This is a genomic window from Sedimenticola sp. (genome assembly GCF_050289425.1).
In the GTDB taxonomy this organism is placed as follows: domain Bacteria; phylum Pseudomonadota; class Gammaproteobacteria; order Chromatiales; family Chromatiaceae; genus Sedimenticola.
Genome location: NZ_JBNKFS010000004.1, coordinates 56,867 through 114,537 on the forward strand (window position 1 = coordinate 56,867; position 57,671 = coordinate 114,537).

General features: G+C 52.0%; 52 protein-coding genes and 1 riboswitch (2 of these 53 running past the window's edge). Of the genes, 21 read left to right on the forward strand and 31 right to left on the reverse strand.

Going from position 1 to position 57,671, the window contains the following annotated elements; genetic code table 11:
• Together ACQY5R_RS03645 and ACQY5R_RS03650 are read left to right on the forward strand one after the other, a co-directional pair.
• A protein-coding gene (locus ACQY5R_RS03645; RefSeq protein WP_428604634.1) for an agmatine deiminase family protein crosses the window boundary here: on the forward strand, positions 1 to 505 show its 3' end. The gene continues 578 nt to the left of window position 1, outside the view; only the last 505 of its 1,083 coding nucleotides appear in the window; the start codon falls outside the window, past its left edge; the stop codon is at positions 503 to 505.
• Positions 506 to 603: 98 nt separating this feature from the next.
• Complete coding sequence (locus tag ACQY5R_RS03650) at positions 604 to 1,497, forward strand: carbon-nitrogen hydrolase (protein WP_428604636.1); 894 nt, start codon at positions 604 to 606, stop codon at positions 1,495 to 1,497.
• Positions 1,498 to 1,604: 107 nt separating this feature from the next.
• On the opposite strand, the gene ACQY5R_RS03655 is transcribed toward ACQY5R_RS03650, so the two are convergent.
• From ACQY5R_RS03655 to ACQY5R_RS03665, 3 genes are all read right to left on the reverse strand, one after another.
• Positions 1,605 to 1,889: a segregation and condensation protein A gene (locus tag ACQY5R_RS03655; RefSeq protein WP_428604639.1), complete on the reverse strand. Its 285-nt coding sequence runs from the start codon at positions 1,887 to 1,889 to the stop codon at positions 1,605 to 1,607.
• Positions 1,886 to 2,764 carry a phosphoribulokinase gene (locus tag ACQY5R_RS03660; RefSeq protein WP_428604641.1) on the reverse strand — a complete coding sequence of 293 codons (879 nt, stop codon included), beginning with the start codon at positions 2,762 to 2,764 and terminating at the stop codon, positions 1,886 to 1,888. The genes ACQY5R_RS03655 and ACQY5R_RS03660 overlap by 4 nt, the downstream gene beginning before the upstream one ends.
• 126 nt (positions 2,765 to 2,890) lie before the next feature.
• On the reverse strand, positions 2,891 to 4,345 hold the full coding sequence (locus ACQY5R_RS03665) for an aminoacyl-histidine dipeptidase (RefSeq protein WP_428604644.1): 1,455 nt from the start codon (positions 4,343 to 4,345) through the stop codon (positions 2,891 to 2,893).
• A gap of 174 nt (positions 4,346 to 4,519) precedes the next feature.
• On the opposite strand from ACQY5R_RS03665, the gene ACQY5R_RS03670 reads away from it, so the two are divergent.
• The 3 genes from ACQY5R_RS03670 to ACQY5R_RS03680 all read left to right on the forward strand — a co-directional run bounded on the left by ACQY5R_RS03670 (position 4,520) and on the right by ACQY5R_RS03680 (position 7,298).
• Positions 4,520 to 5,371 (forward strand): Rossmann-like domain-containing protein, encoded by an 852-nt coding sequence (locus ACQY5R_RS03670; RefSeq protein ID WP_428604646.1) that lies wholly within the window; start codon positions 4,520 to 4,522, stop codon positions 5,369 to 5,371.
• 145 nt (positions 5,372 to 5,516) lie between these two features.
• On the forward strand, positions 5,517 to 6,344 hold the full coding sequence (locus tag ACQY5R_RS03675; RefSeq protein WP_428604649.1) for a universal stress protein: 828 nt from the start codon (positions 5,517 to 5,519) through the stop codon (positions 6,342 to 6,344).
• Positions 6,345 to 6,488: 144 nt separating this feature from the next.
• A complete protein-coding gene (locus ACQY5R_RS03680) occupies positions 6,489 to 7,298 on the forward strand; it encodes a transglycosylase SLT domain-containing protein (RefSeq protein ID WP_428604651.1) in 810 nt (269 codons plus the stop codon).
• Positions 7,299 to 7,307: 9 nt separating this feature from the next.
• Here ACQY5R_RS03680 and ACQY5R_RS03685 read toward each other — a convergent pair whose 3' ends face one another.
• On the reverse strand, positions 7,308 to 7,775 hold the full coding sequence (locus tag ACQY5R_RS03685) for an Lrp/AsnC family transcriptional regulator (RefSeq protein WP_428604654.1): 468 nt from the start codon (positions 7,773 to 7,775) through the stop codon (positions 7,308 to 7,310).
• 161 nt (positions 7,776 to 7,936) lie between these two features.
• On the opposite strand from ACQY5R_RS03685, the gene ACQY5R_RS03690 reads away from it, so the two are divergent.
• Both ACQY5R_RS03690 and ACQY5R_RS03695 read left to right on the forward strand, forming a co-directional pair.
• Entirely contained in the window at positions 7,937 to 8,299 is a 363-nt protein-coding gene (locus tag ACQY5R_RS03690; protein ID WP_428604657.1) for a 4a-hydroxytetrahydrobiopterin dehydratase, read from the forward strand.
• A 145-nt stretch (positions 8,300 to 8,444) separates the two neighbouring features.
• Positions 8,445 to 9,368 (forward strand): TauD/TfdA family dioxygenase, encoded by a 924-nt coding sequence (locus ACQY5R_RS03695; RefSeq protein WP_428604659.1) that lies wholly within the window; start codon positions 8,445 to 8,447, stop codon positions 9,366 to 9,368.
• On the opposite strand, the gene ACQY5R_RS03700 is transcribed toward ACQY5R_RS03695, so the two are convergent.
• The 3 genes from ACQY5R_RS03700 to ACQY5R_RS03710 all read right to left on the reverse strand — a co-directional run bounded on the left by ACQY5R_RS03700 (position 9,356) and on the right by ACQY5R_RS03710 (position 12,415).
• Positions 9,356 to 10,327: a DUF3179 domain-containing protein gene (locus ACQY5R_RS03700; RefSeq protein ID WP_428604662.1), complete on the reverse strand. Its 972-nt coding sequence runs from the start codon at positions 10,325 to 10,327 to the stop codon at positions 9,356 to 9,358. The genes ACQY5R_RS03695 and ACQY5R_RS03700 overlap by 13 nt on opposite strands.
• Before the next feature lie 113 nt (positions 10,328 to 10,440).
• On the reverse strand, positions 10,441 to 10,884 hold the full coding sequence (locus ACQY5R_RS03705; protein ID WP_428604664.1) for a DMT family transporter: 444 nt from the start codon (positions 10,882 to 10,884) through the stop codon (positions 10,441 to 10,443).
• A gap of 58 nt (positions 10,885 to 10,942) precedes the next feature.
• The gene (locus tag ACQY5R_RS03710; protein WP_428604666.1) at positions 10,943 to 12,415 is read right to left on the reverse strand and encodes a PLP-dependent aminotransferase family protein; all 1,473 of its coding nucleotides are present in this window, start codon (positions 12,413 to 12,415) and stop codon (positions 10,943 to 10,945) included.
• Positions 12,416 to 12,521: 106 nt separating this feature from the next.
• Here ACQY5R_RS03710 and ACQY5R_RS03715 point away from each other — a divergent pair, with 106 nt between their 5' ends.
• Positions 12,522 to 13,163 carry a pyridoxamine 5'-phosphate oxidase family protein gene (locus tag ACQY5R_RS03715; RefSeq protein WP_428604668.1) on the forward strand — a complete coding sequence of 214 codons (642 nt, stop codon included), beginning with the start codon at positions 12,522 to 12,524 and terminating at the stop codon, positions 13,161 to 13,163.
• A 40-nt stretch (positions 13,164 to 13,203) separates the two neighbouring features.
• Here the strand turns inward: ACQY5R_RS03715 and ACQY5R_RS03720 are convergent, their stop codons facing one another.
• Both ACQY5R_RS03720 and ACQY5R_RS03725 read right to left on the reverse strand, forming a co-directional pair.
• The gene (locus tag ACQY5R_RS03720) at positions 13,204 to 13,473 is read right to left on the reverse strand and encodes a hypothetical protein (RefSeq protein WP_428604671.1); all 270 of its coding nucleotides are present in this window, start codon (positions 13,471 to 13,473) and stop codon (positions 13,204 to 13,206) included.
• Between the two features lie 132 nt (positions 13,474 to 13,605).
• Positions 13,606 to 14,592 (reverse strand): HDOD domain-containing protein, encoded by a 987-nt coding sequence (locus ACQY5R_RS03725; RefSeq protein WP_428604674.1) that lies wholly within the window; start codon positions 14,590 to 14,592, stop codon positions 13,606 to 13,608.
• 407 nt (positions 14,593 to 14,999) lie between these two features.
• Here ACQY5R_RS03725 and ACQY5R_RS03730 point away from each other — a divergent pair, with 407 nt between their 5' ends.
• Both ACQY5R_RS03730 and ACQY5R_RS03735 read left to right on the forward strand, forming a co-directional pair.
• On the forward strand, positions 15,000 to 17,114 hold the full coding sequence (locus ACQY5R_RS03730; protein WP_428604677.1) for an alpha-ketoacid dehydrogenase subunit alpha/beta: 2,115 nt from the start codon (positions 15,000 to 15,002) through the stop codon (positions 17,112 to 17,114).
• A gap of 3 nt (positions 17,115 to 17,117) precedes the next feature.
• The gene (locus ACQY5R_RS03735; RefSeq protein ID WP_428604680.1) at positions 17,118 to 18,356 is read left to right on the forward strand and encodes a dihydrolipoamide acetyltransferase family protein; all 1,239 of its coding nucleotides are present in this window, start codon (positions 17,118 to 17,120) and stop codon (positions 18,354 to 18,356) included.
• Between the two features lie 141 nt (positions 18,357 to 18,497).
• Here the strand turns inward: ACQY5R_RS03735 and ACQY5R_RS03740 are convergent, their stop codons facing one another.
• Positions 18,498 to 18,881, reverse strand: coding sequence for a hypothetical protein (locus tag ACQY5R_RS03740; protein ID WP_428604683.1), 384 nt, complete (start codon positions 18,879 to 18,881; stop codon positions 18,498 to 18,500).
• Positions 18,882 to 19,101: 220 nt separating this feature from the next.
• On the opposite strand from ACQY5R_RS03740, the gene ACQY5R_RS03745 reads away from it, so the two are divergent.
• Positions 19,102 to 19,779, forward strand: coding sequence for a Crp/Fnr family transcriptional regulator (locus ACQY5R_RS03745; RefSeq protein WP_428604685.1), 678 nt, complete (start codon positions 19,102 to 19,104; stop codon positions 19,777 to 19,779).
• A gap of 63 nt (positions 19,780 to 19,842) precedes the next feature.
• On the opposite strand, the gene ACQY5R_RS03750 is transcribed toward ACQY5R_RS03745, so the two are convergent.
• Positions 19,843 to 21,882, reverse strand: a complete 2,040-nt coding sequence (locus tag ACQY5R_RS03750; protein WP_428604688.1) for an FAD-dependent oxidoreductase — start codon at positions 21,880 to 21,882, stop codon at positions 19,843 to 19,845.
• Between the two features lie 118 nt (positions 21,883 to 22,000).
• On the opposite strand from ACQY5R_RS03750, the gene ACQY5R_RS03755 reads away from it, so the two are divergent.
• Entirely contained in the window at positions 22,001 to 22,987 is a 987-nt protein-coding gene (locus tag ACQY5R_RS03755; RefSeq protein ID WP_428604690.1) for a GlxA family transcriptional regulator, read from the forward strand.
• A 4-nt stretch (positions 22,988 to 22,991) separates the two neighbouring features.
• On the opposite strand, the gene ACQY5R_RS03760 is transcribed toward ACQY5R_RS03755, so the two are convergent.
• Together ACQY5R_RS03760 and ACQY5R_RS03765 are read right to left on the reverse strand one after the other, a co-directional pair.
• The gene (locus ACQY5R_RS03760) at positions 22,992 to 25,241 is read right to left on the reverse strand and encodes a DUF1631 family protein (RefSeq protein WP_428604693.1); all 2,250 of its coding nucleotides are present in this window, start codon (positions 25,239 to 25,241) and stop codon (positions 22,992 to 22,994) included.
• A gap of 50 nt (positions 25,242 to 25,291) precedes the next feature.
• Positions 25,292 to 27,745, reverse strand: coding sequence for an AAA family ATPase (locus ACQY5R_RS03765; protein ID WP_428604696.1), 2,454 nt, complete (start codon positions 27,743 to 27,745; stop codon positions 25,292 to 25,294).
• A 637-nt stretch (positions 27,746 to 28,382) separates the two neighbouring features.
• Between ACQY5R_RS03765 and ACQY5R_RS03770 the strand changes: the two genes are divergently transcribed.
• On the forward strand, positions 28,383 to 29,228 hold the full coding sequence (locus tag ACQY5R_RS03770; RefSeq protein ID WP_428604699.1) for an ExeA family protein: 846 nt from the start codon (positions 28,383 to 28,385) through the stop codon (positions 29,226 to 29,228).
• Between the two features lie 59 nt (positions 29,229 to 29,287).
• Here the strand turns inward: ACQY5R_RS03770 and ACQY5R_RS03775 are convergent, their stop codons facing one another.
• Positions 29,288 to 30,601 (reverse strand): nucleotide sugar dehydrogenase, encoded by a 1,314-nt coding sequence (locus ACQY5R_RS03775; protein ID WP_428604702.1) that lies wholly within the window; start codon positions 30,599 to 30,601, stop codon positions 29,288 to 29,290.
• A 116-nt stretch (positions 30,602 to 30,717) separates the two neighbouring features.
• Positions 30,718 to 31,722 (reverse strand): SDR family oxidoreductase, encoded by a 1,005-nt coding sequence (locus tag ACQY5R_RS03780; protein WP_428604704.1) that lies wholly within the window; start codon positions 31,720 to 31,722, stop codon positions 30,718 to 30,720.
• A gap of 334 nt (positions 31,723 to 32,056) precedes the next feature.
• Between ACQY5R_RS03780 and prsK the strand changes: the two genes are divergently transcribed.
• Both prsK and prsR read left to right on the forward strand, forming a co-directional pair.
• Positions 32,057 to 34,120: an XrtA/PEP-CTERM system histidine kinase PrsK gene (gene prsK, locus ACQY5R_RS03785; RefSeq protein ID WP_428604706.1), complete on the forward strand. Its 2,064-nt coding sequence runs from the start codon at positions 32,057 to 32,059 to the stop codon at positions 34,118 to 34,120.
• Between the two features lie 51 nt (positions 34,121 to 34,171).
• Positions 34,172 to 35,527 (forward strand): PEP-CTERM-box response regulator transcription factor, encoded by a 1,356-nt coding sequence (gene prsR, locus ACQY5R_RS03790; RefSeq protein ID WP_428604708.1) that lies wholly within the window; start codon positions 34,172 to 34,174, stop codon positions 35,525 to 35,527.
• Positions 35,528 to 35,545: 18 nt separating this feature from the next.
• On the opposite strand, the gene ACQY5R_RS03795 is transcribed toward prsR, so the two are convergent.
• The 8 genes from ACQY5R_RS03795 to cobU form a co-directional block, all read right to left on the reverse strand.
• Positions 35,546 to 37,096, reverse strand: coding sequence for a TIGR03013 family XrtA/PEP-CTERM system glycosyltransferase (locus ACQY5R_RS03795; RefSeq protein WP_428604710.1), 1,551 nt, complete (start codon positions 37,094 to 37,096; stop codon positions 35,546 to 35,548).
• 396 nt (positions 37,097 to 37,492) lie between these two features.
• A complete protein-coding gene (locus ACQY5R_RS03800) occupies positions 37,493 to 37,924 on the reverse strand; it encodes a hypothetical protein (protein ID WP_428604713.1) in 432 nt (143 codons plus the stop codon).
• A gap of 332 nt (positions 37,925 to 38,256) precedes the next feature.
• A complete protein-coding gene (gene cobD, locus ACQY5R_RS03805; protein ID WP_428604716.1) occupies positions 38,257 to 39,240 on the reverse strand; it encodes a threonine-phosphate decarboxylase CobD in 984 nt (327 codons plus the stop codon).
• Positions 39,233 to 40,135, reverse strand: a complete 903-nt coding sequence (gene cbiB, locus ACQY5R_RS03810; protein ID WP_428604718.1) for an adenosylcobinamide-phosphate synthase CbiB — start codon at positions 40,133 to 40,135, stop codon at positions 39,233 to 39,235. The genes cobD and cbiB overlap by 8 nt, the downstream gene beginning before the upstream one ends.
• Positions 40,132 to 40,872, reverse strand: a complete 741-nt coding sequence (locus ACQY5R_RS03815) for an adenosylcobinamide-GDP ribazoletransferase (protein ID WP_428604720.1) — start codon at positions 40,870 to 40,872, stop codon at positions 40,132 to 40,134. Before ACQY5R_RS03815 ends, cbiB begins: the two co-directional genes overlap by 4 nt.
• A gap of 22 nt (positions 40,873 to 40,894) precedes the next feature.
• The gene (locus ACQY5R_RS03820; RefSeq protein ID WP_428604723.1) at positions 40,895 to 41,500 is read right to left on the reverse strand and encodes a histidine phosphatase family protein; all 606 of its coding nucleotides are present in this window, start codon (positions 41,498 to 41,500) and stop codon (positions 40,895 to 40,897) included.
• A 2-nt stretch (positions 41,501 to 41,502) separates the two neighbouring features.
• A complete protein-coding gene (gene cobT / locus ACQY5R_RS03825) occupies positions 41,503 to 42,552 on the reverse strand; it encodes a nicotinate-nucleotide--dimethylbenzimidazole phosphoribosyltransferase (RefSeq protein ID WP_428604725.1) in 1,050 nt (349 codons plus the stop codon).
• Positions 42,549 to 43,076 (reverse strand): bifunctional adenosylcobinamide kinase/adenosylcobinamide-phosphate guanylyltransferase, encoded by a 528-nt coding sequence (gene cobU, locus ACQY5R_RS03830; RefSeq protein WP_428604727.1) that lies wholly within the window; start codon positions 43,074 to 43,076, stop codon positions 42,549 to 42,551. The genes cobT and cobU overlap by 4 nt, the downstream gene beginning before the upstream one ends.
• Positions 43,077 to 43,164: 88 nt before the next feature.
• A riboswitch (cobalamin riboswitch) is annotated at positions 43,165 to 43,373 on the forward strand.
• Between the two features lie 46 nt (positions 43,374 to 43,419).
• On the opposite strand from cobU, the gene bluB reads away from it, so the two are divergent.
• The 5 genes from bluB (at position 43,420) to lexA (ending at position 49,818) form a co-directional block, all read left to right on the forward strand.
• On the forward strand, positions 43,420 to 44,154 hold the full coding sequence (bluB, locus tag ACQY5R_RS03835) for a 5,6-dimethylbenzimidazole synthase (RefSeq protein ID WP_428604730.1): 735 nt from the start codon (positions 43,420 to 43,422) through the stop codon (positions 44,152 to 44,154).
• A 313-nt stretch (positions 44,155 to 44,467) separates the two neighbouring features.
• A complete protein-coding gene (locus tag ACQY5R_RS03840) occupies positions 44,468 to 46,474 on the forward strand; it encodes a sodium-translocating pyrophosphatase (RefSeq protein WP_428604732.1) in 2,007 nt (668 codons plus the stop codon).
• A gap of 265 nt (positions 46,475 to 46,739) precedes the next feature.
• Positions 46,740 to 47,195 carry an RNA recognition motif domain-containing protein gene (locus tag ACQY5R_RS03845; protein WP_428604734.1) on the forward strand — a complete coding sequence of 152 codons (456 nt, stop codon included), beginning with the start codon at positions 46,740 to 46,742 and terminating at the stop codon, positions 47,193 to 47,195.
• 132 nt (positions 47,196 to 47,327) lie between these two features.
• Entirely contained in the window at positions 47,328 to 49,124 is a 1,797-nt protein-coding gene (locus ACQY5R_RS03850; protein WP_428604736.1) for an ATP-binding SpoIIE family protein phosphatase, read from the forward strand.
• A gap of 88 nt (positions 49,125 to 49,212) precedes the next feature.
• Positions 49,213 to 49,818 carry a transcriptional repressor LexA gene (gene lexA / locus ACQY5R_RS03855; protein WP_428604982.1) on the forward strand — a complete coding sequence of 202 codons (606 nt, stop codon included), beginning with the start codon at positions 49,213 to 49,215 and terminating at the stop codon, positions 49,816 to 49,818.
• Between the two features lie 30 nt (positions 49,819 to 49,848).
• On the opposite strand, the gene ACQY5R_RS03860 is transcribed toward lexA, so the two are convergent.
• The 5 genes from ACQY5R_RS03860 to ACQY5R_RS03880 all read right to left on the reverse strand — a co-directional run bounded on the left by ACQY5R_RS03860 (position 49,849) and on the right by ACQY5R_RS03880 (position 53,966).
• Positions 49,849 to 50,190 carry an SET domain-containing protein gene (locus ACQY5R_RS03860; protein WP_428604739.1) on the reverse strand — a complete coding sequence of 114 codons (342 nt, stop codon included), beginning with the start codon at positions 50,188 to 50,190 and terminating at the stop codon, positions 49,849 to 49,851.
• A 74-nt stretch (positions 50,191 to 50,264) separates the two neighbouring features.
• On the reverse strand, positions 50,265 to 51,086 hold the full coding sequence (locus ACQY5R_RS03865) for a polysaccharide deacetylase family protein (RefSeq protein ID WP_428604741.1): 822 nt from the start codon (positions 51,084 to 51,086) through the stop codon (positions 50,265 to 50,267).
• 113 nt (positions 51,087 to 51,199) lie between these two features.
• Positions 51,200 to 53,524, reverse strand: a complete 2,325-nt coding sequence (locus ACQY5R_RS03870; RefSeq protein WP_428604744.1) for a Tex family protein — start codon at positions 53,522 to 53,524, stop codon at positions 51,200 to 51,202.
• On the reverse strand, positions 53,508 to 53,654 hold the full coding sequence (locus ACQY5R_RS03875; protein ID WP_428604746.1) for a hypothetical protein: 147 nt from the start codon (positions 53,652 to 53,654) through the stop codon (positions 53,508 to 53,510). Before ACQY5R_RS03875 ends, ACQY5R_RS03870 begins: the two co-directional genes overlap by 17 nt.
• A gap of 114 nt (positions 53,655 to 53,768) precedes the next feature.
• Positions 53,769 to 53,966, reverse strand: a complete 198-nt coding sequence (locus ACQY5R_RS03880; RefSeq protein ID WP_428604749.1) for a hypothetical protein — start codon at positions 53,964 to 53,966, stop codon at positions 53,769 to 53,771.
• Positions 53,967 to 54,259: 293 nt separating this feature from the next.
• Between ACQY5R_RS03880 and ACQY5R_RS03885 the strand changes: the two genes are divergently transcribed.
• Positions 54,260 to 54,430 carry a hypothetical protein gene (locus tag ACQY5R_RS03885; RefSeq protein WP_428604752.1) on the forward strand — a complete coding sequence of 57 codons (171 nt, stop codon included), beginning with the start codon at positions 54,260 to 54,262 and terminating at the stop codon, positions 54,428 to 54,430.
• An 880-nt stretch (positions 54,431 to 55,310) separates the two neighbouring features.
• Here the strand turns inward: ACQY5R_RS03885 and ihfB are convergent.
• The 3 genes from ihfB to cmk all read right to left on the reverse strand — a co-directional run.
• On the reverse strand, positions 55,311 to 55,619 hold the full coding sequence (ihfB, locus tag ACQY5R_RS03890; protein WP_029133775.1) for an integration host factor subunit beta: 309 nt from the start codon (positions 55,617 to 55,619) through the stop codon (positions 55,311 to 55,313).
• Between the two features lie 82 nt (positions 55,620 to 55,701).
• Positions 55,702 to 57,378 (reverse strand): 30S ribosomal protein S1, encoded by a 1,677-nt coding sequence (gene rpsA, locus ACQY5R_RS03895; RefSeq protein ID WP_428604756.1) that lies wholly within the window; start codon positions 57,376 to 57,378, stop codon positions 55,702 to 55,704.
• A gap of 103 nt (positions 57,379 to 57,481) precedes the next feature.
• Positions 57,482 to 57,671, reverse strand: partial view of a (d)CMP kinase gene (cmk, locus tag ACQY5R_RS03900; RefSeq protein WP_428604759.1) — the end only. 476 nt of this gene lie beyond the right edge of the window; only the last 190 of its 666 coding nucleotides appear in the window; its start codon lies off the right edge, out of view; its stop codon occupies positions 57,482 to 57,484.

A 57,671-nucleotide genomic window follows, 5' to 3' on the forward strand; every position in this document is an offset into this window, starting at 1 on the left:
ACTCACCCGTCAGTTAGGGTTCAAACGCTTCTTATGGTTGGAACACGGCCACCTCTCCGGTGACGATACAGACGGGCACATCGATACCCTGGTCAGATTTGCCGACCCCGCCACCCTCCTCTACGCGACGGCAACGGTTGAGGACGGCGACTACCCGGAACTGGAGGCGATGGCGGCGGAACTGAGGGCATTCAGGCGGCAAGACGGGTCGCCCTACCGTTTGATCCCGCTGCCGGCAATTCCGCCAATCGTTTCCGACGACGGTGAACGATTGCCGGCCGGTTATGCCAATTTCCTGATCATCAATGGGGCGGTGTTGTTGCCTGTCTATGGTATAGAACAGGACAGTGCAGCGATCCGCTGCCTGCAGGCCAGTTTTCCGGGACGTGAAATCATCCCGATTAACTGCCTGCCGTTGATACGTCAAAACGGCAGTCTGCACTGCATCACCATGCAGTTTCCCGCCCAGGTGCAATTTTCCCGTGCGGAGTCAGTGCAGCCATAAACAACAGATTGTGACTCACCCGCCAATCCTGTTGTATGCTCCTCCTTAACCGATACGCCTTGCAAGGCAGAGAATCCATCCATTACGCCATCATGTCCATGAATCACCGAAAAATTCTCAAGATAGCCCTGATCCAGCACCGCTGCAGCAACAACCGTGAAGAGAACCTGAAATCTATCTCAGAGCGGATACGCCGGGCCGCCGAGTCGGGGGGTGAACTGGTGTTACTGCAAGAGCTGCATAACACCCCCTATTTCTGTCAAACCGAAGAAACGCGGCTGTTTGATCTGGCGGAGAGCATACCCGGCCCCACTACCGACCATTTAGCGGGCCTGGCGGCCGAATTGGAGGTGGTGATCGTCAGCTCCCTGTTTGAGAAACGGGCGGCCGGTATCTACCACAATACGGCCGTGGTGTTTGACAGCGATGGCCGTCTGGCCGGACGTTACCGGAAAATGCATATCCCGGATGACCCGGGATTTTATGAGAAATTCTATTTCACGCCGGGTGATCTGGGTTTTACCCCTATCGATACCCGTGTCGGAAAGCTGGGTGTGCTGGTTTGCTGGGACCAGTGGTACCCGGAGGCGGCCAGGCTGATGGCGCTGGCAGGGGCCGAACTGTTGCTCTACCCCACCGCTATCGGCTGGGATCCGGGTGACGATGCCGATGAGCAGCTTCGCCAGCGTGATGCTTGGGTAACGGTCCAGCGAGGTCACGCCGTCGCCAATGGATTGCCGGTAGCCGCCTGTAACCGGGTGGGCCATGAGGCCGACCCCTCAGGCCAGAGCCAGGGAATTCGTTTTTGGGGGAACTCCTTTGTCTGTGGACCACAAGGGGAACTGCTGGGCGAGGCTGGTGAGGACGAAGCGATTATGTTGGTGGATATCGACCTGGGGCGAAGTGAGTCGGTGAGACGTATCTGGCCTTTCCTCAGGGATCGTCGAATCGATAATTTTGCCGACCTGCAGCGACGCTATATAGATGAGTAGAACCAATAAGCCGACACTTGTTGAGGACGCCGGATAACCGCGCGCAAAGGCTTGGACAGGCCGCATCAGGCAGACGGTAATTTCGCCTGTCCGTGTGGAAGATTATCCTATTCGGAACTTTTTCCCTTGCCGGGATCAAATTGCACCACGGTCGAGGTGGGCGTCTCGTCGGTGTAGTAGGGACGCTTGGCCGCAATGCCCGCCGCTTCACCCAACTCCTTTTCCCGGGCCGTAATCAGCCCCAGGCAAACCCTCACATCCTGAATCGTCTCATCGGTTAAAGGGTGACGCATCCCCGGCGGAGGTGTGGTATCCCGTATAACCGCGGTCAGTACCTTGCGCATCGCTTCCAGTATTGCCAGGTCTTTTGTGGTGTCGGAATTGATAATCAAATCTCCTGTAACTGGCGGCGTCGTTCCATCATCTCATGCACCAGGGGGTTCAACAACAGCTCCATGGCGAACTCCATTTTACCGCCGGGCACTACCAGTGAATTGCGCCGTGACATGAAAGCCCCGTCGATCCTTTTCAGCAGGAAGGCGAAGTCATGATCTCGCGGTTCGCGGAAGCTGATCACCACCATACTTTCGTCATTCTCCGGCATATCCTGGGCTTCGAACGGATTCGAGGTATCGACCAACGGAATACGCTGAAAATTGATATCGGTATTGGAAAACTGTGGGGTGATGTAGTGCACATAGTCATGCAGCCGGTGCTGAATGACGGCACGCACCGCATCCAGGGTGTAGCCGCGGTTTCTGATATCCGTGTGGATCTTCTGTATCCATTCCAGATTAACGATCGGCGCGACACCCAGCGTCAGATCGACATGCTGTTTGATATCGATACCATCGTTGGCGAACGCGCCGTGCAGCCCCTGGTACACCAGTAGATCCAGGTCCGGCGGCAACGACTCCCATTCGGTAAAAGTGCCGGCCGCTTGCCGGTATTCGAGGGCTTGATCTTCGGTGTGCAGATAGTGCCTGAACTTCCCGGTACCGTCTGACGCAAACTCCCGAAATAGGGATTCAAGCAGATCGAGTCGGTTTCCCTCGGGGCTGAAATGGCTCAGATAACGGCCATCGGCACAAGCCTCCTCGATCTTCAGGGCCATCTCATCCCTTTCATAGCGGTGGAAGGCGCTGCCATCCACTACAAGATGGCGAATTTTTTCGCGCCAAGCGATATGCCTGAACACATCACTTACCCGGTTCGAACCTGAGCCGGATGAACCCGTGATGACGATAATGGGGTATTTAATTGACATGGCGAAACCCTAATACACTGCTCTGATTGATGCAATGCGCCATAGATTCAATTTTTCTTATGCTTCATGCGCCCGCTACTTATGGATATCGTCCTGTTTTATAAATGCTTTTCAGCAATGTCCTGATTACTGCAAACGCGCCAGCGTTGCGACGAGCAGATCCCAGAACCGTTGCACCGAGGGAATGTGCATACGCTCAGCCGGTGAGTGCGGATAGCGAATGGTCGGTCCAAACGAGATCATGTCAAGGTGAGGATACTTGCCGCCGATAATGCCGCACTCCAGTCCGGCATGGATTGCCCCAATCTCTGCTTCGGTATCAAAAATATCCTGGTAGGCGTCGCGCATCGTCCTCAACAAGGGTGATTCCGGGTTGGGCCGCCAACCGGGATATTCGCCATCGATCACCGTATCTGCCCCCATCAACCTGAATAGTGAACGGTGGACCGCACAGAGTTCATCACGGGAAGAGTCAACCGAGCTGCGGATCAGGCACTTGATCTCGATATGACCGTCAACGGCATTCACAATAGAGAGGTTTGTGGAACTCTCTACCAGCCCGGGCATGCTGTCGCTCATCCGCATAACGCCGTTGGGACACGCCATCAAGACATCCAGTAAGCCTTGTTGAATCGCGGGAGGCAACCCCTGCCCGGACGCTGTCTCCGGCTGCAGATAGATGGTCAAATCCGGTTCAACACGCTGCAGCTCGGATTTAATTGCGTTGGACAGGTTTTCGATCACTGTTTTCACCGCGTTGGCATGGGATGCCGGGACAGACAACGCCGCCATCGCCTCACGCGGTATGGCATTGCGCATATTGCCACCGGACAAGGCACTAAGTCGTATCCCGCCTGCCGATTCGGCCGCCATCAGTAAGCGGCACAATAACTTGTTGGCATTCCCACGGCCGCGATGGATATCCACGCCGGAATGCCCCCCCTTAAGCCCGCTGACCGATAACCGGTAACCGAGCCAGCCGGGATCGAGCGGCTCCGGCGTATAACGAAGTTGTGCCGAGGCATTGGCACCACCGGCGCAGCCTATACAGAGAATACCTTCATCTTCCGAATCCATGTTTAGCAACAGACTTCCCTGGAGCAGATCTGAAGCCAGCCCGAAGGCGCCAGTCATGCCATCTTCTTCATTGCTGGTAAACAGCGCCTCGATCGGCCCGTGTTTTAGCTGTCGGGACTCCAGTACTGCCAGTGCGGCAGCCACACCGATCCCGTTGTCCGCCCCCAACGTGGTACCCGCGGCCGTAATCCACTCCTGTTCCAACTGGAGCGGAATCGGGTCTTTGGTGAAATCGTGTGGCGTGCCTGAATCGGCTTGAGGAACCATGTCCAGATGCCCCTGAAGTATGATGCCGGGTGCTGACTCCATACCCGCCGAGGCCGGTTTTCTGATAAGAATGTTATCCGCCTGATCCCGCCAGACCGATAGTCCCAGGCTTTCACCTATCTGGATAACATACGCCTGTACCGCCGCTTCGTGGTGGGAAGGCCTGGGTATCTGGGTCAATTGATAGAAATGTTTCCAGAGGGTCTGTGGCGAGAGTTTTGCAATAGCGTCTTTCATGGGAGTTTTCAAACAGAGGGACCAGCCAACATTGACCGAAATATGGTATCCCCCAATATCTTGCCGGGCAATGACAATCCCAATCGTCGTCCCCCACTTTTCCACTTTTTCGGTTTCCCGGACTATACTGGCGCCCACCCCGTCGGCAACAGGATAGAGATAGGTCCCCGTACAATGACATACCTTTCCCAATATCAGGCCTTGGTGACTCAAATCGACGATGCTCTTCAAGTGCCCAGCATCGAACAGATTCTGCTCCCCCGCGAAGAGGAGTCGTCGGATATCAAAGATAACTTCGGTTTTGTCATACTCAGTGACGGCAGCACCGGACCTTTTTATATTTGTCTCGGCAAAACCCGTGACTGGATTCAGCAAAGCGACCACCACCCCCTAGGCGAATCCCCAATTGCTATTGCACGCTTGCTTGACGGTGTCGATCTTCCCCGCAGCGCCCTGGCGCTGGGCGCCTTCAATGCTGTTAGCCAATACCTGATGAAACAGGCCGGTTTCGATCCGTCGACTCTCGGCAAGCGCAGCGACAGTAACGTCACGGAAAATCGTATCGGTCTGGTGGGCTTCTTCAGGCCACTGGTCGAGCGCTACCTGGCACAGGGCAAGCGCGTGACCATTATCGAACAACAACCGGAACGGGTACCCGAAGAACTGGAGGTGTCCGTCTTCACCACGCCGGAAGCCTTGGCAGATTGCGACACGGTTTTCTGCACCGCCTCGACCTTGATCAATAACACTATCGATTCGATTATTCAGGCCACCGGCGATGCGCAAAAGATCCACCTGATTGGCCCCAGTTCAAGCGGCCTCCCCGATCTTTTGTTTGCGTTGGGTATTCGTTCGACCGGCGGGTTGATGATAGACCGGCCCGAGCAGCTTAAACGTGCCATCGACGCGGGCGAATCCTGGGGTAGCTGCGGACACAAATACCAACTGTTCCCCAGCGATTACCCAGGCATCACAGCGTTGCTACTGGCTGCTACTTCACCGCACGTCGATGGAAGGCGGTTGTAATCAGGAAAGCTTCGCACTTATGCTAGGACCTATTGATATGGTGCATATACCCAGCGCGGGCTCAAAGCGCTTGTCGGGAATAACGCATACGCCGTAACCGGCGGTTTTATGATCCGTCAAACTTAGCTAACAGGTAACTGTTTCCATGACTACCAAGCAATCAGTTGGCTATCACAGCATCGTAGCGCTCTTCTCTCCTTTGGAGGCAGAGCAACCGGCGGCCAGGCGTGCCGCCAACGTCGCCGCTAAACTTCAAAGTCAGGTCACGCTGGCGCATATCGCACCGGCAAGTGAATCCGAATACGAGTCTGCAGCGGCTGACGATAAGGTATTGGATCAATTGCTTGAGCAGCACCCTGAGATCGTACTGGCGAAAAGCGCGAAAGGTAGCTTACTGGAAATTATCCGCCTGGCGGCGGAAGTCAGCGGTGATCTGATTGTCCTGGATCGCCTCGGTCTCTCTCAACTGCAGCCGTTACTCCAGGAAAGCAGCGATGGCAAATGTGACCATGGGGAGTGCGACGCCCTGGTAGTGCGGGCCCGCGGGGGTGATGAGGATCCGAAAATGGCCGATTATCGGCATATTGTTGTCGCAGCCGACCTCAATGATCAAGGACTCATGACTATCTACAAGGCCGTCCGTATGGCCAAACGCTATAGCGCCAGACTGACCCTGCTGAATGTACTGGACCAGTTTGATGCCGACCAGGAGCAGGCGGTTGCCGCCAAGGCGCTTAGGTCGCGTGGACTGGACGCCTTTACAGCCGTCATAGAAGGGCTGGAGGTGGAGAAAGAGGTACTGGTGACCGCGGAGACCGTGCACCAGGCGGTATCCGCCTATGCCAAGCATCAGCAAGCGGATTTGCTGGTTATCGGATCCCACAAGTACCAGGGACTCTGTGTCTTGCTGGGCAATACGGCCAGACAGGTGATTAAAGAGACCGACTGCGATGTACTGGTGGTCCACGAATAGGAACCACGTGCTGTCAGGCAATTTTACACTACTCAGTTTTCTTTCCCACATAAAATATCTAACTGTTTGATATTGGCTATTATTTATATCCGTGGAACGGAATTTGCGTAAACCACAGATGTATTGACGACAGACGAAACAGCCATGTCTTGCAGACTCTCTGTATTACTCCTATTGCTCTTATCGACCCCGTTCTATTGTGCGGCTGAAAAGTCGCCATTGGCGGGAGATCTGCTGCAATGGGCCGTTCGCTATGAGCATGGCCGAGGGGTTAAGCAAGACTATCAAAAGGCCTTCCAGCTCTACTGTATGGCGGCCGATCAAGGTGAGAGCGAGGCCTATTACGCTTTGGGATGGATGGTTTTCAACCATCGCGGTGTCGATCAGGACCGAGCGGTGGCAGCCGGTTGGTTTAAAAAAGCCGCGGCAGCGGGCGATCCGGCTGCCCGCAGGATGCAAACGGTGTTGGCAGGCATTGAGCCGCGTCCGGACCCCAACTGCGGGACGCTGAGGCGGGACAATCCAAATCGCCAGCAGATAGAGCGTTGGGTCGAGCGCTGGGCACCGGCTTACGGACTGGATGCCGATCTGGTACTGGCGGTGATCCTGGCTGAGTCCAATTTCAATCCACGCGCTCATTCACAACAGGACGCACGGGGGTTGATGCAATTGATTCCCGCCACCGCAAAGCGTTTTGGGGTGCGGGATATTTGGGATCCTTCGCAAAACATGCACGGCGGCATGGCTTATCTACAATGGCTGGTAAAGCGCTTTGAAGGTGATGTGCCACTGGTGTTGGCCGCCTACAATGCCGGTGAGCGGGCAGTGGAGAGCTATCACGGTGTGCCTCCCTATCGGGAAACCCGCCATTACGTCAAACGCATCACCCAAAATTACCTCAAGCCGGTTCACCCCGTATTGGGTGATCCGTTGATCAGCTTGATCAGCTATTGAAACACCCGCTCAGAGGTAGTCGAGAGGTAGCGCGGTAGTCGATTTTTTTTGATTCAACACAAAACTGGTATTGACTGACCGAACCCCTTTCAACTTCAGCAGGTGCCCACTCAGTAACAATTCATAATCATCCATGCTGTGACTGACGATTTTCAGCAGATAGTCATAACTGCCGCTCATTGAACAGCACTCCAGAACCTGCGGGCTTTGCTGCACAAATTGATCGAACGCTTGCAGGGTTTCAGGGTTGTGATTTTCCAATGAGATCAGGGCATAGGCGAAGACGTGCAGATTTACCGTTGCCGGTGCCACCAAGGTGACGCGGGATGTAATGACGCCCTCCTCTTCCAGCCGCTTTACCCGCCGCCAACAGGGTGAGGGGGAAAGGCCAACCTTTTCAGCCAGTTCATGATTGGTCAAACAGGCGTCCTGCTGTAGCAGTGCAAGTATTTTTTTATCGAGTTTATCGAGCTCCATAGCCGTTTCTAACCTATTTCACGCCCACCGTGCAAGCGTTCATCGTTTCAATTGAAACCACCGTGTAACAGCCGTGGGCAGAGCCGCTCAGGTTGGACCATACTGAATAGTGCGGTGAAACGACCGGTCACGATTTGCAACGACCACAGTGAGGTCCCGTTATGAAACAGACATCCATGCTACAGGAAAAACATTGCCGAGCCTGTGACGCCCAGACAGCCGCCATCTCGGAGGCGGAAAGCCGAGAGTGGATGGCGCAACTCTCCCCCGAATGGGCGTTGTCAGGTGAGCACCCGTTCCTGGTTCGGGAGTTCCGATTCAAGAATTTTTACCAGACCATCGCCTTCGTCAATGCCCTCGCCTGGATAGCCCACGGCGAAGATCATCATCCCGATCTGGAAGTGGGGTATAACCGTTGCAAGGTGCAATACCACACCCATGCGATCAACGGACTGACAGAAAATGATTTTATTTGTGCGGCAAAAATTGATGCCTTGTTGCCGATGTTAGCTCGAGAAGGATAGGAGATAGTTAGCGTTACTCATTGAATATAAAATAATTTATTTACTCTTTTCTAGGTTGATTCGGTGCAGGATTCAGGCAGAGTGGCAAGGTCTGTTAGTAATTGCTAATATTTCTCAGACATTCTCTGTAAGCGGTAGTACCTCAATGCCCCACTCAGCCGTATCCGAAAAACTGTCCACCACGCCTTTTGATCTGGACGACGATGCCCTTTATCTCTCCTGGCGGGAGAAAAAGCTGGCGGACTACCCCACCAGCCTGGATGCGCTGCTGGTACCGGTCAAGGATCCACGCCACTTATCCGATGTCGAATTTAATGCCATCAGACAACGGGTCTGCAAAGCCAATATGGCGATCTATATCAGCGAGACTGGCAGTGACCCCGATCCTGAAATACCGCTCTCCCTGGGTCGGCGTTTTGGTGCCCGGCACCTTAACCGCAACTGGCTGTCCGATGATACCGGTTTGACATCGCTGAAGGTCGCTGCAGACGGGGTCAGGCAGCAGTATATCCCCTACTCCAACCGGCCAATCAAATGGCATACGGATGGCTATTACAATCGACCGGATGAGCAGATCCACTCACTGATCCTGCACTGTGTCCAGAGTGCCGGCAGTGGCGGGGAAAATGCCCTTCTGGATCATGAGATAGCCTATATCCTGTTGCGGGACAGAGATCCGAGGTTTATTACGGCGCTGATGGGGGCGGATGTCATGACGATACCACCGCGTATGAATAGTGGAGCAGTGGCCCGCCGGGAAGAGGTGGGGCCGGTCTTTTCGATCATGCCCTGTGGCAACCTGCACATGCGCTATACCATTCGTACCCGGCATGTTATCTGGTCTGAAGATCCACTTACCCGGCAAGCACTGGACGCCTTAAGCGAGATACTGAACAGCGACTCGCCCTACATATTCCGTGGCAAGCTGGAGCCGGGAATGGGACTGATCAGCAACAATATCCTGCACGACCGTACGGCTTTCCAGGATGACGAACAGGGCGTGCGTCATCTCTACCGGGCCCGCTATTACGACCGGTTACAGGATACCGGCATCGATCAGTACCGCTGACTGTCGGCATCTGTTGCATCGCGGCTGAATACAGCCGTGTCAGGATGGAACGCATACCAGGCGAACCAATAGGCGCGTATCACCGGCACCTCCTTTCCCTGCTGATCATAAAAGCGAGCGCTCTGGCTCGCTCGTTGGTAGCGAATGGTAAAGCTCCGGCCGGCAAACTGGTCTTTAATCTCTTCCCCCGCGCGGCGGCTCAGTTCGGCGACCGGATAAGCCTTATGCTGCCCCGCTACCGTTAATCCGTAGATCTGCTCCTTGGGGTGGTAACGGGAATCGCGCTGTTTAACCGGAAAATAGATCCCGGTGCTGCTTTCGTAGCCGGTGTAGGGATCTCGGTCATAATCACGAAGAAAGCCGGTTTCACGTGAAAGCACCTGCGTGTCCGGGTACTGCTGGCGCCATTGTGCCCAGTTGGTCACCACCAACGGTAATATCTTTAGCCGGGTACCCTTCATCTTGCCGGTCACCGCACGGGCCAACAGTTGCGACCAGAGCGATTGGGTTTTTCGGTCATACAGCAGCACGTCACTGTTATAAAGCAGCCCCGACACCCCAAACTGCAACGTTTCCCCGGCGATCTGCGCAGAAAAGGCCACACCGCTTCCGCAGAGCGGGCAATAGGTGATGATGACCGGTTCATCCCCGAATCGATCGTTAACGATCTCATGCCAGTTCATGATGGCGATGGGGTAAGCCTTGGTGACGCCATGCCAATGGAGCCCGAGTATCCGCGACGCCGGTTTGAGATGGCCGGCCGCTTGAGCCGTTAGGAACCGGGGTTGGTCGATCGCCGGGATACCGTCTTTTGCCGGGCCGCCCGAGTGGATCTCATCTAACGGGATCAAGCTCTGATCGGGCGTGATGGTGAAATCGCCAATGCGTTCAGCCAGAGCTAAAGCCGGCAATCCGCCCAGCATCAACAGGGTAAGGTACAGAGACAACAAACGGGGCATTGGGCTCTCCCTTCCTCGGTTACAGAAGGTCCTCCGTGCGGGTAGACCTGCATCGAAAGAGACCCGGATAGTCCCCCGATTCTTACAAACCGCCTCACCACACCTGTGGCCGATTAGGTGCGCACCGTCAGCCAAACCCCGAGTAACATAACCAACATGCCGGCAATCTTTTGCAGATTGAGTTCTCGTACCTCGGCACCGAGAAAACCGAAATGATCCATCAACGCCCCGACCATAAATTGCGCCGCCACAATCAGGGTGAAGGCCGTCACCAACCCCAGTCTTGGCACACTGAAACCGATCGAGGCGACGATGACCAGACCGGCCACACCGGAGCAGAGGGCATACCAGGGCATAGCATGCCAGAGTGACAGGTTGCCACCCCGTACAAACAGCATCGCCAAGCCGATGAGCAGTCCGCCTCCGCCGTATGTGATGAATACACTCTCCAGGGTACCCATACCCCGATCGAGCAGGGCCATCATCTGGGCCTGCAGCCCAACAGCAATGCCGCCTATCACAGCGACGCACGAGATTAATAGCAGACTCGGTGACATGATAACTCCTCTGTCGGTAACCACTCGGGACAACGGTGATGTATCGGACGTCCTGCGTTCAAGGGCGCTTCATCAATACCTGACGCAACAAGGCAATGCCCGGCACAATGCCGGATTCACTAATACCACTATAGCCAAACAACAACCCCAAGTGCTTTGTCGGTGTCTGATAGAGCGGCGAAACCGGATAGATGCCGACCCCGGCTCTGCGGGCCGATTCAATCAAGCGGGATTCATCCTTTGCCAGGACAGGATCCTTGAACCAGACCAATAAGTGTACGCCGGCATTGGTGCCATGGAGCTCAATCTCCGCCCCAAACGCCTCAGTCAGGGCATCGATCAGGATCCGCCGTTTCGTCTCATAGCGTTTGCGCATACGCCGTAGATGGCGTTCGTAGTGCCCCTCACCGATAAACGCGGCCAGCACCTGCTGCTGCTGGGTGGCGCTGTGGCGATCACTGAGCCAGCGCAATCCGACAAAGGGAGCGACCAGACTGCTCGGCAGGATCACGTAACCCAAACGCAGTGCAGGAAACAGTACTTTTGAAAAGGTGCCGACATACAGGGTTCGGCCAGACGGATCGAGCCCCTGCAGGGCTGGAATCGGTCGTCCTGCATAACGAAACTCCCCATCGTAGTCATCTTCCACGATATAGCTGTCATGCCGTTCAGCCCACTCCAACAAGGCCAGCCGCCGTGGCAAGGAGAGTATCGATCCGGTCGGAAACTGGTGGGAAGGTGTCACATAGATCAAGCTCTGCACCTTGCCAACCCGGGGGAGACGAGCGACTCGGATCCCTTCGGCGTCCACCGGTACTGGTACAATCCGGGCGCCGGCGGCTTGAAATGCAATTCTCGCCCCCAGGTAACCGGGCTCTTCCACCATCACCGGGGTACCGGGAGAGATAAACATCCGGGCCAGAATATCCAGCGCCTGCTGTGATCCGTTGACGATACACACCTGTTCCGCTGTACAGTCGCATCCCCTGCCCGCATTGACATACGCGGCAATACTTTCACGCAGTGCGGCGTCGCCCTGGGGATGGCCATATTGGAATTCATGCCTGGCAAGCGCCTGGCCGCTAAGGCGACGCCATATCCGCTCTGACAGCGGATCCACCTCGACATCTCCATAACGAAAGTCATAGGTCGGCTCGGCGGTGCCGGATGTCCAGGGGCGTGACCGCGCCTGCCAGTGGGTCAAGGCGATATTTGCCTGTTCGGTCAGTTTGGCAACAGCACCCCCACTGGCACGACTTTTTTCGGTTAACGCAGCCGGTTTCGTATCGGTTGTAGAGAGATGCGGCGCTACCCGGGTGCCAGCCCCCACCCGGCCGCAAATGAAACCTTCCGCCTTCAACTGGTCGTACGCCAGCAACACCACATTACGCGAGACAGCCAGTTGACTGGCCAGGAAACGTGAGGCCGGTAGTTTCTCCCCCTCATTCAGTCTGCCGGTGAGAATCTGCTGTTTCAGTGCCTGGTAGATCTGTAGATAGAGTGGCCCTTCCCCATCCAGTGTCAGCAACATCCGCTCCTCCAATATTGGCCCTATTAAATTAAAATTTATTGGATCTTTTTAAAGGTCCAATTTTGAACAATCATAGCCTATATCAATCACTATGGAGAGTTTCCCCATGCCCCGGCAACAACCAGACAGAAATCGGATCAACCGCCATAAAGAGAGAGGGCATTATGATACCGAGACCATTCACGCCATATTGGATCAAGCCAAAATCTGCCACGTAGGCTTTAACATGGATGGCCAACCCTTTGTGATTCCCATGGCGTTTGCACGTCAGGGAAACAGTCTATTATTGCATGGGGCACCCAACTCAAGGCTGCTTGGGCAGCTAGCCAGCGGTTTCCCGGTCTGCGTCACCATCACGCATCTGGATGGCTTGGTACTGGCGCGTTCCACCTTTCACCACTCAATGAATTTTCGTTCCGTCGTCGCTTTTGGCACGGCAAGACCAGTGAACGACTTGGAGGAGAAGCATGCCGCATTGATTGCCCTGACAGAGCACCTGACTCCGGGAAGAACCACTTTGGCCAGGGCCGCAACAGATCAGGAAGTGATGGCCACAGCCGTTGTGCGCTTCGAGATCGAAGAGGCATCCGCCAAGGTACGGCGTGGTCCGCCACTGGATAGTCCCAAGGATAGGCAGTTGGACGTCTGGGCAGGCGTCATCCCGATACATAGCGTTGAGGGCGAGCCGATCCCCGCCCCCGATCTAAAACCGGAACTGTGTACGCAAGAACCGGTTAAACCGGCTTAATCGATGCCGCCCTGTCAACGGGCGGCATCCAATGCCTCTTTTATTGTTTGAAAACAGCAATCTCTTCCAGCGTTTTCTTTTCGATACCGGGTACTTGCCCCCCTTCTTGCGGATAGCCGACGACAAGGATCATGGTGGGGGTTTCTTTTTTAGGTCGATCGAGAATCTGATTAAGAAATCGCATGGGGCCTGGGGTATGGGTAAGACTGGCCAATCCGGCATTGTGCAGGGCGGTGATCAACAGTCCCGTTGCGATACCGACGGAATCCCTGGCGTAGTAGTGTTTGATCTTATTGCCTTGCTCATCCATCCCGTAATTTTCGCTGAAGATAACAATCAGATACGGGGCCTCTTCAACGCCTCAGCCCGCTGTTGCATCTCAGAGGGGGGAATTCGATATATTGGTCCAGGGGTATGGGATGATATCGGTTCTCTGCCATGATTAAAGCACCAATTCCGTGAGCTGTTGAAAAAACGTAATGATAGGTTGCATCTGCTGATCTGCCGCCATTTCCGATGGGCGAGACGACCCGGTACGGCTTGTCTGTTCAAGATACTCATGCGCCAGTTTGTCTGCCTGGCGCAAAACGGCTTGCGGCAATGTCTGCGGCGCACGGGTATGGTGTCCGGCCGTCAAGTCGACTAAACGGTCCGGCAGTTGCCAGGTCTGGAAGAGACGCGCACCCAGTTCAGCGTGGTTGATACCCAGCAGCTCTCGCTCCAGATCCGCCGCCGCGTCTCCAACCTGGCAACGATTAATAACCTCTGCATATTCGATAGGGATCAATTGTAGAAACAGCAATTTGCCGATATCGTGAATCAGTCCGGCAATAAACAGATCACCGGCCGATCCGGAGCGCTGTTGTTCGGCGAGTATTTTGCTGGCGCAGGCGGTAAACAGGGAGTGCCGCCAGAAACTGTTCATATCCATCAGGTCGGGACGGATTCCGAAAAAGAGACTCTTTACTTCGGTGGATATCAAAAGCGCCCAGAGATCAAACGGACCCACCCGGAGAATCGCATCCTCTACCTGGCTGATCTGCTTGGCGGTACCGTAATAAGCGGAATTACCAATCTGCAACGCTCGGGCTGTCAAACCGGGGTCCGTCTCCAGCAGTTGAATCATGCGATCGATGCCGGCCGTGTGAGACTCGAGTTCCTTGTATATCTCGATCAAAACATGCGGTAGTGAGGGAAGTTTTGCATGCTTAATCAACCAACCTGGAAGATCCGCTTCACGTTCCGTCTTTAATTTTGCGGTAGCCAGATCGCGCACATCACGCGCACCTTGATCCCACGCGGCGACCGCGTCTGGACAAAAGGAGCAGATACCCAGGCGAGTCGATTTATCCTGGCGCAACCAATGCATGCCTTGATCTATCGATGAGGTGATATAGCGATGGGTTCTGCCACAGCTGATACAGATCATAATCGCCCTCCAGCGGCGATTGATTAGCGAATTCATAGGGTAAAAACATGTATTTAACTTCATAGCATACAAGCAGCGGGAGTATAAACACAGCACTTTGAACCTATCGCTCCAGGTATAACCCCCCTCTCGAAAAACGCACTATTTGAACAATGGTACGGATGAATAGCCTATTGCCACGCAAAGTAAGACCCACCAATAAAAACCGTTATAAAGATAAAATTTTTCCTCTTATGTGGACGCGTTGGAATATTATTGCTTTTCGCTACAGATTGCCGAGTAACTTGCAAGGACATTCCATCTGCCGAGCCCTACACTTTTTACCTGGACGCTAAACATTGATTGCCGTCATCACGATGCAGTTCAATGGGCGCATTCGATGAATTCAGGATACAGCGGGTGTAATCATGCGAGCGAACAGAAAAATAGTACCGATCGCAGAGAGCCCAAGGTCGTTTGATGACCAGGGTTTCAACTGGCGACACATTGCCTATCTCCTGTTTGTCTCCAGGACGATGGATCGAATCGAAGAGCGTCAACTGGTTCCTGGCAAAGAGGTCCTCTATCAATTCTCTGCCCGGGGTCATGACCTGGCACAGATCATCCTCGGTTCCTTGCTGACGGGACAACATGATGCCGTTGCCGGCTATTATCGCTCCCGTCCGCTGATGCTCGCTTTGGGATTATCGCTGGAAGATGCCATGGCCGGACCTTTGATGCGAGCCGGCGGTTACAGTGACGGACGCGACATCGGCGTCGTGCATAACCTGCCGAATCTGAATGGCCCCTGCGGGCTGCCCATGAGCGGCGGCGTCGGCGCCCAGTACACCCCGGTTGCCGGCTGGGCTCAGTCTATTCACTACTACCGGCGCGAGCTAAACGATGACAGTTACCGCGGTTGTGTCGCGGTGGCCCACGGCGGTGAGGCGTCCACTGCCACCAATGGCTTCTGGTCATCGCTGAATATCGCCACCACTTTGAAACTCCCGATGCTGTTTTATGTGGAAGATAATGGCTACGGCATCTCTGTCACCTCAGACAAACAGACACCGGGGCGCAATATCGCCGCCAACCTGGCCGCTTTCAACAACCTCAAGGTACTGGATGGGGACGGCAGTGATCCATCTGAATCCAGTCACCTTGTCAAGCAGGCGATTGAACACCTGAGAGACGACCGCGGTCCGGTGCTGCTGCGTCTGCGAGTGCCCCGCCTGTCTGGACACTCCGCACAGGATACCCAAGCCTATAAAAGTCGTGAACAGATCAGCATTGAACAGGCGCGTGACCCTTTACCTAAATTGAAGGCGTACCTGGTTGATCAACTGCTCAACGAAGCGGAGTGGCTGGAGATAGAAACCCAGGCGGAAGCGGATGTGGCCGATGCATTGGAGAAGGCCCACGCCCGTCCCCTACCCGAAGCCCACGACATTCTGCGCCACGTCTTCTGTGAGACCCGGGGCGATGGAACACCGGACCTACAGATCCAAGGAGGCTTGGCACCGGGTGGTTTTCACTTTCCCCCAGATACGACCACCCCTGCCCCGGAACCCACTCGGGTCAATATGGTCAGTGCGATCCGACGTACTCTGGATCATGAGCTGGAGATCAATAACCGACTGCTGGTATTTGGCGAAGACGTGGCGGCCAAAGGTGGGGTGCATGCCGTGACCATGGGTTTGGCGGATAAGTATGGTGAAGAACGGGTTTTTGATACCAGTCTCTCTGAAGAGGGCATTATCGGCCGTTCAATCGGTATGGCCCAGGCCGGGCTGATGCCGGTGCCGGAAATTCAATTTCGAAAATATGCGGATCCGGCGGAAGAGCAACTCAACGACACCGGGACCATGCGCTGGCGCACCAAGAACCGTTTTGCCGCACCGATGGTGGTTCGTATCGCCGGGGGCTTTTTCAAATGCGGCGACCCCTGGCACAGCCAGTGTCAGGAGGTGAAATGGGCACACGCTATCGGCTGGCAAGTGGCGATGCCATCCAATGCCGAAGACGCCGTCGGATTATTGCGGAGCGCCCTGCGCAGCAACAACCCCACCATCTTTTTTGAGCATCGTGCCATGCTGGATGATGCCTGGGCACGTCGACCCTACCCCGGAGACGGTTACGTGGTGCCGTTTGGCCAGGCGCGCGTCATCAAGCCCGGTGAAGCCCTGACACTGATTACCTGGGGTGCCATGGTGCCCCGCTGTGAATCGGCCGCCCAGGATTTCGGCGACCAGGTGGAGGTGATCGATCTGCGCACCATCGTGCCGTGGGACAGAGAGCGCGTCACGCAATCGGTAACAAAAACCGGCCGCTGTCTGCTGGTGCATGAAGATAACATCACCGCCGGTTTCGGTGCCGAAATTGCCGCCTTCTTGAGTGACAGCCTGTTCTTTGAATTGGATGCACCGATCAAGCGGCTGGCCATGCCGGATATCCCAAGCCCCCACAGTCCGCTGCTATTAAATAGCGTGCTGCCGGATGAGCAGAAGATCTCAACAGCCATCGATGAATTGCTGGGGGTATAGGTCATGACGCAACTGGTTGATATTCGGGTACCGCAAGATGATCAGCAAGGTACCCACCATGTCCTGGCCAACTGGCTGAAGACGCCTGGTGAGCCGGTCACTGCCAACATGCCGCTGGTGGACCTGGAGACCGACAAGGTGATGGTTGAAGTCGCCGCCCCGGCCAGTGGCATCCTGAAAGAGGTGCTGAAAAAACCGGGTGAAGACGTCGAACCCGGCACACTGCTGGGTCGAATAGAGATCGGCTTAGCGGAGCTTCCCAGCGCGCCGGTAATCACCTACTCAAACATTCATGTTGAACCTACCCCAACCAATGATCGAAGGGAAGGTGCCGATAAGATGCTACTCAGTCCGGCTGTGCGGCGGTTGGTCAAAACACACCATTTGGACCTGTCGGCGATTCACGGCAGCGGCCGACGCGGCCGTGTGACCAAGCAGGATATTCATGCCTATCTAAAACAGCGGAAGGTGCCTGTAGCGGAAGACCTCCCCGTTTTGAGTTCGACCGAGACGGCACCTCAAACACCCACTACCGGCCCCCCATCCACCCGAATTCCGCATGATGCAATGCGACGACGGATCGCTGCGCACATGACGGAGAGCCTGTTACACACCGCGCCTCATGTCACGACCGTCTTTGAAGCCGACCTGAGTGCCATTGTGCGGCACCGTAACCAATATAAGGCAAGCTTTGAACAGCAAGGGACAAAGCTTACCTTCAGTGCCTATTTTGTCACGGCCGCGGTCAAGGCACTGGAATGGGTGCCGCGCGTCAACAGCCGTTTTCATGCGGACAGCCTGGAACTGTTTGCCGACATGAATATCGGCATCGGCACAGCATTGGACGACCGGGGGCTGATTGTACCGGTATTGCAGCGGGCTCAGACCCGAAACCTGTTGGGAATCGCTGCAGAACTGCAGCGTCTGACCGAAGCCGCCCGTAGCGGTACCCTGGAACCGGCCGATTTACAGGGTGGTACCTTCACCCTCTCCAATCACGGCGTCAGCGGAAGCCTGGTGGCAACCCCGATCATTATCAATCAGCCCCAGACGGCTATTTTGGGGATAGGCAAATTGGAGAAACGTGTCATTGTCCGGGAGATCGACGGTAACGATTCAATACTGATCCGGCCCATGGCCTATGTCACCTTGACCATCGATCATCGGGCCCTGGACGCCTATCAGGCCAACCGTTTCATGACACGTTTTGTCGAGGTGATCGAAAACTGGAACGCCGAATAACTGACGGCTCAAGCTCCCTCGTCTTATCGTTATCGTGGTTAGAGGAAAAGAACGAAAGAACGGGTCGCCAGTTGGGCGGCCCGTTCCTGAAGAGTAATGTGGGGCCGTGCCTCACAGTTTAGGCGGTCATACTGGTAACGCTTAGCGTCCCATACCAAACGGGATGGCAATCATCACATATTCATGACCGCCATAGTTGAAGGTTTTCCAAAGTTCGTCATCCCTTAACGCCACCTTGACCAGATTAATCGCCTGCTGATGTTTGGTGTCGCAGATATCGCCTTGCTCATCCACCAGATACGCCTCAAAGTGCATGGGACAGTTGTTGATATAGAGCGTGGCTAACAGTTGGCTCGGGATACCTGTCTCGTCTCCATCGAGAAAATCGACCGGTTCCCAGCAGCCATCGGGAATTTGGATGACAGCATCATCCACTTCGCGTGTCGCATCGTTCTGTGCAATGGGGAGTGGAGAAATAAATGAAGAGGTTTCATTTACGACTGAAAAACTCATACGTGCAGACATATCACAATGCTCCATAGTATTCGCCTTGGATCACGGCCCTCTTCGGAGTCCACACAGCATCAGACAGTAAAGTAGGACCGATAGCTTTTTTATCTCATTGTTTTTATTATGTAATACTTATTTAAAGCGTCATATCCGCTTTGATACTTCAATCCCTTATGTTCTGCTATCATAGCAACTCATCCCTCTATTTTCTGTCATTGAGATGACATTTGGAGCTATGGAATCCCTCGAACAATTTCTTGTTGAAAGTCCCTGGATGGAGAGCCTTTCACCTGACCAGCAGCAGTTGGTCAGGGGCACGCTGTATGAAAAGCGCTACGACGCCGGGGAGACCATCTGCCGAAAAGGGACACCCTCGGAAGAGTGGGTGGGGATTATCGAGGGGCTGGCTAAAATCTCCTGTGAATCCCACACCGGGAAGCAGATCTCTTTCATCACCGGCATCCCTTCCGGGAGTTGGTTTGGAGAGGGTTCTCTACTGAAACGGGAGGCACGGCGTTACGACATCGTAGCACTACGCGACTCCCGCATCGCCTTTATGCCGGCACAGACCTTTTTCCGCCTGTTGGAAGAGAGCATCAGCTTCAACCGCTTCCTGCTCACCCATTTCAATGAGCGTTTGGGGCAGTTTATCGGTTATATGGAGTATGACCGCTTCCTCTCCCCGGAAGCCCGGGTCGCCCGTTCGCTCGCGTCCATGTTCAACCACGATCTCTATCCCGGTATGCATTACAAACTGGAGATCTCCCAGGAAGAGTTGGGCAACCTTTCCGGCATTTCCAGACAGCGGGTCAACCAAGCCTTACATGTACTGCAGTCGGAAAAGATCGTTGATGTCAAATACGGTGCCATTACCATACTGGACATCGATGCATTGAAATCCTTCGAAGCCTAGTATCCCGCCAAACTTTCCACCCGAATCATTGGCACATCAGCAGGCTCCCTTCCCATTCAACGCTTATAACGCCGCCGCCAACTCGGCACCGTCCCGAATAGCCCGCTTGGCATCGAGTTCGCCGGCCAGCTTGGCCCCACCAATCAGATGGGCCGCCACTCCCTGTTCCCGGAGCGCGTCATAGAGTGCCGTGCTGGACTCCTGCCCGGCGCAAATAATGATGTTATCGACTTCGAGCAGTCGCGTTGTGTCGTTGATACGCAGATGCAGCCCCTGGTCATCGATCCGCTCATACTGCACACCTGCCAGCATCTCAACCTGACGGTGTTTCAGTGTGGCACGGTGAATCCAGCCCGTGGTCTTACCCAGGCCGGCCCCGGGTTTACTCGTCTTGCGTTGTAGCAGGTAAATCTTTCTTTCCGGCACAATCGGCTGGCGTGATACACCGGCCACGCCACCGCGGGCAGTCAGGCTCTTGTCTATCCCCCATTCAGTCAGGAAATTATCGATCGACTCTTTGGAACCGGCCTGGGAGTGGTCATGTGTCAGATACTCCGCCACGTCAAATCCGATACCACCGGCTCCCACGATAGCTACCTGTTGCCCAACCGGCTGCTGTTCTCGTAATACATCGATATAACTCAACACCTTGGGGTGGGTAATACCGGGGATGGAAGGGGTTCGTGGTAGCACGCCGGTTGCCACAACCACCTCATCAAAACCCGCCGAAATCAGGTCGTCTGCGATTACAGGCCTGCCAGTGTGCAACGTGACACCGGTCAAATCGATCTGGCGTTGGAAATAGCGCAACGTTTCATTGAATTCATCTTTTCCGGGAATGCGACGTGCCATATTGAACTGCCCCCCGATCTCCGGGGCGGCTTCATACAGATGCACCTCATGTCCCCGACTCGCCGCCAGTGTGGCGCACGCCAGGCCGGCCGGACCGGCACCCACAACGGCAATGCGTTTGGGGCGGTCAGTCGGTGGATAGTTCAGTTCTGTCTCATAGCAAGCCCGGGGATTGACCAAACAGGTTGCCCGCTGCTTGGAAAAAATATGGTCGAGGCAGGCCTGATTACAGGCAATACAGGTATTTATCTGATCGGCTTTCCCGGCGGCGGCTTTGTTGACAAACTCGGGATCGGCCAGCATTGGCCGGGCCATCGAGACCATATCCGCATCCCCCCGAGCGATAACCGCCTCGGCAACCTCCGGGGTATTGATACGATTAGTGGTAATCAATGGAACGGAAACGGCTTCTTTCAAGCGGCCGGTGACCCAAGTAAAGCCGGCCCGTGGCACCATGGTGGCAATCGTCGGGATACGCGCCTCATGCCAGCCAATGCCGGTATTTATCAGCGTGACACCTGCGGTCTCCAGCCCCTTTGCCAGGGTGACCACCTCCTCCCAGCTACTGCCTTTTTCTATCAAATCCAGCATGGAGAGACGGAAAATAATGATAAAATCCCGGCCTACGGCCGCCCGGATCTGCGTGACCACCTCCAGGGGTAAGCGCATACGATTTTCATAAGGACCACCCCAGTTATCGGTCCGCCTGTTGGTATAGGTCACCAGAAATTCATTAAGAAAGTAACCCTCTGAACCCATTACCTCCACACCGTCATAGCCGGCTTGCTGGGCGAGACGGGCGCAAGATACAAAACTGTCGATCTGTTTCTGTATCCCCCTGGCGGAGAGTGCACGTGGTTTAAAAGGCGTGATGGGCGATTTAATTGCAGAAGGCGCGACATTTATCGGCGTGTAACCGTAGCGTCCGGCATGCAGAATTTGCAGACAGATCTTTCCCCCTTCCTGGTGGACCGCATCGGTGACCAGACGGTGTCTGTCCACTTCCAATCTATTAGTCAGTTTGGAGCCAAACGGTGTCAACCAGCCCACGCGAGCCGGCGCAAAGCCACCGGTCACCATCAACCCGACGCCGCCCCTCGCCCGCTCGGCAAAATACGCCGCCAACTTGGGGAAATCGCCAGCTTTATCTTCCAATCCAGTGTGCATGGAGCCCATTAAGACGCGGTTTTTCAGACGAGTAAATCCAAGATCAAGCGGTTCGAGCAGATGCGGATAAGGCGTCTTATTCATTTGGGGCATCACCTGGCTGACGAGAAAATTTGAATACGAAGAATTGCATTACCGCTCGCTCTGTGCAATTGTCACTTATGACATTATTTTGGTCATTTATGACACGACGAACCCAGCAGTGAAAAAAATCACTCTATTCTGTTTTGATTATGCCTTCTCCTCGGTGATCAGCGGGGTGCTGGACCTGTTCAGTCTGGTCGGCGTGACCTGGAATCGAGTTCAAAATACAGACCCGACACCCGCTTTTCAGGTGGAGCTCGCCTCGCAAGATGGCGGGCCGGTACGTTGTCTGAACCGGCTGTCACTGCAACCAGACAGGGATATCGCATCGGTAACGCACAGCGATATTATCTTCATACCGCCCATTGGCGGCGATATCGGTAAGACCCTTGCACGGCATGTGCAGGCAATTGATTGGTTGCGGGCAATGCATGCCAAAGGGAGTCAAATCGTCAGCAGTTGCACCGGAAGTTTTGTGCTGGCTGAGACAGGGCTGCTGGATGGCAAACAGGCAACGACACACTGGGGCTATGTGGAGCAGTTTCGCGAACGCTACCCGAACGTACGGCTCAGGCCTGAACAGCTCATCACCAACGAAATCGACCTGCTCTGTGCCGGCGGCGGTAGCGCCTGGCTGGATTTATCGCTGTTTTTGATTGAACAGCATCTGGGTCATGACAGCGCGGTTCAGACCGCCAAGGCACTGGTAATTGAGCGGAAGCAACAGTCCCAGAGACCTTTTACGACCAATCAAGGACAGAAATACCACCATGACAAGGCGATACTCTCCGCTCAATTGTGGATGGAAAGCCACCTGACGGAGAAGATTAGCATTGATCGTTTGGGTGAACGTTTCGGCATGACTCCGCGAACTTTTAAACGCCGCTTCAAGCAGGCTACCGGCGATACCCCCCTGGTCTACCTGCAGTCGTTGAGAGTTGAGGCGGCGAAGAAGATGTTGGAGAACAGCCGATTATCGATAGAATCCGTCACACAGTGTGTCGGGTACGAAGACAGCAGTTCATTCATGAAGTTATTCAAGAGGAAGACCGGTATCTCACCGCAAAACTACCGCAACACCTTCTGCCATATCCCACGACGGTAGTAGATCAACCTGCACGCAACAGGCTATAGATCTTTTTAAGTGTTTGATCAACAAATGGAAACCTGTTTGGCTCAACAATCCGTGCCGAACCACTATCCATCCGGCTGACCAACAGATCGGTCGGCAAAATAAATGCCTTGTAGCCAAAACGATCGATGAACATGTGGTTATCGGTTACCGGACTATACCAGGACAGTTTCACTCGCTGGACTTTACCATCCGGCTCAGCGAACTCGAACCAAGTGCCTACATCGGTCTTTTGTGCCTTTTCCCTAAGCGCACGAATGCGTCCTGACGATGACTTACTTGATATCGCCTTTTTATCCTGCTGTCTCTCTTCCGTGATGGTTTTGGGAACGACTGTTTCGGCAGGCGTGTCCAGTGAACCCTTCTGAACTTTCTGGATTGTTTCGCACAAAGCCACATATTCAGAGGGGTTGGTATTGCCCAGAAAATCGAGACCGGACTCGATATTTTTCTTTAACCTCGGCCAGGCATGTCTTAACCATTCAGCCATCTGTGGATCGGAATAGCCATTGTTAATCTTGATGACGCTGTTAATGACCATCAAGACGGTTCGCCACTCTTTGTCGGTTTCGATCTGCTGGTTCCTCAACAACAATAGCGTCATATAGTTTTTCCAGACCGCAGAAAGAAACTGCCAAAACACCGGATGGAATTCCACAGCGGCGCAATGTTGTTGCATCACCTCATCAGCCCGGATACGGGAATACTCCAATTTATCCTTGCCCTTGGTCGCCTCTTTTGTCCGTTCTTCAAGTATTTTTGTTTTGTTTTCAAGCGCTTGTAGTTGCTCGACGAATTCGCTGTATTTTTTATCAAACAGTGATATATCGTCTTTGAAATTGCGCATGATAGCCAAAATCATGTCGCGCATGGCGTTATAGATGCCCGCATCAAGGTTGTTTTCATCTACCCATCGGCGACCGGCATTAACCACCAGATTCAGCAGCTTTCTGGCGATGTGTTGTGGATCGGTCAAGAAATTCTGATCAATGACGGCCACCTTTAGATAGGGAGTATGCAGGTGGCAAATGACCGTCTTGGTGAGACTGGCGAGATCCTGATCATCAAGTATGTGCTCAAACAGCATGCCGACCAACTCGATGGTATCGAGATCGGCAGTTCGAATGGTATTGGTATCCAGTTCCCGATAGATATCTTCTCGCTCTTCAGTGATACGTTTTTGCAGGTACGCAATAGCCGCCTCATCTTTCTCCACCGGGGTCAGCTTTTCGGTGACACTTGGATCATGAACGCCCAGCTCTATATGCCTTGGCATGGCGAGTTGGTTCATCGCCGTCACCAGTTCCGGCTTACTCCTGAGCTGATCCAAATTGCCATCAGGACGGTACTCTGGGTGGTCTTTAAAGCGTGGGTCGCTTCGCCGGCGTTCGGTCAACAGCGACAGTATTGACTTGAATACTTCTTCGCCAATTGCAAAATCCTCATTGGTCAATGGACCGGATTTGGGATTTGATAAAGGTTTTGAAGTAGACGCTTCTTGTTCCGCCGTCTCGGGTGGTGGTTCCTCTATCTGCTGTTCGGATTTACTTTTGTTTACTGGCGCCACATGCACCAGATGAGGGTAGATACCGGCATCGGCAAGCAGTGTGTTGATTCGCGCATATAATTTACCGATATCGCCCAAGACCGTTTGCTCAAACAACACATACAAGATCAGTAACAGTTTTTGTTCCAGTTCAAAGCGGGTCGAAACCGTTTGAAATGTGGTGGCGATATGATCGGGACAGGCCGGCACGTCCGATTCCACCAATTTTTTGCCTTGTCGAATAACTGCCAAACGTTGGCCAAGCTGGTACAGCGATTGGTGATTGTGATTTCTTGCTTTGGTTATCATCGCCTGTATGGCGATATGTATCTCCAGATCATGATCGTCCACAATACCGATCTGCTCGACATTTTCAGTCTCGATGATAGGTTTGGGATAATAAATAGGCTGCCCGTTGGTAAATTCCGTGAACCCTCTTTTCAGGATGCCGAAGTAGTCCTGCGATACCGCATCACTCAATCCCTGTATGTGGCTGATGGAATCAAAAAAGAGGGTTTGTGCATTATCCGTTTCTGCCTTACTGGCAAAGTCGATCATGACGGGTTCGACTTTGGCAAACATCTGTTCCAGCCTGTTTTTTATAAACTGGGTAGCCTCCGCTTCGTAGTCCTGAACGAGTTGGCGGAATCTAGGTAAAACCTTTGTTGACCTATTTTGCATACCAAATCACTGGACTGGGAAGAGTAAATGTCGACTAAACATCGGATAATTCAGTCGGACGTAGGCTTTGCGACGATTTCGACAAGCCGCTGTAAATGGTGGCGTGCCGTTGCGTTGTCATCCGTTACGGAAATTTTCGATTCAGGATATACTCCACGCCCTACTATGTGAAGACGCGCGCGCGCTATGTTTTTTTTTTCAAGGTAACCGGCTACCGCTTTGGCGCGCTTCAAGGATAGTACAAGATTGTAGTTCGCGTCGCCCCGGTTGTCCGCGTATCCGATAATCTTTGCCGTGTATGCTGGATGGTTTTCCAGCCAGTCGACGACCTCGTTCAATATCGGTCTATATTCATCCGCAATAACAGTGCTGTCGCTTCTAAAGAGAATCTTTTTCTCCAACACTATGCTTTTTGGCTGTTCTGTAACCGGTAAGGTTTCACTGGGTTGTGGCTTCTCTTGGACGGTTTCCCCTGGTAGGTTGGCCACTTCACTGGATGCGGTTACCGATTCACTGTTTTCGACAACTGACGGCTGGTCGCTTGCTGTGGACGGTATCTCCATGGGAGGCGTTGCGGGTATATTATCCACTTGTGGGTCTGCTTGTCGCGTGGCCAAGATTTGTTGGGCATCCCTCTTCTGATCGGCGCTAGCCGCTGATTGAGACACCGATATGTCGGATGTTTCAGGCAGGCGTACAGATTGCACAATCTCTATCGGCTGTAAAGCGGCTCCAGAGCCAGTCTCTAAGTCACGGGCACGATCATCCCACTTGGACGTGGCGGTTATTGGGGTTAATTTTGGTTCCTGCGCTGTTTTTTTTTGAGCATCAGCCACAGATTCGGCCGTTACTGGTTGGATTGGGTGTTCAAGGTTATCCGTATACTCGACTGCCTGCGCTGAGGTACGTTCGGTACGCTTGACGGATTGCTCCAAGACAGGGGGGCTACCTAGATCGGCCACCGCGGCTACGCTGTTCTCTTTGATATTTGGCGGGGCTGGAATGATTGGAGTCAAATTAGGGTCGGTGGTCGATTGTGTACTCGAATTTCCATCAGTACCTCCTAATTTATTTTGCAGCGTTTCGATTCCATCCTGGAAAAATTGAGGCCGTACAACGTAGAGCGCAATTAAGACCGCAACAACCATAACCAGTAGTAAAGCTATCTTGGGCAGAATAGCGCGTTTTGGTGTTGTAGCGGCATGCCCGCCCGACTGATACTCATTGTAATAGTGGGTCCTGGCTTCCGCCGCCTCTTTCTGGCGTTGTGCGTTGGCAAACCTGTCTCCATAGCCATGCTCTGCCTGTGGTGTTTCCACCGTTTTTCGGATCGGTATCGGCTCAGAGGGCAGGTCCACCGCATTTGAGAGGGCGAAGTAATTTTCCTGGATTACATCCTGCTTGGATTCATCAGACTGATCCGGTGTATCGTTCTCTCTTTTTACCTGCGTTTCAAGCGAACAGAGGTCTGCAATGTCTCCATTCGTCTTCTCAAACGTTGACGTTGAAACAGCTTCTGTCTGCAACGGTTGATTATCTTTATCATCGACTGCTTGCGCTATTGTGGCGTCGTCTGGAGCGGAGACAGGTGCAGCAGCCTGATTAACGTCCGTCTCGGTATCTTCTTCCGTAACGGCGAACTCTTCTTCATCCTCCAGTGGCGGTAATTCAGCCTTGAATCCCACCGGGGTTAGTTGTTCGTGTTGCAGCTCTTCAACCACGGTACGTACATCGGCCGCCCGGATACGGTGCTTCTCTTCAACACAACCATGGAGCAAAAAACGACTGCAAATTAAATTAATTCTTCTCGGTACACCCTTGCTAAACTGAAACACCACCGGATAGACACCTTCATCAATTGTAGGATCATCATTCCAGCCGACACGATCCAGCCGGTGTTTGATGTAAGCCTTGGTGTCCGTTTCGCTGAGTGATTCAAGATGACAGGCCGCCACCAGACGCTGATGCACCTGTTCCATACTCGGTTTCTGAACCAAGTCTCGCAAATTCTCTTGCCCGACAAGGAAAATCTGTAAGAGAGGCTGATTATTGAGTTGCAGGTTCGTCAGCAACCGCAGCTCCTCCAGTGCAGAGGCCGAAAGATCCTGCGCTTCATCGATGATCAGCAGTGCACGGGTGCCCTCTTCATGGTGACGTCTTAGACGGACGGATAGACCCTGTAGTACCACAGCCTTGTTCGGCGCATCGATATCCAGTCCGAAATTACATGCTACAAGTCGTAACAGGTCATCCGCTTCAAGCTGGGTGCTGACAATCGTGGCTACCACTATCTTTGAATGGGATAACCCATCCACTAAGTCATTGACCAGCGTAGTCTTACCGGTACCCGGCTTACCGGTCACCATCACGAAACCTTCTGCCCTATGAATTGCATACTGCATATATGCCTTGGCTTTGGCATAGCTCTTATGGCTGAAGCAGAACCGGTGATCCGGGCTCAGTCTAAATGGTTCAGCTTTCAGATTGTAAAAAGATTCATACATAAGACACGATCAATCCTTTGTTAGGTGCGGCAGATAGGCATAGCACCAGATAATGTGTTGGCGATGATTTCTGAATTCAGGGCAGATCCCACTCTCTAATTCGATTATCGACACAAAACGTTGGCGGCGTTTCCCGGAAACGCTTTAATTAATCGATAAACCAGGATCTATTCTCCTAGCAAATCACTTCATCATGAACTAAATGCATATGTGGGTTGCTCAATCTATTTTCGGATTATCAGTATGTTACAGAATATATGTACAAGAGTACATGAGGATGACATTTATCATGTCTGTTACACTGTAGCCCTGAATGTTGAGTGGGATACTATTCATACTATTGTCCTCGGTAGCATGTATATTGCTTCTGTTGTTTCAACTTCCTGAAACAGTTGCCGCTACTAATCTAAGGATCATACAGGATGGAGAAGTCCTGCACATAGTGGGGCAGATAATCAGCCAAGTCCTGCATATCGAACTAAGTCATGAGATAATTGAACGGCATATTTCTGGACAGCGTTTTTTCGGACAGAGAGAGTAGTAATGCGCCAGGGAAGAATAATCATGATAATGGGTAGTGACTCTCAGCTTCCCGGGATCAATAACAAGGGTGGCAGTCACTGCCATGAATTAAATTATGTATGAAAAGTTTTATCATCTGAAGTCGGACCCGTTCAGACTCAGCCCAAACACCAATCCCTGTTATAAACATGCCAGTTACAACCATGCCAAAACCTATATGCTCTATGCATTACGCCGGGGTGAAGGCGTGGTATTGGTTACGGGACGGCCTGGCACAGGTAAAACAGCCTTATTAAGAGATTTCATCAATTCGATAAAAAACGAGCCGGTGGTCACCGCAGACCTGGTCTCTACTCAACTCCAGGCTACTGACCTGATCAGAATGATCGCCTTTAATTTTGGTATCGACAAGCTGACAGAAAATGAAGCCGAGATTGTAAAGGAATTGGAAACGCTACTTTCCGGCATGCGTAATTTCGGCCGCCGCCCCCTGTTGATCATTGATGAAGCACAGAATCTCGAAATAGAATCGTTGCGAAAAATTGAGCTTCTGATGGGACTAAGATGGAAATCGGAACCGTTGCTGCAGATATTCCTGATCGGTCGCGAAGGCCTTCATGAACTAATTCTGGCAAGAAACCTCAAACTACTCTATGAACAGATCAACGCCGTTATCTGCCTAGAACCGCTGGATGAACGCAGCACAGCCGAATATATTCGCCATCGTCTCAAACAGGTTGATTGGAAAAATGATCCGCAACTGGCCAATGAGATATACCCTATCATTTACAACTACAGCCATGGGATTCCCCGCTTGATCAACCTGATCTGCAGTCAAGTTCTACTCTATGGCATGACCGAAGGACAGCACCTTGTGGGGACTGATGAGGTCAATGCCGTGTTGGAGCAGATGATCCATGATCAGATGTTACCCAGCCCCCTTCGCCCCATAATAGCTTGAATTAATCAGAAATAAAAAAGGGCGGTAATCCGCCCTTTTTTATACTTGGGTGGGGAGAATCAAAGCCGCCAGAGATCGATTCCCGCTTCAGCAAAGGCGCTTCTATCCAGCTTCGACTTGATATCCATAACTATCGCACCAGGCTGCAGAATAGAAGAAAAATCAGCAACCGAGAGCGTCTGATAGTGGTTGTGCGCCACCGCTAAAATGACCGCCTGGGCCTTGGGCAACTGCTCCCAGGGCGACAATTGGACGCCGTACTCATGAACGGCCTCTTCCGGATCGGCCATCGGATCGGTCACGGATACATCGCAGTTATAGCTCTTCAATTCGTCGATGATATCCACCACCCGCGAATTACGAAGATCAGGACAGTTCTCCTTGAATGTCAGGCCGAGAATGACCACTTTGGCTCCATTTACGGAATGGCCAGCCCTGATCATTCGCTTTACTGTCTGTTCAGCGATATATTTTCCCATACCATCGTTGGTCTTGCGACCAGCCAAGATCACTTGAGGATGGTAGCCAACCGCTTCGGCCTTGTATGTCAGATAGTACGGATCAACGCCTATACAGTGTCCGCCTACCAACCCAGGTCGGAACGGTAAAAAGTTCCATTTGGTGCCGGCAGCCTCGAGCACATCGACGGTATCGATATCCATTTTATGAAAAATCATGGCCAATTCGTTCATGAGCGCGATGTTCAGATCACGTTGTGTGTTCTCAATGACCTTGGCAGCTTCTGCTACCTTGATTGTCGAGGCGCGGCACACCCCGGCAGTAACCACACTTTCATAAAGTTCCGCTACCAGCTCACGAGTAACCGGTGTGTCCCCAGAGACCACTTTCACAATGGTTTCCAATCGGTTTTCCTTATCACCCGGATTGATCCGTTCCGGCGAGTAACCGATATAGAAGCCGCTATCGCGTTCACTGTTGTCCACGCCATCACGCCCGGACCACTGCATGCCGGACACCTCTTCGATAATGGGCACACAGACCTCTTCTGTGCAACCCGGATAAACCGTAGATTCGAATACTACCGTAGCCCCGGGTTTCAGATTGGCTGCCAGCGTTTGGCAGGCACCTATGACCGGCGTCAAATCAGGCTTTCTCGCATGATCGATAGGTGTGGGCACCGCCACAACTACAATAGATGCCTCGGCAAGATGGGAGGGATCACTGGTATATTCCAGATGAGTGGCAGCGACTAAATCCTCCGGTTCCACCTCGCCACTGGGATCAGACCCATTTCGGTAATTGGTCAGTTTTCTCTCATCGAGGTCATAACCGATCGTATTGCGTTTTTTACCAAATGCCACCGCAAGGGGTAATCCCACGTAACCAAGACCTACGACTGCTATTTTTTCCATTATCGTTCCTGATATATTTTTATGCCCGGCAGGCGGGCGAACCAATTTAAATTTTGAATCGACTCGCTATTCTGTGTATTCAAAGTGGATGCAACAGATGACTACTATTTTACCGATCAGGAGACTGCCTCAAACTCTTCCAAAAACCACTGGGTAGTCACATCGAGTCCTTGCTGAAGATCGTGTGTCGGCGCATACCCCAATAGAGTCGTTGCTTTGGAGATATCCGCCAGGGAATGGCGTACATCTCCGGCCCGGAACTCGCCATACTCGGGTTGTACCGCTGCAATATGAGGATGACGCTGGGCGAGTCGATCCCTGATCTCCGTAAACAGCTCATTGAGCGTAGTGCGGGCTCCAAATGCCACATTGTAAACCTGATTTACCGCCTGGGGATCAGCTGCAGAGGCGGCCAGTAGGTTCATCTGCACCGTGTTATCCACAAAACAAAAATCCCTGGATGTCTCACCGTCCCCATTGATTCGGCAGGTGGTGCCCCGATACAACTCTTCAATCCAACGCGGAATAACGGCGGCATATGCCCCCTTTGGATCTTGTCGTGGACCGAACACGTTAAAATAGCGTAGACCGATCGTCTCCATGCCGTAAGTCCGAGCAAAAACATCGGCATATAACTCGTTTACATATTTTGTCACGGCATAAGGCGAGAGGGGCTTTCCAATCAATGCCTCCTGCTTGGGCAGTCCTGGATGATCTCCATAGGTAGAGGAAGAAGCCGCGTAAACAAAACGCTTCACTCCGGCATCCCGGGCCGCCACCAGCATATTAAGGAACCCCGTACTGTTAGTATCGTTAGTCGTCAGGGGATCGTTGATTGAGCGAGGCACACTGCCCAGGGCCGCTTGGTGCAGCACATAATCAGCACCCGCTACCGCTTTTCTGCACTGTTCGATATTTCGGATATCCAACTCATGAAAGGTGAAGCGTTGCCACTGTGCTTCGCTCACAAGAGCTCGAACTTTTTCGAGATTATGGCGATGGCCGGTGGCGAAGTTATCCATCCCTATCACCGTTTGGTCAAGTTTTAGCAACTCTTCCAAGAGATTTGAACCGATAAAACCGGCTACACCGGTGATCAGCCACGTATGTGGATTGACCAAAAGCTCTTCCCGAACCCGCCTATACTCTGACATTTACAGACCTACCTCACCCTAATCTGTCCTGCTGGTACAATTTCCCTGAAGTGCGCTACCCACCAATCAGGATCTATTTACCCCAAGCCGCTAATTATTAGGCAGATTGTACTTTTAAACACCCATTGGAGCCAGCGAAAATAGGTTAACATGAGAGGCAAAGTATATGCTGCATCCCCGTATCCAGGTATTTAACAGCAACGCAACACAACGGTACAATCAACCACCTAGCACTGCTTGACTGATAACAAGGACAGCACCACAACCTCCCTGTCGGTGTAACTGCCCAGAGAAGAAATCATTGAATATTGGATTTATTAGTTACCTGTTTGCTTTTATCGCCTATACAGCCCTAACTGGCCTGCTGATCACTTCCTGGCGAGGCCGATCACTTGGACGTTTGCTGATTCTGGCCAGCAGCTTCTCGGCCCTCTGGGCCGGCGTGTCGGCACTGTCGGCGCTGACGTTAATTACCTTTCCCGGCATACTGCAACTGTTGGAGCTGGGACGGGATACTTTCTGGTGTCTCTTTCTGCTGAAAAGCGTCCAATCCAACAGCAGTCAGAAGATAGATGGACTGATATCAATTACCCCCATCAATCTATTTTCGACATTCCTGGCAATTGCCAGTGTCATAACCGTCCTTATACCTTTGCTTGCCACCCTCACTGCCAATAGCAGTCTGATAAGCCGGGATGCCACGCTAGGAATTTGGGTAGCATTCAATATTATCGCCTTACTGTTGCTCGAGCAGCTCTTCAGAAACTCTACGAAGGAACAACGCTGGGCAATCAAGCACCTCTGTATCGGCATCGGTTGTATCTTTGCCTACGATTTTTTTATGTTTGCAGATGCCTTGTTGTTTAAGCAACTGAACCTGGCCTTGTGGAATGCCAGAGGTATCGTCAATGGCTTGATGGTTCCACTGATTGCCATATCGGTAGCGCGTAACCCGAAATGGTCACTAGACATTTACGTCTCCAGAAATGTGGTCTTCCAGTCCATCACCCTCATGGGGGCCGGTATCTACCTGCTGGTCATGGCATCAGCCGGCTATTATATCCGGTTTTATGGCGGCAGTTGGGGATCTACGCTGCAGATCGCCTTTCTCAGCGGTACCGGAGCCCTGCTACTCATCATCCTGTTTTCCGGGACAATTCGAGCCAAGGTAAGAGTTTTCCTGAGCAAACACTTCTTTAATTACAAGTACGATTATCGGGAAGAGTGGCTGCGATTTACCCAGACGCTGGCCGACACCGATGACGAAGTGCCGGTAAGGGTTGTCCGGGCTATGTCCGCGCTGGTCAACAGTACGGGTGGATCACTCTGGATAAAACGTGACACCGGCCAATATGAATTTAACTGCAACCTGAACATGCCTGATCCGATACTACGGATCACCCCCAAGGATGATCCACTCTGTAACTTTTTAGAGAAAGATCAATGGCTCATCGACCTGGATGAGTATAAACGAAACCCCGATCTTTATAGTGGATTCATCTCCCCCAGTTGGCTGACCGTCATTCCTAATGCCTGGCTGGTGGTACCCTTGCTCTTTAAAGCCAAGATTTTCGGGTTTATCATTATCTCCCGCTCCCAATCGCAGCAATCTATAAACTGGGAAGACAGGGATCTGCTGAAAATGGCCGGCCAACAGGCTGCCAGCCACTTGGCTCAACACCTTTCTGAAAAAGCTTTAACCCAGGCCCGGCAGTTTGAGGCGTTTAATCGGCTATCCGCCTATGTCGTTCATGACCTCAAGAACATTCTTGCTCAGCAATCGCTGATCGTCTCGAATTCAGAGAAACACAAGCATAAGCCGGAGTTTGTGGATGATGTGATTGAAACGGTAAGAAATTCGGTCAAGAGAATGACCAACCTCATGGAACAGATGAAGAGTGGCATGCGAGGTCATAGCTCCCAACAGATTGATCTCAATTCACTACTTTCTGAAGTTTCGGCCGCCTATGCCACACGAAAACCTATCCCGAAGTTAAACCCCATACAGGAAAAAATGTTTGTCCATGCTGATAAGGAACAACTGGCTACCGTGTTTGGGCACATTATTCAAAATGCCCAGGATGCCACTCCCGACGATGGACATGTTATTATCGGGGCATCACTTGTCGCGAGCGAAGCATTGATTGAAATTTCAGATGATGGATGTGGCATGGACCCAGAGTTCATCAAAAAGCGTCTGTTTCATCCCTTTGATTCAACAAAAGGCTTGACAGGCATGGGGATTGGCGTCTACGAAAGCCGGGAATATATACGCAGTTTAAATGGGGAAATCAACGTGAAAAGCACACCAGGGGAAGGTTCGGTTTTCTGTATTACCCTGCCCGCTATAGAGTCAATTGAGTAAAGCTTTCAGGCAACTGCATACAAGAAGAAACTTGCAACAGTGAGGTAGCTAGTGACGGATTCGAATAAGTACCTGTTAATCGTTGAAGATGATGTGGGTTTACAAAGCCAGCTGAGATGGTGTTTTGATGATTTTGAGGTATTAATAGCGGGTGACAGGGAAGACGCCATTACCCAAATACGTCGACACCAACCTGCAGTAGTGACGCTCGACTTGGGCTTACCTCCTGACCCGGGTGGCGTCACCGAGGGGCTGGCAACCTTAGAGGAGATCCTCTCTATCGCTCCCGGGACTAAGGTAATTGTAGTAACCGGGGATAATGACAGAGCCAATGCCGTGAAGGCCATTGCCCTTGGCGCTTATGATTTTTGCCAAAAGCCAGTAGAGCCGGAGATTCTTTCGCTTATTGTTAATCGCGCCTATCACGTCAACGAGCTTGAAAGAGAGAATATTAAACTTCAACAAAGCCAAATCAAAACACCCTTGAATGGCATTATCGCCACCAGCCCCGAAATGCTTAAGGTTTGCCGGACAATCGAAAAGGTTGCACCTTCCAATATCACAACCCTGCTACTTGGTGCCAGCGGAACAGGAAAAGAACTTTTTGCGCAGGCACTGCATGAGCTAAGCCCACGTGCCGACCATAAAATGGTAGCCATCAATTGTGCCGCCATTCCGGCAAATTTATTGGAGAGCGAACTTTTCGGTTATGAAAAAGGCGCTTTTACCGGAGCATCAAAACAGACCAAGGGAAAAATTGAATACGCGAATGGCGGCACGCTATTCTTGGATGAAATAGGTGATTTACCCTTCGACCTGCAGGCGAAACTGCTTCGCTTCCTGCAGGAACGTATTCTGGAAAGAATCGGTGGGCGCGAAGAGATACCCATTGATGTGAGGATTATCTGCGCCACGCATCAAAACATTCAAAATTTGATTGAAGAAGGCAGGTTCAGGGAAGATCTTTATTATCGAATTAGCGAAGTAACCATAAAAATACCATCACTCAAAGAGCGCGAAGGCGATGCCCTGGTGTTGGCCAAAGCATTCCTCGAGCGCTTCAGCAAAGAGTACAACCAACAGATCAATGGCTTCGAAAAAAATGCCATCCTAGCTATTGAACACTATGACTGGCCTGGAAATGTAAGGGAAATAGAGAGTCGAGTTAAGCGTGCAGTAATCATGGCAGAAAGTCCGCTAATAACATTGGAAGACCTTGAACTTGCCTCTCCAAGCGAAGAGGCAATGCCACTAAATCTTAAGCAGGTGCGTGGAGAAGCCGAACGTCGGGCTATCCTGCGCGCATTAAATCACGCAGATTCAAATGTTTCGGAAACAGCAAAGATATTAGGGGTTACACGCCCCACACTCTATAGCCTGATGGAGAAATACGACATCAAGCCATAAGACGCTGTTGACAGCCGCCTAGCGCACGCCCTTTTTAAAGAAAATGATCTCCGCAGTCTGCACCAATATATAGAAGTCAAAAAGCAGACCATGATTTTTTACGTAATAGAGATCGTATTGTAATTTTTCCATGGAGTCTTTCTTGGATGCGCCGTAGGGATAGCATACCTGTGCCCAACCGGCCAGTCCCGGAGTTACTCTATGCCGCTCCTTATAAAGCGCATTAATCTTGCAAAGTTGTTCAACGAATTCAGGACGCTCCGGCCTGGGACCAACCAGGCTCATGTCGCTAACAAAAATGTTCCACAATTGGGGCAACTCATCCAGTCTGTATTTGCGGATGAAGGAACCAACCCGGGTGACCCTTGAATCATTCTGTTGAGCCCAACGCGCCACGCCATCCTGCTCGGCATCTGTTCGCATGCTGCGAAACTTGTAAAGATTGAAATTACGGCCATCACGTCCGACACGTTCCTGCCTATATAAAATAGGTCCCCTGCCCTTACTCTCCAACAGAATCGCTAAGGCAGTAAGCGCCATAAGTGGTGTGCAAATAATCAGCATTACCGCGCTGATCATTATATCAAATGTGCGCTTAGCGGCAGAACGAAGAATGTTTCGCTTAAACCCATCGGCGTAAATCAGCCAACTGGGCTGAATCAGATCAAGTCGGATTTTTTCAGTCTCCCGCTCGAAAAAGTCCAGCAAATCAGTAATCGCAATACCACTCATACGGCAATCTATCAAACCCTCCAGCGGCAGTTTTTTCCGTCTATCATCAGGTGCGATAATGATTTCATCGATATGGTTCTGGATGGCGAAATTGCGAATATCATCATCGATATTCAGCAGCTTATGCTTGCCAACCTGGACGGTCTCCTCACTTGACGTTCTTACAAACCCTACCAACTCATAACCGCGCTGATCCGTCTTCCGCCTAAGCTTATCAATGGAAGCCGCCCGCCTACCGGCCCCCACTACCAGCACGCGTCGCTGTAGCACATTACCGTCAACAAACTTGTAGAAATAGAGCCTTATAACAATGGAGTAAATAAAGGCCACCAACACGAACTTGCCAATGTAGTCCACATCTTTGGTAAACAGAGGCCAAAGTGAATCCAGTGAAGCCATTACCAGAAAAGCTGACAGGAAGGCTACCATCAAACGGACCAATGCACCTTTAATGCCTTCCCGCTGGCGGGCATCATAGAGCCCCATTGAAGTGATAGCGAGTAACAGCACCAACGCGCCAAAAGCAGCCTCCGGCCACTGGTGTGCTATTGGAGCAAAAGCGTGATTTGAATCTATGAGGGGTACCGCAAACAGATAGGCTGAAACAAAGGAAAAGTATTCAACGAAACCGAGTAGCAGAAACTGGGCATGGAAAAAATGGCCGAAGATTCGTATTTTTCCCCTTATAGAGTGAAAGCGTGAAAAAACACTCATCGTATCGTTACTAATATTTTGGGAAGCATCGGCGGGCACACTCCCGGATTCAGAGCGTCCTGGTTTTCTCTGCTCACCATCGAGTCGAATTATTGATAGATTTGGATTGCCCTGAGCACTCATACCCTCTCCCTTGCACCCTGGTTAATTATATCCCTAACAAGCTTGATTCCATTTTACCTGGGCTTTGTGTCAGTAAAACTGCAAGAATGTAAAACAATGTCAGAGTTGATTTATCCCTCTGCTTCGACCGTGCCAGCAAAATCTTTAGTGCGAAAGGTAATATTAACTCTTAGGCTAGGCTCTGCCTACCCTTACGATTTAAGTCAAAAAACCAAACGGGAATCTAAACCCCTAGCAACAGACCAAAGAAGTCTTTTTATTACTAATCTACACCGGTGATGGACGACTAAAAATCAGAGACTCTGGGTTACCACGAAGTTGATAAATTTTAGCTTTTTCAATCGGGACGAGTCACTAAAAAAAGCCATTGTCAATCAGATACTGACGGAGGGATTATTATTCCGCTTGTAACAGAAGCCTTGTCATTGCAGGCGATAGTTTGCCCCCAATACATCGAGAGAGTACGACTGGAAGATCTGCCACGTATGCCGGCAGCGGTTCAGATTCTGCTATCGGTTTTGCCCGTTTTTCTTTTTCATCAATCTGTAGCAGTGTGATCCTATTGTCCATAAGTGCCGCTATATATGGATTATTTTGTTTTTGGACATAGCGGTACCCATCCTCTGTGACTAAAAAACGAAATCCATCCGTTTCGCAATCTCCATCCGCTTTGCCTGAAGCCGTCTGCTCCAGAATCTCCGTCGGATCAGCGCCCTGACGCAATCGGTCGGCAATCTGATCCTCCTCCCGAATGAAGGTCCCCACCAGCATAGGAATGATAAATGCGAACAGAAATCCAAAGGCGACAAAGTAAAGCATTACGCGCATACATATGACCTTTCAGATACCGTGCTATACCGGCGACCACACCCGCATACACTTAATTTAGGAACAATATTCAACTCATATCTCTCTTATAATACGAATTTAATATACATAAATAACGTGCATCTGAGATCATTCCTACGAACAGATAAGTGATATCCTACAAAGATAAGCCCAATAACACCTCTAACTTATCATTTGAGTTAACCGAAAAATATGCAACATCCAGACCACCCATATATGTATATGTAATATAAGCGTTAAAATATAGATAGTATTCTATGATGTAAAATATTCTGACAAAGTAAAAATATACCCCCCTACTTCAGCACCGGTTAAGAGTGGTGCTGTAGAAGGCCTCGCTCCAACCTCTTCCACTGCGTTTCCACTCCCGGCAACCCGAAGCGTAAGGCCGATAGTTCGGGAAACTGCCGGATCAGTATCCCACTCTTCGCTAACGTGTCGGCAACCCGGTCGGCCTCGGGAGTCAGAACATATTGAAATAATGTGCTCCCCCCATCCGGCTTTAAGCCAGCACACGTCAGTAACCCTGCAAGCCTGTTTGCAGCCATGGGTAGTTCACGACGCATCCGCGACTGCCACACTTGGTCAGACAGCGCTTCGGTAGCTACCCAACGTGACGGTCCGGCAATACTCCATGGCCCCTGCTTCTCTTCCATTAGTTCAAGCAACCTATCTTCGGCCAAGACAAAACCCACACGCGCCCCGGCTAAGCCGAAAAACTTACCCAGTGAGCGAAGAATGATTAAGCCAGACATTGGAGAAATACCGGCGAGGCTCCCCTGTGGCGTGGCATCCATGAAAGCTTCATCCACTACCAGCCAGCCCCCCCTGTCGGCCAGTCTTTTATGCCACTCCAGCAACTGTGACCGCGAGAAAGTTTTGCCGTCGGGATTATTGGGATTACAGAGCACCAACACATCCAGTTTACTAAGATGGTGATCGATATCGTCTGCCGACACCTTTTCAACCTGGTGCCCCTGACAGCGCCAGCCGTGCAGATGCTCACTAAAACTCGGATGAAGAACACCGACTCTAGATGGCGCCCTCAACGACGGTAGGAGTTGGATGGCCTGCTGGGTACCGGCCACCGGCAACAATCTCCCACATCCATAGTACCCGCTTGCGGCCTGTTGGAGACCGTCGTTCTCATCAGGCAAGCGTAACCAACAATCAGCCGGCGGCATTGGGGGTGGCCATCCCTTGGGGTTGATGCCGGTTGATAGATCAACCCACTGCGACGCTGGTATTCCATATTTTGATGCAGCCGCCGCCAGATTTCCGCCATGTTCAAGCAAGGATCCACCCCCCGACTAATACGACCACGATCCAGAGAATCATGTTTTTATGCAACAAATCGATAGCACGATAAATATCGCCCGAGGACGGCGACTGCCCTACCCCAAAATACGCTTTATCCACCGAGGTACCCCAATAGGAGCAAGGTCCGCCCAACATCACGCCCAGCGCCCCGGCCCCTGCCGTCATCACCACGCCGGCATTTGGACTATCCAGCAAGCCCGACTGAGTCCGCCAACTGGTGAGGCTGGCACGAGCGTTTCCCATCATGGCGTAGCCCAATGCCGTGATACGGGCCGGCAACCAGTTGAGCAGATCATCCAGACGGGCCGCACACCAACCAAACTGGCTAAACCGCTCCGTGCGATAACCCCACATCGCATCCAGCGTGTTGACCAGACGATAAAGCACTACCCCGGGAGCGCCGGCAACAATAAACCAGAACAGGGGCGCGAAAATGGCATCGGCCCCGTTTTCCAGCACAGATTCTATGGTAGCCCTAACAATATCGGTACGCTGCATAGCGGTCGTATCCCGACTGACTATCATACCAACCCGCTGTCGGGCCAGTTCCAGATCTGCCATTTCAAGCGCGTCAATAACCGCCCTTGCATGCTCAACCAGACTCCGGGCACCCACGGCAAAGTAGAGCAGTGCCATATCAAACAGAGGACCCAACCAGATGCTGAGGGCGAGGCTACTTAATACTAGGGGGGGGACCAAGATAGTGACGCCCAGCACGCCAACCATATGTTTCTTGCTGCCCGGCTGCCTGTTAAATCGACGCTCGACATATTGCGCCATACGACCAAAACCAACCAAGGGATGCCACTTTTTCACTTCGCCCAACAGTTGATCCAGCAGCAGCGCTATTACAATCACCACCGAGGTCATATCAGAAGTGCCGCCACAACCAACACCGTTGCCTCAATCACTTCACACAGCGCCCCGGCCATGTCCCCGGTAAACCCTCCGGTACGGGAGATCACACTATGGCGAAAGAGATAGAACAATCCAAAGACACTAACCAGTAACCATAACGCCCCCCATCCTGCTATCAGCAGGCAGAACAGGAAGGAGGCCAAAAACACCCAGCCAGTCTCGGTAACGGGGACATTCGCTGCAAGAGTGGAACCCAACCCCGAAGGCCGGACATAGGGAAGAAAGCGGAAGACAGCGACCAATCCGAGCCGACCCAACATCGGCGCCAGTAAGACACTTTCCCAATGTTCGTGGCTAAGCAAGGAGTCGAGCGCGGCAAACTTTACCAGCAACAGCAAGACCACGGCCGCCACCGCGACAGGACCGCAGCGGGGATCCTTCATAATCTCCAGTGTTCGCTCCCGGCTCCCAAGCCCACCTATCCAGGCATCCGCCATATCGGCTAAACCATCGATATGCAAGGCGCCCGTCAACATCACCCAGATTACCAGCAGCAATACGGCCCGTAGAGGAGGTTCCGTTCCACCTAAAAAACTGTCTACCGTTACCAGCAGCAACCCTAGCAGCAGGCCCACAAATGGATAATAGAGTAGACTTTGCCCCTGTTCCCGCTCACTCAACATCTGATCATCGGTTGGAACCGGCAGGCGGGTCAGGAACTGTAACGCAAAGTAAAAAGATCTAATCATTGTTTACTTGTTTTAATGAAGTTTAACGGAGCGAGCCACAGTGGAATACCAATCTTGGGCAACCCTGCTCAATACGAATCCGACTGATTCCCGCATAGGGCAGCTCCAACCTAAACAGGTGACGAAGGGGGATTCCCAACACCTGACCGATCAAGATGCGATTCACGCCGCCATGGGCCACGATCAACAGATGCCGACCGGCTGAGGTGGCCTGGATATCTTGCCAGGCGGACACCACACGGGATTGAAATTGCATCATCGGCTCCCCTCCCGGCGGAGGACAATCGATAGGGTTGTTCCAGAACTTCGTGAGCGATTGGGGAGACACCTTAAACAGCACCTCAGGTGAGCAGCCTTCCCAATCGCCAAAGCCGATCTCCCGAAGTCGCTCATCACGTTCCATGGGGATATCCAGTTTTTCACTTAACTCCTCGGCGAACTCCGCACAACGTAATAGCGGAGAAGAGCGAATACAATCCCAAGTAGCGTGGTCGGTGGTCGCCTGACGCATCTGCTGCCAACCCCGATCACTCAAGCGGTCATCACGCCAACCGCGAAACAAAACTCCGCCCTCAGGCTCTCCGTGACGTATTAGATCAATCGTGGTCACGGCGTCCGTATTCGACACATTCACCCCTCTGCCACACCTGAATCGGCGAAGGTTGCCATGCCGTTATGCAGATCACAGGCCACTCGCAGCAAAGGTAAAGCAGTTGCAGCGCCACTGCCTTCTCCCAGGCGCATCCCAAGATTCAGTAAGGGCTTGGCATCCAGCGACTGCAACATAGCCTGATGGCCCGGCTCGGCAGATTGATGAGAGAATAGTAACCACTGCCGCACATCGGGCTGACAGCGCACCGCCACCAATGCCGCCGCCGTAGTGATATAGCCATCAATCAGGACGGGGATGCCCAGTTGCGCACAGCTAATATAGGCTCCGGCAAGCGCCGCAATTTCAAAGCCGCCTAAGCAGCGCAACGCTTCCAACGGCTGGTGGGTCAAATCGTCATAACGGGATATAGCCTCTCTCAGCAACGCAGCCTTGTGCGCAACGCCTTGACGATCGAGTCCCGTTCCCGGTCCGGCCAACTTTTCGGGGTCACACGGAAGCAGTACACAGCCCAGAGCCGCCGCAGGTGTGGTGTTTCCGATACCCATGTCACCGCCGATAAACAGTTCAGCCCCTTGCTCTTTGGCCCTGAGGGCGGCCGCCCGCCCGGCATTGAGGGCGATGGCTAGTTGCTCCGGGGACATGGCGTCTTCATATTGCAGATTCGCCGTACCGGCACCCGCGCGATGACTGATCACACCGGGTAGATCAGCCGGTTCAACCACCGTGCCCACATCCACCACTTCAAGTACCGCGCCCAGGGAGTTTGACAGTACGCTGATCGCCGCCCCACCCGCCGAGAAATTGGCCACCATCTGTACCGTCACCTCTTGAGGAAAGGCGGAGACACCGGATGCGGCTACGCCGTGATCAGCGGCAAAGACCGTAATTTGAACCTTATCCACCCGCGGTGCTTCACTGCCCTGCAAAGCAGCCAATTGAATCGCCAAGGTTTCCAGCATGCCCAAGGAGCCGGCCGGCTTGGTCAATTGACCCTGCCTCTGCGTCGCCTGTGATGCGACGGTTTGATCCGGTAATAGCACCGAGTGAGTAAGCCAGTCTGTGTTCAAATCTGTTCCCCTTTTAATGTCAGTGGCAAACCCGCCACGGTTAATATTACCCGGTCACATAGCTGGGCCAGCTGTTGATGTAGCCAGCCGGACTCATCCTGAAAACGTCGGGATATTTCACCCATGGGTACAATACCCATACCGACTTCATTGCCGACCAGAATTAGATTGCCCGGCAGTTCAGGCAGGAGGCGGATCAATGCCGCCGTCTGTGCCCGGAAATGTCGTCCCTCTTCCATCAGTAAGATATTGGAGAGCCAGAGTGTCAGGCAATCTACAATCAGAAACCGTCCCGCCCCGCAGTGCTGACTGAGCGCCCCTGAAAGATTCACCGGTTCTTCAATGGTCAGCCAGGTTTCGGGTCTTCTGTCACGGTGTACTCGGATACGCTGATCCATCTCTATGTCGCTCTCCGCCAAAGCCGCGGTGGCGATATAGATCACTTCCTCACCCGACTCTTTTGCCAGCCGTTCCGCCAGAGAACTTTTACCGGACCGGGCTCCCCCGAGAATCAACTGTTTCACGTCGTGAACACCTATCGAATCAAAAGGCGCTCATTATGGAGGCCAAATAATCAGAGGTAAACTTTCTCGCTAAAACCTGTAAACTTAGCCGTTCAACATCTCTTCAGGTGCCCCGCCTTCGCGGCAGGGAGAATCGGGAAAGCGGTGTAATTCCGCTACGTGCCCAACGCTGTGATGGGGATTTCATGAGTGGATGACGTCCATAGAGGCCGTTGTCAGCCACTGGACTCAGGTCCGGGAAGGTGCCCATGAAAGATGATCCAGAGTCAGAAGACCGGCCTGAAGAAACTCAGCGATGGATACCTGGTCACGTATCCTCGATTTTCCAAGCAAGGGGAATATTATGGAAAATCAATCTGTTACACATCAACCAGAACTCGCGTTCGATGATAGCGAACGTAACGCACTGTATAAAGCGATCTACTCTCGCCGGGATGTCCGGGGACAATTCAAGCCTGATCCCATCCCGGATGACGTGCTGGCGCGCCTGTTACAGGCAGCCCATCATGCGCCGTCCGTCGGTTTCATGCAGCCGTGGAATTTCCTCCTGATACGCTCCCCGGAAATTAAACAGCAAGTTCACCAGTTGTTCCTGTCTGCGAACCGGGAAGCCGAGACGATGTTCGAGACGCCAGAGAAGCGACAGCTCTACAGTACCCTCAAACTGGAAGGCATTCTGGAGTCCCCGATTAATTTGGTTATTACTTGCGACCGGGAACGTGCGGGGCCCGTCGTCATCGGGCGGACCCACGATATGGCGATGGACATCTATAGCAGTGTCTGTGCCGTACAAAATCTCTGGCTTGCCGCACGCAGTGAGGGCGTGGGCGTGGGTTGGGTCAGCATCTTTGATCGGATGAAACTGAAAAAATTGCTCAATCTTCCGGCGCAGGTTACCCCGGTCGCCTACCTCTGCATCGGCTACGTAGCGCATTTTTTCGCCGAACCTGAATTGAAGAGTGCCGGCTGGCGCGATCGACTGCCCCTTAAAGACCTGGTCTACTTTGACCATTGGGAGAACAGCCACCCTGAAGAAGGGTGCACACTGTTATCTGTGCTGGAATCGACACCCTATTAATCTTAATCTCGGGGAGGGGCCTCTCCCTCTCCGTCAGTCAACTCCATCCCATCTCACTCATTATCAACCCTTGATATAGAGCAGGTTTTTACCCCCTATAGGGACTGTTAATGGACCCGGATTCGGATATACTCTTGATTGCTTTTATTAATCCGGCTATTTGAGTAATTTATCTTGCAACACCAAATGCAGTGCGATTCTGTTGTTCCATTTGCCTTACTGTCAGGACCGTCAAACTAGGGATTAATGCCACTCATTGTCATTAACCCGGACGGTTGTTTTTTTATGTTGAATAAAAAAAACGAGGGGAGAGATGAGTTTAAGTCACTTACTACCGCCACTATTGGGGATACTGGGCCTGTTTGCGGCCTTTAAAATTTATAAGCTGGTCATGCTTTACGAGACCGGTAATGAAAAAGTCACCAAAATTGCCGAAGCGATACATGAAGGCGCCATGGTCTTCATGAGACGTGAATACAAGATGCTGGGGACATTCTCAGCCGTCCTGGTCATCCTTCTGCTGTTTATGTTGGGCGTAAAAACCGCCTTTGCATTTGTCGTGGGTGCCAGTGCTTCTGCGCTTGCCGGCTATATTGGTATGTTTTCCGCCACTCAGGCCAATGTGAGAACCACTACGGCGGCACATGAAAAAGGTGCTTCTGAAGCCCTGTCCATCGCCTTCTTCGGTGGGTCTATTATGGGACTGTCGGTCGCCTCATTGGGTCTGATCGGCCTCGGCACCCTGTATCTCTTCTTTGGTGGCGATCCTGAGACGGCTCACGCCATACACGGTTTCGGCATGGGCGCCTCTACCGTTGCCCTCTTCTCGCGTGTCGGTGGTGGCATCTTCACCAAATCGGCCGATGTGGGCGCTGACTTGGTCGGCAAGATCGAAGCCGGGATTCCGGAGGATGACCCTCGTAACCCGGGAGTTATCGCCGATAACGTCGGGGACAACGTAGGGGACGTCGCAGGCATGGGGTCGGATATCTTCGAGTCTTACTGCGGAGCCATGATCGCGACGATCGCCATCGCCTCGACCATGACAGCGGATGTTCTCGACCCCATAGGCAAGCAGGCTGATTTGATGTTCCTGCCCCTCGCCTTGGCTTCCTTGGGATTAATCTGCTCCATTATGGGTATTTTGCTGGTGCGCAGGTACTCAGCCAAAAGTCCGGAAGTGGCGCTACGAACCGGCACCATAGGTGCAACAATTCTGTTCATTATCACTTCTCTGATTTTGATCAAGATAATCGGCGTCACAGCTGCTGTATGGGGAGCCGTGCTCTCGGGCGCTGTCGGTGGAATCATTATCGGACTGGTGACGGAGTATTATACCGCTGGCAAACCTATCATACAGATAGCCAAATCGGGTGAAACCGGACCAGCAACGGTTATGATTGCGGGTCTGGCAATCGGCATGCAGTCAGTCGTCATTCCGATTCTGACTATTTGTGCCATCATCTTCGCTTCCAGCTCGCTGGTAGGCCTGTATGGCGTAGGCATCGCCGCCGTTGGCATGCTGGCAACAGTTGGCATTACCATGGCAATCGATGCCTACGGACCGGTTGCGGATAATGCCGGAGGTATTGCCGAGATGGGGGGACTGGGTGAGGAGACACGTGCCATCACCGACTCCCTTGACGAACTGGGCAATACCACAGCTGCAATCGGCAAAGGATTTGCCATCGGTGCCGCAGCACTGGCCGCGTTGGCTATTATTACCGCATATGTGGAAACGGTCTCGGCAAACATCCCCGATTTTGCGCTCAGCCTGAATAATCCCCATGTGCTAATAGGCCTGTTCATAGGTGGCATTCTCCCCTTCCTGATCGCAGCAATCACCATGACTGCAGTAGGTGATGCCGCTTTTGACATGATCAAGGAGATTCGTCGTCAATTCCGTGAAATCCCCGGTCTGATGGAAGGTACGGCCGATCCCGATAGTGCCCGTTGCGTGGATATTGCCACAACCGCCGCCCTCAAAAAGATGATCCTACCCGGCGTGATCGCTGTTGCCGCACCGATGGTTATCGGATTTGTATTGGGGGCTGAGTCACTAGGCGGTATGCTCGGTGGGGCGTTGCTGGCTTGTGTTCTCTTGGCGCTAATGATGGCCAATGCCGGGGGGGCCTGGGACAATGCCAAGAAACATATTGAAAAAGGTAATTTCGGCGGCAAAGGCTCTGATGTACATAAAGCAGCGGTCGTCGGCGATACCGTAGGAGATCCGTTCAAGGACACCTCAGGTCCGTCAATGAATATTCTGATCAACGTTATGGCTATTGTGAGCCTGGTTATTGCGCCTTTGCTTAGCTAATCCTGGCTCGCGGATCAGGGTTCAATAACCTCTTTTCCCTGATCTGAGCCTCAAAGTGCCGGCGGCCCTTGTCTTCATTTGGTCGCCGGCACGCCTCCTTCCGCAGCAGACTAAGATAACTGCAATTTTCCGTATTCCGTCATTTTTTGGGTACAACCCCACAAGAACTGCTATATTAATAGTGTTATCAAGGGTATAAGCATGATCAGACCAAGCCTTTCAGGGCTGGTTTATTTGACATGACCGTCTGCGCAGGAATGACAATATGGAAATATTCGTTCGAAGGCTACCGAACTCAACAACTCGGCTTGACCTGATGCAGTTTATTTCTGCCGCACTCAAACCCAAATGGTATCTATTGCAGTTCTCTCCTATCGGTACGCTAGGCCATTGCGATATCTGTCGGATCGACGATCCAAAAACCAAACAGGTTGAATACCACGGAATCGTCCAAGTTGAACCGCCCTCAGCCGCGCTAAGTCTCATAAACCGGCTCAACGGAGAACTGTTCAAGACGAAAAAAGTGGAGGTACGAAAGTTCTTCCGCCGTTCTTCAAAAAGGGACAGACGACGAATTCAGGATAGTCAGCCCCCCAATGAGATTATTGAAAAACGCAAACAAGACCGCAGAAGATCCGGCATAACGATTGACTTTCTCCATGCAGGAATAACTTCGGATAAAGTGACACCTACGCGCGGCCTCAAGGTTCTGACGCATTAGATGCGGCAATAGCTCGCTGCGGTGGCAAGCAGGTCCTTGTGCTGCTTGGCAATGGTCATTGTCCGGGCTTTATCTTGGGGGAATACTTGAGAGTAAGTTTTGCTTCTATCGTAGCCATGGATAGCAAAAATCATGGATATCCTCTCCCCAAACCAGGCAACCCCTATGCCTACGTCTATTGAGTTGAAATTACCTATTCAGCATCACCGCGACAAACAAGAGAGACGAACAGCATTACTTATCGATGACAAACGACAGAACCAGGATTCACTTCGAGCGATCTTGGAAGGTGAAGGTTACCAGGTAGTCGAAGCGAACAGTCACCAGGAAGCTGCACAGCAATTTTCTCTCGCCAAACCGGATATCGTCTTCATCGACGTAAAAATGTCCGAATCGGATAATCATTCCACCGCCTGCCGATTGCTTGACAACAGTCTACCTCAATTCATACCCGTATTTTTCTTGTCCACACAGGCAGACGAAAATGCCTATTCAAGATGTATTGAATTAGGTGGACACGACTACCTGACCAAACCCGTTTCTCCGACTCTTCTGAAAGCCAAGTTACGGTCGGTGGAGCGCGTAAGACAAATCCACTCTGATGCGATGCGACTTTATGGTCAAATGCGCATGGACCAGGAGATGGCAGAAACAGTTTTTGATGGGGCCGTGATAGCTGGCAACGTCAAACTCGACTGTTTGCAAACAATAATCAAACCGGCCGAGCAGTTTAATGGTGATGTGTTATTAAGCGCCTATGCGCCGTCCAATGATCTGCACATATTGCTGGGGGACTTTACCGGACATGGCCTGGCTGCCGCGCTCGGCGCTCTTCCTGCAGCAGAAGTGTTTCGCGCAATGACCGCGAAGGGTTTTTCACCTCACCAGATCATCGCCGGAATAAATCAAAAACTACACACGCTGCTACCAACCGGAATGTTTTTTGCGGTCCAGTTTATCGCTATTAATCACAATCTGGATTTCGTTAAGGTAATCAACTGCGGCATGCCGGATGTTCTACTGATTGATGGTACCTCGTGCTCAATCAAACAACGTTTCAATTCACAATCATTTCCGCTCGGTATTAAACCTGATGTTGAATATCAGGAACTATTTGTTAGAGAGAAAATCACTCCAGGCGACCGAATACTGCTGGTCAGCGATGGGGTCACGGAGGCAAGAAACGGCAATAATGAGTATTTTGGAAAAGAGCGTCTCGAGTCGGCTATCGAAAATCAGCAAGAGGGTGATTCGATTCTTGATCGCGTCTTAAATGGATTGACTGCATTTTGTCAGGATGCGCCACAGGATGACGATATCAGCCTCGCCGAAGTTCCTTGCATACCAGATATCCTGCCCGCCTGGCAGGAAAAGGATAAAGCAGCGCCCCCCCACCCTACGCACGCTGAATTACCAAACGTTGAATCGATCAGTGATGAACCCTGGGAGTTTACCCTCACTCTTCCAGGGAGCCGCTTGAGTAGTGCTGACCCTATACCTCTCCTACTCAACCATATACAGGAGATGGAGGGCCTACGTAAACATAGGCGACTGCTGTTCACGCTGCTCAGTGAACTCTATGTCAATGCACTGGACCACGGCTTACTGAAACTGGATTCATCCATAAAGCATGCATCGGACGGTTTTTCCGCATACTTTTCACAACGGGAACAACGTCTGCAGAATCTTCATACCGGTTACATCAAGATTTGCATAAGTACTTACAGCACCGCCCAAGGCGGAAAAATGAAAATAAGAGTAGAAGATAGTGGTGCAGGTTTCGACCTTTCTATTATCGACGCTTATCGCCAGCCTCAATTAAAAGAGCCCAGCGGGCGAGGCGTCCAATTGATTTACTCTCTCTGCGAGTCAGTCCAGTACGAAGAACCCGGAAATTGCGTAGAGGTTGTCTTTTCCTGGGACCATTAGTCCAGGGGATCGCGATTACAACCCACTGTTTCCTTTTTGTTCTCGTTTGGCTATTATAGAACGATAATAGAACAGAGGGTGCCGCATGATTGATCACTTAACGCGCAGACAGCAGGAAATATACGATTATTTGCAAGCCAATCTGGACAAATTCTCCCATCCCCCCACGCTGGATGAACTCTGTACCGCGCTCGGCCTCAGCTCCAAAGGCTCACTGCATAAACAGATCCAGGCCCTGATCGACGCCGGATTGATTGAACCGATGAATAACCGTAGAAGGGGTATTCGTCTCACAGGACAGGGACAAGATGAAACAGAGGGGTTGCCGTTTCTGGGATATATCGCTGCCGGCCGACCGATTGAGGCCGTGGAGCAGCATGAAACCGTCCAAGTACCCGATTTTTTACATACTCAGCGACCTTGCTATGTCCTGCAGGTAAAGGGGGACTCCATGATTGAAGAGGGCATTCTCGATGGCGACCAAATCATCATTGAGCAGCGTGATCATGCGCGGAATGGCGAAATAGTCGTTGCCTTGGTGGATGGAAGCGATGCCACCCTGAAACGTATAGAACAAAAACCGGATTGTGTGATCCTGCACCCTGCCAATGCCAATATGTCACCGATGACCTATGAACCTAATCAGGTGCAGATCCAGGGCATTCTTGTAGGCCAGATGAGACGGTATCATTAAACCTTGTAACAACTATCACCTGGCTACAAGCTATTCAGCTTCATAATCGAAGGTGATTTCTTCATCCACACAAATGGATGCTCTGGCGTAAAGGTCGAATCCGTTGAATTCTGCATTCCCCGGGGATCGATGATTCAGATAACGCAGCAGGTTTTTCCCGCTGCGCCCTATAGCACTCTCTTCATCATCGGCTTCATAAACCCACAATACGTAAGTGCCGTTTCGTTTGGCGACTGGTCCGTGGTAGGTACCGATGTACTCGCCTTCAGCCAATGCTTGTCGGGCGAAGACACCGGTGCCATGAATCTTGGAAGGTGCTACGTAAATCAGCTCTTTGAGCTCGCTGTTTTTGATCCGGGACTCTAACTTCATCTGCCCTCCTCGCTTCTTATTTATCAATCAGTGCTAGCGGTCTTGGCTCGATTGTTTGAAGGAATTTGAAAAGTCTATTCTACAGGTGTGCTCTGTATCGCCACATGCTGTGCGCAACCATCAGGTACTCCCCAACCGATTTGGTGGCGTTTCAGCGTGGTATCGCCGATCCGTCTGAATAGCTCACTCATGGCGCGTATCTCCCATTGTCCACCCTTCCACATCACCAACAAGCGTTCAAAGACCGGCAGCAGCTCGCCACCTTCACGTTCTGCTGTCAGGCTGAACACTTCTCCATTCGGCAGGATTCGCTGGCAAGCTGCATAAAGGAATTGGTGTAGATTGTCGTAATTGACCTCTTTCTCTTTTAACAGCTCATCCAACGTGGGTAGTGTAGTGGGTATCTGCGGACATTGTGAGCGCGTACCCTGAAGCTCCGGTAGGAAGATATGCTGGCCGCGCACATCGGACGCAAATTCAAAGCCCATGGCCTCCTCCTCCGCCAACAAATGGGAATTGACCTGCCACCCTTTTGCAGCGAAATAGCGCGGTGCATGACCAAATAGTCTATCAAAAGCGTCAGCGGCGCGGAGCAGTTCCTGATGTGTCCATGGTGCCGACTGGAAAGCCACATCCTGTTTCCACTCGACCGGGGTGTAGGCGGAGATACCGACGTCATGTCCGGCATTTGCCACCGCCAACAGTTCATCCCGGCAGCGGTTACTGGTATAGGAGACGGGCAGCCGACGTCGAATAATCCGTGGGATATGATCACTTAACGGATAAAGTGAATAGTCAGGCCCAAGACTGACAAAAAATGAAGCCTTTACTTGATGCTCATCCAGCAAGCGCAGCAAGGCCGGCACCCCTTCCTGCACACCTTTCGCTGACGTCACCTCTATTCTCAGTGCTACTCGCAACTTCTTTATACACCTCGATAAAAACTTAGTGGCACGGGATACCGACTAAGTATACACACCGTTTAATTATTTTTTGGGATACCGCTGTGCTATCCCCTTTTTTTGAAAGCGTTGCTGAAAGCGGCAGCCATGGCCCCACTCGCCGCGGCATTAGCGGGGGATTGTTGGCGACCGCCTTTTTTCTGTTTTGAAGGGGTACGCTTGTCTTTGGCAGTATTATTCCCGCCTTTGTCTTGATTTACCTTATCACTTTGATCAGACAAACGCATGCTCAGGCCGATACGTTTTCTCGCTATATCCACTTCCATGACCTTAACCTTCACCAGATCACCGGTTTTAACCACTTCGCGGGGGTCTTTGATAAATTTGTCGGACATGGCGGATATATGGACCAATCCATCCTGATGGACGCCGATATCGATAAAGGCGCCAAAATTGGTCACGTTGGTGACAACGCCTTCCAACACCATATCCGGTTTTAGATCTGACAGGGTTTCAATGCCCTCTTTGAAGCTGGCCGTTTCAAACTGCCCACGCGGATCGCGTCCCGGTTTTTCCAACTCGGAGATAATATCGGTGACAGTGGGTACACCAAATTTCTCGTCGGTGAATTGCTCCGGCTTAAGCGTACGGAGAAATGCCTTATCCCCGATGATTTCCTGGATGCGGCGCCCCGCCTTCTGCAAAATTCGTTCAACCACCGGGTAGGCTTCAGGATGTACTGACGAGGCATCCAGCGGATTATCTCCGCCACTAATCCGTAAAAAACCGGCCGCCTGTTCAAAACTCTTTTCACCCAATCTGGGTACCTTCAACAACAGGCGACGATCCTTGAAGGCACCGTGTTCATTCCGATAGACGACGATATTTTCCGCCAGCGTTTTATTTAATCCGGAGACTTGGCCAAGCAGTGCCGGCGAAGCGGTATTGATATCGACACCGACCGAGTTAACACAATCTTCCACCACATTATCCAGCTGTCGCGCCAGGCGGGTCTGGTTGACGTCGTGCTGATACTGCCCGACTCCGATCGCTTTCGGTTCAATCTTCACCAGTTCCGCCAACGGATCCTGCAGCCGGCGTGCAATGGAAACAGCGCCGCGTAGCGTCACATCCAGCTCGGGCAATTCTGCCGAGGCCAGTTCGGAAGCAGAATAGACCGAGGCGCCCGCCTCACTCACCATCACCTTTTGCAGCTTCAGTTCGGGATGGCGCTTTGTCAGATCGCTTACCAAGCGGTCGGTCTCCCGTGAGGCCGTGCCATTACCGATGGCAACCAGGCGTACCGCATGCCGTTGCGCCAGTGCCGCCAACGCGGCGATAGAAGCATCCCATTGGTTCTTCGGGGCATGTGGGTAAATGGTTGCCGTATCCAGCACTTTCCCCGTGGCATCCACCACGGCTACCTTTACCCCGGTGCGCAAACCGGGATCCAGACCGAGAATCGGCAAGTTGCCGGCGGGCGCCGCCAACAACAGATCGTGCAGATTATGGCCAAATACCTTGATTGCCTCCTCTTCCGCCGCCTCGCGCAGGCGCATTTTCAATTCCAGATCCAGATGGCTGAATATCTTGACTCGCCACGCCCAGCGCACACATTCCTGCAGCCAGTTGTCCGCAGCACGGCCTTGATTCTCTACACCCACCTGACGTGCGATGGTCATTTCACAGGGTGATGTGCCGGAGATCGCTTCATCCACCACCAATTCCAGATTCAACAGACCTTCATTACGTCCACGAAACAGTGCCAGAGCCCGGTGAGAGGGTACCTGACGAATCGGTTCGGCATAGTCAAAATAGTCTTTGAACTTGGCCGCCTCCTGTTCTTTCCCCTTGGCCACTTGTGATTTGAGAACACCCTGATCCCAGAGATAGTTACGCAGTTTGCCCAGTAGCTCGGCATTCTCGGCAAAGGTCTCCATCAATATTTGCCGCGCTCCATCAAGCACCGCCTTTTCATCTGAAAAACCGGCCTCTTCGTTCAAATACTTCGCCGCTTCAAGCTGGGGGTCCAACGTCGGGTCGGTAAGCAGGGCCTGGGCCAAAGGTTCGAGCCCGGCTTCCCGTGCAATCTGTGCTTTGGTACGTCTCTTGGGACGATAAGGCAGATAAAGATCTTCCAAACGCGTTTTGGTGTCGGCGCTATTAATGTCCCGCTCAAGTGCCTCGGTCAACTTGCCCTGCTCCCGTATGCTATCAAGAACGGTGCGTCGCCGATCTTCGAGCTCGCGAAGATAACCAAGCCTCTCTTCCAGATTTCTCAACTGCGCGTCATCCAGTCCGCCGGTCTTTTCTTTTCTGTAACGTGATATGAACGGTACGGTAGCCCCTTCATCCAACAACCCCACCGCTGCCAACACCTGGGGCATGGCTACGCTTAATTCATCCGCAATCTGGTTAATTATCTTCTGCATTCGAACGTTTATCTCGGTTACGTAAAATAGTGAACAGGCAGCGATGCCGTTTCTCGGCATCGCTGCGCTCCTCGGCATAAATCCTTCCATGGATAAAGCCGTTCTCGCGCATCCCTGCGCTCCTCGGCATAAATCCTTCCATGGATAAAAAAAGCCGGACCAAACCGGTTCGGCTTACATCAGCATTAATGGTGTCAATTTATGGGGTTTCTGACTGCTGGCGAAAACGAAGATGGAGGCCACCTTACACGCGACAACTATCGCCATACACAGACATAATGGATTTTAGCTCTATCAATACCGACTGTAGGGCCGTACGACTCAGGTGTGACAGCTCAGGCAACACCTCGCCATTTTCCAACAGCTCAATTTCGCGTCTCACTTCCTGACAACCTTTATTACAGATTGCCTCGATGCAGGCCTCAACAGTCATGTTTTGCATAGTACCGCTTTTATCCACCAAAACTTGTCATCGATTATATAGGAGAGTGAGCAGAAGCTGCCAGATCGGATCCACAGGTTTACTCATTTCCTAAGATGATGCGATTAACCACCGGCTGGCGATAGATAAATCGCTGGTTAGCGGTTTAACTTGACGTAACAAATAATAGTTCTCTTTTTGTTCTATGCGTGATAGAGTAGAACCATTAGAGAACAACGGACTGTCCTAGCGTAAGACATCTACTGGGAAAGTAGAAAATATTTACTTAAATATCAAATCGTTAGGTAATGATCATGAAATACAATAGCGGCTATATCATGCAAGACCAGGTTCGTAACTTAATCCCCAGTTTGATGGCATGCCATCCAAGAAAAAAGCCGTCACGATCCGAATCCAGACTCCATCTGGTATCCGTTGCCGTCGTAACTTCGGTCTATCTATTGGCCATGGCTGTCTCGGTATAGGGCTTGATAGCCATATCACTCATCAACCTCTGGACACACCGGATAGCTGATGTGTCAACGTTGAGCTTCCCTGCTATTTATGGCCCGAACCATGCGGCCATAGAGGATGTATGATGGGGTCCGTGAACCCAAGCCCATTACGCCAATATTTTACGTTTTTACAAAAGTACAGTTTGTCCTATTCGGTTTCAGAACGACTACGCCCAACTCATAGACTACCTATCTAGGATCACAGTCACTGCTGCCCATTAAAAATTGTCTTGCATGAATGCAAGTAGTTGTAATCATGTGACGTTTGTAATTTCACGATTATTGACGACATGTCCATGCCTGCTTAAGGCGTTCCTTCTCCCTCAGGGAGAAGGACAGGATGAGGGGTAATAAAACCAAACGGTTATCTATATTCATCCCCTCACCCCAACCCTGGGCTACATGTTCCCGACGCAGCCAACCGACTACATCCCTGTAGTCGTCTCCCTCGGGGAGAGGGAGTTTATGAGACAGCAGTGGACCGCAGTTTGTAGTGACGACAGGACGATGGATGGAAGTAAAACCGGAACCAAACAGATTGCAAAATCTGTTTGGTTATTTTTTGGCTACAGAACTATAACCAAAAAGCGCGCCGTAACTTTTGCCCTTTGATTATATTGCGCTGGGGAAAATTGCAGGACTGGCGAGCCATCCTGTATCGGACAGCATATGCAGACCGCCTATCGGCTGTTGCCATCCCACAGCAAGAAGAGACAGCCGGAAATCCACGATGGCTAGCAAACAGAGACGTGGAATCCCATTACCCTGATTTCAGGACCGCCAAATATCGAGCAATCATTTAATCTGGAAGCGTGCTTCCAGATTAAAGAATGCGAGGTTCGCGAAATACTCAGCCGGTAATCTTAGAGCCGCTGGCGGCACTTTCGTTTACCCGCTCACGCAGTTCCTTGCCCGGCTTGAAATGCGGAACATATTTTCCTGCCAGTGCCACAGACGCTCCGGTTTTTGGATTGCGTCCTTGTCTTGGCGGGCGAAAATGAAGTGAGAAGCTACCAAAACCCCGAATCTCAATCCGTTCCCCAGAGGCCAGGGTTTGACTCATCTGCTCAAGCATGCATTTGACTGCCAACTCCACGTCACGGTATGCAAGGTGGCTTTGTTCTTTTGCGATGACGTCAATCAATTCAGATTTTGTCATTCTTTTTGAATCCCCTTGATTAGGCCGGAACCCCAAAACAGGGTTCCGGCTTACCTAGATCAACTGCGTTTACCGCAACGGATCACTTCTTGGATGCTTCGTCCATCTGTGCCTTCAGCATATCGCCAAGGGTGGCGGTACCTGTCGGTGCACTGGAGTAGGACTTGATCGCTGCCTGCTCTTCGGCAAAATCTTTTGCCTTAATAGAGAGCGTAATGGTGCGGTTCTTGCGGTCCACACCCAGGAAGCGGGCTTCGACTTCATCACCTTCTTTCAGCTCTGAACGTGCATCTTCTACACGTTCCCTGGAGATTTCAGAACCACGGATGTAGCCTTCAATACCCTCAGCCAGGGTCACAACAGCGCCGCGCTTATCCACTTCCTTAATTACGCCTTTGACGATATCGCCTTTAGCGTTGTTTGCCAAATAGGCCGAGAAGGGATCTTTGTCGAGCTGCTTAATGCCCAGAGAGATACGCTCACGTTCCGGATCGACAGAGAGTACTACCGTCTCCAGTTCCTGACCCTTCTTGTAATCACGTACGCCCTCTTCACCGGCCTCATCCCAAGAGATATCGGAGAGGTGAACCAGGCCGTCTATACCGCCGTCCAGGCCGATAAACACACCGAAATCGGTGATCGACTTGATCTTGCCAGTGACGTGGTCACCCTTTTTATGGGTCTCGGCAAACTCTTCCCAGGGGTTGTTTTTGCACTGTTTCATGCCCAGGGAGATACGACGACGTTCTTCGTCGATATCCAGCACCATGACTTCAACTTCGTCACCCAGCTGAACCAGTTTGGACGGATGGATGTTCTTGTTGGTCCAATCCATTTCAGAGACGTGTACCAGACCCTCGACACCCTCTTCGATCTCGACAAAACAGCCGTAGTCAGCCAGATTGGTGACCTTACCGAAGAGACGGGTATTTTCCGGATAACGGCGCGCCAGGTTTGCCCAAGGATCGTCACCCATCTGTTTCAGGCCCAGCGAGACACGCTGTTTGTCGCGGTCAAATTTGAGCACTTTGACAGAAATCTCTTCGCCGATCTCAACCACCTCAGACGGGTGCTTGACGCGCTTCCAGGCCATATCGGTGATATGCAGCAGACCATCGATACCGCCCAGGTCAACGAATGCACCGTAATCGGTGAGATTCTTGACGATACCCTTGATTTCGATACCTTCCTGCAGACTTTCCAGCAGCGCTTCACGCTCGGCGCTGTACTCGGTCTCCACAACCGCACGACGCGACACGACAACGTTGTTGCGACGCTGATCCAGTTTGATGACCTTGAATTCCAGGTCCTTGCCTTCGAGATAGGTGGTATCACGAACCGGACGCACATCAACCAGGGATCCTGGGAGGAACGCACGGATCTCACCCAGCTCAACGGTGAATCCGCCTTTAACCTTGCCGTTGATACGGCCGGTTACATTTTCTTCTGCCTCAAATGCAGTCTCGAGAACCTTCCACGCGTGATGGCGCTTAGCCTTTTCACGTGACAGACGGGTCGCACCGAATCCATCTTCAACAGCATCGAGAGCTACCTCGACCTGATCACCAACAGAGACTTCTACCTCTCCGGACTGGTTTAAAAACTGATTCTTGGGAATTACGCCTTCAGATTTCAGTCCAGCATTAACGATAACGGCGTCATTGGTGATTTCCAGTACGGTACCAACGATGATGGCACCGGTGCGCAGCTGAGTTTGCGCGACGCTCTCTTCAAAAAGTTCAGCAAAGCTTTCGGTCATGGGTTAATAATCCTAATCGGCGAACCGATTATTGTATCGACCTGATTACATCTCGGTCGACGCGGGTTGAAGTTAAAAAAACAGCCCGGTATCGGGCCACCAGTTACGCGAGATCAGGGAAGGTTTGGTAAACCCTATCCAAGACCCGCTCCAGCACTTCATCAATAGAGAGTGCCGTTGAATCCACAATCAGAGCCCCATCAGGGGCTTTCAGTGGCGCTACACTGCGGTTTCGATCCCGATCATCCCGTTCTCGAATCTCCGCAATCAGACTCGGTAGGTTAGCACTTAAA

Coding starts and splice junctions, on each gene's coding strand:
- ACQY5R_RS03650 (WP_428604636.1), top strand. CDS start 604: ATGAATCACCGAAAAATTCTCAAGATAGCCCTGATCCAGCACCGCTGC.
- ACQY5R_RS03660 (WP_428604641.1), bottom strand. CDS start 2,764: ATGTCAATTAAATACCCCATTATCGTCATCACGGGTTCATCCGGCTCA.
- ACQY5R_RS03665 (WP_428604644.1), bottom strand. CDS start 4,345: ATGAAAGACGCTATTGCAAAACTCTCGCCACAGACCCTCTGGAAACAT.
- ACQY5R_RS03670 (WP_428604646.1), top strand. CDS start 4,520: ATGACATACCTTTCCCAATATCAGGCCTTGGTGACTCAAATCGACGAT.
- ACQY5R_RS03675 (WP_428604649.1), top strand. CDS start 5,517: ATGACTACCAAGCAATCAGTTGGCTATCACAGCATCGTAGCGCTCTTC.
- ACQY5R_RS03680 (WP_428604651.1), top strand. CDS start 6,489: ATGTCTTGCAGACTCTCTGTATTACTCCTATTGCTCTTATCGACCCCG.
- ACQY5R_RS03685 (WP_428604654.1), bottom strand. CDS start 7,775: ATGGAGCTCGATAAACTCGATAAAAAAATACTTGCACTGCTACAGCAG.
- ACQY5R_RS03690 (WP_428604657.1), top strand. CDS start 7,937: ATGAAACAGACATCCATGCTACAGGAAAAACATTGCCGAGCCTGTGAC.
- ACQY5R_RS03695 (WP_428604659.1), top strand. CDS start 8,445: ATGCCCCACTCAGCCGTATCCGAAAAACTGTCCACCACGCCTTTTGAT.
- ACQY5R_RS03700 (WP_428604662.1), bottom strand. CDS start 10,327: ATGCCCCGTTTGTTGTCTCTGTACCTTACCCTGTTGATGCTGGGCGGA.
- ACQY5R_RS03705 (WP_428604664.1), bottom strand. CDS start 10,884: ATGTCACCGAGTCTGCTATTAATCTCGTGCGTCGCTGTGATAGGCGGC.
- ACQY5R_RS03710 (WP_428604666.1), bottom strand. CDS start 12,415: ATGTTGCTGACACTGGATGGGGAAGGGCCACTCTATCTACAGATCTAC.
- ACQY5R_RS03715 (WP_428604668.1), top strand. CDS start 12,522: ATGCCCCGGCAACAACCAGACAGAAATCGGATCAACCGCCATAAAGAG.
- ACQY5R_RS03720 (WP_428604671.1), bottom strand. CDS start 13,473: ATGGATGAGCAAGGCAATAAGATCAAACACTACTACGCCAGGGATTCC.
- ACQY5R_RS03725 (WP_428604674.1), bottom strand. CDS start 14,592: ATGATCTGTATCAGCTGTGGCAGAACCCATCGCTATATCACCTCATCG.
- ACQY5R_RS03730 (WP_428604677.1), top strand. CDS start 15,000: ATGCGAGCGAACAGAAAAATAGTACCGATCGCAGAGAGCCCAAGGTCG.
- ACQY5R_RS03735 (WP_428604680.1), top strand. CDS start 17,118: ATGACGCAACTGGTTGATATTCGGGTACCGCAAGATGATCAGCAAGGT.
- ACQY5R_RS03740 (WP_428604683.1), bottom strand. CDS start 18,881: ATGTCTGCACGTATGAGTTTTTCAGTCGTAAATGAAACCTCTTCATTT.
- ACQY5R_RS03745 (WP_428604685.1), top strand. CDS start 19,102: ATGGAATCCCTCGAACAATTTCTTGTTGAAAGTCCCTGGATGGAGAGC.
- ACQY5R_RS03750 (WP_428604688.1), bottom strand. CDS start 21,882: ATGAATAAGACGCCTTATCCGCATCTGCTCGAACCGCTTGATCTTGGA.
- ACQY5R_RS03760 (WP_428604693.1), bottom strand. CDS start 25,241: ATGCAAAATAGGTCAACAAAGGTTTTACCTAGATTCCGCCAACTCGTT.
- ACQY5R_RS03765 (WP_428604696.1), bottom strand. CDS start 27,745: ATGTATGAATCTTTTTACAATCTGAAAGCTGAACCATTTAGACTGAGC.
- ACQY5R_RS03770 (WP_428604699.1), top strand. CDS start 28,383: ATGTATGAAAAGTTTTATCATCTGAAGTCGGACCCGTTCAGACTCAGC.
- ACQY5R_RS03775 (WP_428604702.1), bottom strand. CDS start 30,601: ATGGAAAAAATAGCAGTCGTAGGTCTTGGTTACGTGGGATTACCCCTT.
- ACQY5R_RS03795 (WP_428604710.1), bottom strand. CDS start 37,096: ATGAGTGCTCAGGGCAATCCAAATCTATCAATAATTCGACTCGATGGT.
- ACQY5R_RS03800 (WP_428604713.1), bottom strand. CDS start 37,924: ATGCGCGTAATGCTTTACTTTGTCGCCTTTGGATTTCTGTTCGCATTT.
- cbiB (WP_428604718.1), bottom strand. CDS start 40,135: ATGACCTCGGTGGTGATTGTAATAGCGCTGCTGCTGGATCAACTGTTG.
- ACQY5R_RS03815 (WP_428604720.1), bottom strand. CDS start 40,872: ATGATTAGATCTTTTTACTTTGCGTTACAGTTCCTGACCCGCCTGCCG.
- bluB (WP_428604730.1), top strand. CDS start 43,420: ATGGAAAATCAATCTGTTACACATCAACCAGAACTCGCGTTCGATGAT.
- ACQY5R_RS03840 (WP_428604732.1), top strand. CDS start 44,468: ATGAGTTTAAGTCACTTACTACCGCCACTATTGGGGATACTGGGCCTG.
- ACQY5R_RS03845 (WP_428604734.1), top strand. CDS start 46,740: ATGGAAATATTCGTTCGAAGGCTACCGAACTCAACAACTCGGCTTGAC.
- ACQY5R_RS03850 (WP_428604736.1), top strand. CDS start 47,328: ATGGATATCCTCTCCCCAAACCAGGCAACCCCTATGCCTACGTCTATT.
- ACQY5R_RS03860 (WP_428604739.1), bottom strand. CDS start 50,190: ATGAAGTTAGAGTCCCGGATCAAAAACAGCGAGCTCAAAGAGCTGATT.
- ACQY5R_RS03870 (WP_428604744.1), bottom strand. CDS start 53,524: ATGCAGAAGATAATTAACCAGATTGCGGATGAATTAAGCGTAGCCATG.
- ACQY5R_RS03875 (WP_428604746.1), bottom strand. CDS start 53,654: ATGCCGAGGAGCGCAGGGATGCGCGAGAACGGCTTTATCCATGGAAGG.
- ACQY5R_RS03880 (WP_428604749.1), bottom strand. CDS start 53,966: ATGCAAAACATGACTGTTGAGGCCTGCATCGAGGCAATCTGTAATAAA.
- ACQY5R_RS03885 (WP_428604752.1), top strand. CDS start 54,260: ATGAAATACAATAGCGGCTATATCATGCAAGACCAGGTTCGTAACTTA.
- ihfB (WP_029133775.1), bottom strand. CDS start 55,619: ATGACAAAATCTGAATTGATTGACGTCATCGCAAAAGAACAAAGCCAC.
- rpsA (WP_428604756.1), bottom strand. CDS start 57,378: ATGACCGAAAGCTTTGCTGAACTTTTTGAAGAGAGCGTCGCGCAAACT.